Origin of the sequence: Novosphingobium sp. PhB55 (genome assembly GCF_004368805.1) — a bacterium.
GTDB lineage: Bacteria > Pseudomonadota > Alphaproteobacteria > Sphingomonadales > Sphingomonadaceae > Novosphingobium.
In genome coordinates this window covers 57,672-114,562 of sequence record NZ_SODQ01000009.1, presented here as the reverse complement: position 1 = coordinate 114,562, position 56,891 = coordinate 57,672, and the positions used below count along the sequence as shown (strand labels likewise).

At 62.4% G+C, this 56,891-nt stretch carries 54 protein-coding genes (2 of these 54 cut by a window edge); 28 read left to right on the top strand and 26 right to left on the bottom strand.

All coding sequences use genetic code 11. The annotated features are described in order from the left end of the window. The 3 genes from EDF57_RS21910 to EDF57_RS21900 all read left to right on the top strand — a co-directional run. A protein-coding gene (locus EDF57_RS21910) for a zinc-dependent alcohol dehydrogenase (protein WP_134095820.1) crosses the window boundary here: on the top strand, window positions 1-387 show its 3' portion. It extends 816 nt beyond the left edge of the window; the window shows 387 of its 1,203 coding nt (coding positions 817-1,203); its start codon lies beyond the left edge, outside the window; the stop codon is at window positions 385-387. A gap of 177 nt (window positions 388-564) precedes the next feature. Further along, window positions 565-1,161 carry a PRC-barrel domain containing protein gene (locus EDF57_RS21905; protein ID WP_243841222.1) on the top strand — a complete coding sequence of 199 codons (597 nt, stop codon included), beginning with the start codon at window positions 565-567 and terminating at the stop codon, window positions 1,159-1,161. Then, window positions 1,158-4,292 (top strand): DEAD/DEAH box helicase, encoded by a 3,135-nt coding sequence (locus EDF57_RS21900; protein ID WP_134095819.1) that lies wholly within the window; start codon window positions 1,158-1,160, stop codon window positions 4,290-4,292. The genes EDF57_RS21905 and EDF57_RS21900 overlap by 4 nt, the downstream gene beginning before the upstream one ends. 430 nt (window positions 4,293-4,722) lie before the next feature. On the opposite strand, the gene EDF57_RS21895 is transcribed toward EDF57_RS21900, so the two are convergent. Both EDF57_RS21895 and EDF57_RS21890 read right to left on the bottom strand, forming a co-directional pair. Beyond that, window positions 4,723-5,115, bottom strand: a complete 393-nt coding sequence (locus tag EDF57_RS21895; protein WP_134095818.1) for a GFA family protein — start codon at window positions 5,113-5,115, stop codon at window positions 4,723-4,725. 5 nt (window positions 5,116-5,120) lie between these two features. After that, window positions 5,121-5,348 (bottom strand): DUF3072 domain-containing protein, encoded by a 228-nt coding sequence (locus EDF57_RS21890; RefSeq protein ID WP_134095817.1) that lies wholly within the window; start codon window positions 5,346-5,348, stop codon window positions 5,121-5,123. A gap of 370 nt (window positions 5,349-5,718) precedes the next feature. On the opposite strand from EDF57_RS21890, the gene EDF57_RS21885 reads away from it, so the two are divergent. From EDF57_RS21885 to EDF57_RS26085, 4 genes are all read left to right on the top strand, one after another. Next, window positions 5,719-6,861, top strand: a complete 1,143-nt coding sequence (locus EDF57_RS21885) for a histidine kinase dimerization/phosphoacceptor domain -containing protein (protein WP_243841221.1) — start codon at window positions 5,719-5,721, stop codon at window positions 6,859-6,861. Between the two features lie 8 nt (window positions 6,862-6,869). After that, the gene (locus tag EDF57_RS21880) at window positions 6,870-7,304 is read left to right on the top strand and encodes a response regulator (RefSeq protein ID WP_243841220.1); all 435 of its coding nucleotides are present in this window, start codon (window positions 6,870-6,872) and stop codon (window positions 7,302-7,304) included. A 3-nt stretch (window positions 7,305-7,307) separates the two neighbouring features. Continuing rightward, window positions 7,308-7,469, top strand: a complete 162-nt coding sequence (locus tag EDF57_RS21875; protein WP_134095815.1) for a DUF2256 domain-containing protein — start codon at window positions 7,308-7,310, stop codon at window positions 7,467-7,469. 322 nt (window positions 7,470-7,791) lie between these two features. After that, window positions 7,792-7,929 (top strand): hypothetical protein, encoded by a 138-nt coding sequence (locus EDF57_RS26085; RefSeq protein WP_243841219.1) that lies wholly within the window; start codon window positions 7,792-7,794, stop codon window positions 7,927-7,929. A 272-nt stretch (window positions 7,930-8,201) separates the two neighbouring features. Here the strand turns inward: EDF57_RS26085 and EDF57_RS21865 are convergent, their stop codons facing one another. Together EDF57_RS21865 and EDF57_RS21860 are read right to left on the bottom strand one after the other, a co-directional pair. Next, window positions 8,202-8,468, bottom strand: a complete 267-nt coding sequence (locus EDF57_RS21865; RefSeq protein WP_134095814.1) for a GlsB/YeaQ/YmgE family stress response membrane protein — start codon at window positions 8,466-8,468, stop codon at window positions 8,202-8,204. Window positions 8,469-8,526: 58 nt separating this feature from the next. After that, on the bottom strand, window positions 8,527-8,733 hold the full coding sequence (locus EDF57_RS21860) for a hypothetical protein (protein WP_134095813.1): 207 nt from the start codon (window positions 8,731-8,733) through the stop codon (window positions 8,527-8,529). A gap of 200 nt (window positions 8,734-8,933) precedes the next feature. On the opposite strand from EDF57_RS21860, the gene EDF57_RS21855 reads away from it, so the two are divergent. The 3 genes from EDF57_RS21855 (at window position 8,934) to EDF57_RS21845 (ending at window position 10,789) form a co-directional block, all read left to right on the top strand. Next, complete coding sequence (locus EDF57_RS21855) at window positions 8,934-9,128, top strand: helix-hairpin-helix domain-containing protein (RefSeq protein WP_134095812.1); 195 nt, start codon at window positions 8,934-8,936, stop codon at window positions 9,126-9,128. 236 nt (window positions 9,129-9,364) lie between these two features. After that, window positions 9,365-9,562 carry a glycine zipper 2TM domain-containing protein gene (locus EDF57_RS21850; RefSeq protein WP_134095811.1) on the top strand — a complete coding sequence of 66 codons (198 nt, stop codon included), beginning with the start codon at window positions 9,365-9,367 and terminating at the stop codon, window positions 9,560-9,562. Window positions 9,563-9,739: 177 nt separating this feature from the next. Beyond that, on the top strand, window positions 9,740-10,789 hold the full coding sequence (locus tag EDF57_RS21845) for an AI-2E family transporter (protein ID WP_243841218.1): 1,050 nt from the start codon (window positions 9,740-9,742) through the stop codon (window positions 10,787-10,789). A 495-nt stretch (window positions 10,790-11,284) separates the two neighbouring features. Here EDF57_RS21845 and EDF57_RS21840 read toward each other — a convergent pair whose 3' ends face one another. From EDF57_RS21840 to EDF57_RS21810, 7 genes are all read right to left on the bottom strand, one after another. Then, window positions 11,285-12,115: a TauD/TfdA family dioxygenase gene (locus EDF57_RS21840; protein WP_134095810.1), complete on the bottom strand. Its 831-nt coding sequence runs from the start codon at window positions 12,113-12,115 to the stop codon at window positions 11,285-11,287. Between the two features lie 26 nt (window positions 12,116-12,141). After that, window positions 12,142-12,897 (bottom strand): glucose 1-dehydrogenase, encoded by a 756-nt coding sequence (locus tag EDF57_RS21835; protein WP_134095809.1) that lies wholly within the window; start codon window positions 12,895-12,897, stop codon window positions 12,142-12,144. Between the two features lie 19 nt (window positions 12,898-12,916). Further along, on the bottom strand, window positions 12,917-13,333 hold the full coding sequence (locus EDF57_RS21830; protein WP_134095808.1) for a nuclear transport factor 2 family protein: 417 nt from the start codon (window positions 13,331-13,333) through the stop codon (window positions 12,917-12,919). After that, window positions 13,330-13,914 (bottom strand): SRPBCC family protein, encoded by a 585-nt coding sequence (locus EDF57_RS21825; RefSeq protein ID WP_134095807.1) that lies wholly within the window; start codon window positions 13,912-13,914, stop codon window positions 13,330-13,332. The genes EDF57_RS21830 and EDF57_RS21825 overlap by 4 nt, the downstream gene beginning before the upstream one ends. Beyond that, window positions 13,911-15,605: an FAD-binding protein gene (locus EDF57_RS21820; RefSeq protein ID WP_134095806.1), complete on the bottom strand. Its 1,695-nt coding sequence runs from the start codon at window positions 15,603-15,605 to the stop codon at window positions 13,911-13,913. Before EDF57_RS21820 ends, EDF57_RS21825 begins: the two co-directional genes overlap by 4 nt. Before the next feature lie 75 nt (window positions 15,606-15,680). Further along, the gene (locus tag EDF57_RS21815; protein ID WP_243841217.1) at window positions 15,681-16,451 is read right to left on the bottom strand and encodes a TauD/TfdA family dioxygenase; all 771 of its coding nucleotides are present in this window, start codon (window positions 16,449-16,451) and stop codon (window positions 15,681-15,683) included. An 82-nt stretch (window positions 16,452-16,533) separates the two neighbouring features. Further along, window positions 16,534-17,184: a TetR/AcrR family transcriptional regulator gene (locus EDF57_RS21810; RefSeq protein ID WP_166675350.1), complete on the bottom strand. Its 651-nt coding sequence runs from the start codon at window positions 17,182-17,184 to the stop codon at window positions 16,534-16,536. 183 nt (window positions 17,185-17,367) lie between these two features. On the opposite strand from EDF57_RS21810, the gene EDF57_RS21805 reads away from it, so the two are divergent. Together EDF57_RS21805 and EDF57_RS21800 are read left to right on the top strand one after the other, a co-directional pair. After that, window positions 17,368-19,140, top strand: coding sequence for an NAD(P)/FAD-dependent oxidoreductase (locus EDF57_RS21805; RefSeq protein WP_243841216.1), 1,773 nt, complete (start codon window positions 17,368-17,370; stop codon window positions 19,138-19,140). A gap of 168 nt (window positions 19,141-19,308) precedes the next feature. Next, window positions 19,309-20,472, top strand: a complete 1,164-nt coding sequence (locus EDF57_RS21800) for a MaoC family dehydratase N-terminal domain-containing protein (RefSeq protein WP_134095803.1) — start codon at window positions 19,309-19,311, stop codon at window positions 20,470-20,472. 128 nt (window positions 20,473-20,600) lie between these two features. On the opposite strand, the gene EDF57_RS26080 is transcribed toward EDF57_RS21800, so the two are convergent. Then, window positions 20,601-21,332 carry an NmrA family NAD(P)-binding protein gene (locus tag EDF57_RS26080; protein ID WP_243841215.1) on the bottom strand — a complete coding sequence of 244 codons (732 nt, stop codon included), beginning with the start codon at window positions 21,330-21,332 and terminating at the stop codon, window positions 20,601-20,603. A 285-nt stretch (window positions 21,333-21,617) separates the two neighbouring features. Here EDF57_RS26080 and EDF57_RS21790 point away from each other — a divergent pair, with 285 nt between their 5' ends. After that, window positions 21,618-22,799 carry a trehalase family glycosidase gene (locus tag EDF57_RS21790; RefSeq protein WP_347876965.1) on the top strand — a complete coding sequence of 394 codons (1,182 nt, stop codon included), beginning with the start codon at window positions 21,618-21,620 and terminating at the stop codon, window positions 22,797-22,799. Window positions 22,800-22,975: 176 nt separating this feature from the next. Here EDF57_RS21790 and EDF57_RS21785 read toward each other — a convergent pair whose 3' ends face one another. Further along, on the bottom strand, window positions 22,976-25,300 hold the full coding sequence (locus EDF57_RS21785) for a TIM-barrel domain-containing protein (RefSeq protein ID WP_243841229.1): 2,325 nt from the start codon (window positions 25,298-25,300) through the stop codon (window positions 22,976-22,978). Window positions 25,301-25,754: 454 nt separating this feature from the next. Here EDF57_RS21785 and EDF57_RS21780 point away from each other — a divergent pair, with 454 nt between their 5' ends. Genes EDF57_RS21780 through EDF57_RS21755 form a run of 6 tightly spaced genes read left to right on the top strand, consistent with a single transcriptional unit; the run spans window position 25,755 to window position 30,259 of the window. Continuing rightward, the gene (locus EDF57_RS21780; protein WP_134095800.1) at window positions 25,755-26,750 is read left to right on the top strand and encodes an aldo/keto reductase; all 996 of its coding nucleotides are present in this window, start codon (window positions 25,755-25,757) and stop codon (window positions 26,748-26,750) included. 1 nt (window position 26,751) lies between these two features. Next, entirely contained in the window at window positions 26,752-27,519 is a 768-nt protein-coding gene (locus tag EDF57_RS21775; RefSeq protein ID WP_134095799.1) for a glucose 1-dehydrogenase, read from the top strand. Window positions 27,520-27,572: 53 nt separating this feature from the next. Continuing rightward, window positions 27,573-28,313: a carboxymuconolactone decarboxylase family protein gene (locus EDF57_RS21770; RefSeq protein ID WP_208324930.1), complete on the top strand. Its 741-nt coding sequence runs from the start codon at window positions 27,573-27,575 to the stop codon at window positions 28,311-28,313. After that, the gene (locus EDF57_RS21765; RefSeq protein ID WP_134095798.1) at window positions 28,310-28,795 is read left to right on the top strand and encodes a cupin domain-containing protein; all 486 of its coding nucleotides are present in this window, start codon (window positions 28,310-28,312) and stop codon (window positions 28,793-28,795) included. Before EDF57_RS21770 ends, EDF57_RS21765 begins: the two co-directional genes overlap by 4 nt. A 22-nt stretch (window positions 28,796-28,817) precedes the next feature. Continuing rightward, window positions 28,818-29,786, top strand: coding sequence for a LysR family transcriptional regulator (locus tag EDF57_RS21760; protein ID WP_243841214.1), 969 nt, complete (start codon window positions 28,818-28,820; stop codon window positions 29,784-29,786). 29 nt (window positions 29,787-29,815) lie between these two features. After that, window positions 29,816-30,259 carry an antibiotic biosynthesis monooxygenase family protein gene (locus EDF57_RS21755; RefSeq protein ID WP_243841213.1) on the top strand — a complete coding sequence of 148 codons (444 nt, stop codon included), beginning with the start codon at window positions 29,816-29,818 and terminating at the stop codon, window positions 30,257-30,259. Between the two features lie 10 nt (window positions 30,260-30,269). On the opposite strand, the gene EDF57_RS26075 is transcribed toward EDF57_RS21755, so the two are convergent. The 4 genes from EDF57_RS26075 to EDF57_RS21745 are packed head-to-tail and all read right to left on the bottom strand — an operon-like array spanning window position 30,270 to window position 32,434. Next, on the bottom strand, window positions 30,270-30,761 hold the full coding sequence (locus EDF57_RS26075; protein WP_243841212.1) for a sensor histidine kinase: 492 nt from the start codon (window positions 30,759-30,761) through the stop codon (window positions 30,270-30,272). Next, window positions 30,721-31,524, bottom strand: a complete 804-nt coding sequence (locus EDF57_RS26070; protein WP_243841211.1) for a HAMP domain-containing protein — start codon at window positions 31,522-31,524, stop codon at window positions 30,721-30,723. The genes EDF57_RS26075 and EDF57_RS26070 overlap by 41 nt, the downstream gene beginning before the upstream one ends. Before the next feature lie 51 nt (window positions 31,525-31,575). After that, a complete protein-coding gene (locus EDF57_RS26065) occupies window positions 31,576-31,725 on the bottom strand; it encodes a hypothetical protein (protein WP_243841210.1) in 150 nt (49 codons plus the stop codon). A gap of 28 nt (window positions 31,726-31,753) precedes the next feature. Beyond that, on the bottom strand, window positions 31,754-32,434 hold the full coding sequence (locus tag EDF57_RS21745; protein WP_134095797.1) for a response regulator transcription factor: 681 nt from the start codon (window positions 32,432-32,434) through the stop codon (window positions 31,754-31,756). Between the two features lie 190 nt (window positions 32,435-32,624). On the opposite strand from EDF57_RS21745, the gene EDF57_RS21740 reads away from it, so the two are divergent. Next, window positions 32,625-34,841: a TonB-dependent siderophore receptor gene (locus EDF57_RS21740; protein ID WP_134095796.1), complete on the top strand. Its 2,217-nt coding sequence runs from the start codon at window positions 32,625-32,627 to the stop codon at window positions 34,839-34,841. Window positions 34,842-35,262: 421 nt separating this feature from the next. On the opposite strand, the gene EDF57_RS21735 is transcribed toward EDF57_RS21740, so the two are convergent. From EDF57_RS21735 to EDF57_RS21710, 6 genes are all read right to left on the bottom strand, one after another. Then, a complete protein-coding gene (locus EDF57_RS21735; RefSeq protein ID WP_243841209.1) occupies window positions 35,263-35,535 on the bottom strand; it encodes an aldehyde dehydrogenase family protein in 273 nt (90 codons plus the stop codon). After that, complete coding sequence (locus tag EDF57_RS21730; RefSeq protein ID WP_243841208.1) at window positions 35,427-35,987, bottom strand: MerR family transcriptional regulator; 561 nt, start codon at window positions 35,985-35,987, stop codon at window positions 35,427-35,429. Before EDF57_RS21730 ends, EDF57_RS21735 begins: the two co-directional genes overlap by 109 nt. Continuing rightward, on the bottom strand, window positions 35,974-37,227 hold the full coding sequence (locus EDF57_RS21725; RefSeq protein WP_134095795.1) for a Bcr/CflA family efflux MFS transporter: 1,254 nt from the start codon (window positions 37,225-37,227) through the stop codon (window positions 35,974-35,976). The genes EDF57_RS21730 and EDF57_RS21725 overlap by 14 nt, the downstream gene beginning before the upstream one ends. Beyond that, window positions 37,227-38,273 (bottom strand): aromatic ring-hydroxylating dioxygenase subunit alpha, encoded by a 1,047-nt coding sequence (locus EDF57_RS21720; protein ID WP_132265454.1) that lies wholly within the window; start codon window positions 38,271-38,273, stop codon window positions 37,227-37,229. Before EDF57_RS21720 ends, EDF57_RS21725 begins: the two co-directional genes overlap by 1 nt. A gap of 140 nt (window positions 38,274-38,413) precedes the next feature. After that, complete coding sequence (locus tag EDF57_RS21715) at window positions 38,414-39,193, bottom strand: SDR family NAD(P)-dependent oxidoreductase (RefSeq protein WP_134095794.1); 780 nt, start codon at window positions 39,191-39,193, stop codon at window positions 38,414-38,416. A gap of 69 nt (window positions 39,194-39,262) precedes the next feature. Further along, window positions 39,263-41,542 (bottom strand): TonB-dependent receptor, encoded by a 2,280-nt coding sequence (locus EDF57_RS21710; protein WP_134095793.1) that lies wholly within the window; start codon window positions 41,540-41,542, stop codon window positions 39,263-39,265. A 249-nt stretch (window positions 41,543-41,791) separates the two neighbouring features. Here EDF57_RS21710 and EDF57_RS21705 point away from each other — a divergent pair, with 249 nt between their 5' ends. The 5 genes from EDF57_RS21705 to EDF57_RS21685 all read left to right on the top strand — a co-directional run bounded on the left by EDF57_RS21705 (window position 41,792) and on the right by EDF57_RS21685 (window position 48,790). Beyond that, a complete protein-coding gene (locus EDF57_RS21705) occupies window positions 41,792-43,105 on the top strand; it encodes a Rieske 2Fe-2S domain-containing protein (RefSeq protein WP_243841207.1) in 1,314 nt (437 codons plus the stop codon). A 149-nt stretch (window positions 43,106-43,254) separates the two neighbouring features. Next, entirely contained in the window at window positions 43,255-44,187 is a 933-nt protein-coding gene (locus tag EDF57_RS21700; protein ID WP_134095792.1) for a PDR/VanB family oxidoreductase, read from the top strand. A gap of 164 nt (window positions 44,188-44,351) precedes the next feature. Beyond that, window positions 44,352-45,653: an MFS transporter gene (locus EDF57_RS21695; protein WP_279587453.1), complete on the top strand. Its 1,302-nt coding sequence runs from the start codon at window positions 44,352-44,354 to the stop codon at window positions 45,651-45,653. Then, window positions 45,650-47,278, top strand: coding sequence for a GMC family oxidoreductase N-terminal domain-containing protein (locus EDF57_RS21690; RefSeq protein WP_134095791.1), 1,629 nt, complete (start codon window positions 45,650-45,652; stop codon window positions 47,276-47,278). Before EDF57_RS21695 ends, EDF57_RS21690 begins: the two co-directional genes overlap by 4 nt. Window positions 47,279-47,305: 27 nt before the next feature. Continuing rightward, window positions 47,306-48,790, top strand: coding sequence for an aldehyde dehydrogenase family protein (locus tag EDF57_RS21685; protein ID WP_134095790.1), 1,485 nt, complete (start codon window positions 47,306-47,308; stop codon window positions 48,788-48,790). Between the two features lie 6 nt (window positions 48,791-48,796). On the opposite strand, the gene EDF57_RS21680 is transcribed toward EDF57_RS21685, so the two are convergent. Continuing rightward, window positions 48,797-50,029 (bottom strand): LysR family transcriptional regulator, encoded by a 1,233-nt coding sequence (locus EDF57_RS21680; RefSeq protein WP_134095789.1) that lies wholly within the window; start codon window positions 50,027-50,029, stop codon window positions 48,797-48,799. Window positions 50,030-50,174: 145 nt separating this feature from the next. Between EDF57_RS21680 and EDF57_RS21675 the strand changes: the two genes are divergently transcribed. After that, window positions 50,175-51,314: an acyl-CoA dehydrogenase family protein gene (locus EDF57_RS21675; RefSeq protein WP_132265440.1), complete on the top strand. Its 1,140-nt coding sequence runs from the start codon at window positions 50,175-50,177 to the stop codon at window positions 51,312-51,314. Between the two features lie 42 nt (window positions 51,315-51,356). On the opposite strand, the gene EDF57_RS21670 is transcribed toward EDF57_RS21675, so the two are convergent. Continuing rightward, on the bottom strand, window positions 51,357-52,220 hold the full coding sequence (locus EDF57_RS21670) for a shikimate 5-dehydrogenase (protein WP_134095788.1): 864 nt from the start codon (window positions 52,218-52,220) through the stop codon (window positions 51,357-51,359). Between the two features lie 5 nt (window positions 52,221-52,225). Further along, entirely contained in the window at window positions 52,226-53,233 is a 1,008-nt protein-coding gene (locus EDF57_RS21665) for a LacI family DNA-binding transcriptional regulator (RefSeq protein WP_134095787.1), read from the bottom strand. 177 nt (window positions 53,234-53,410) lie between these two features. Between EDF57_RS21665 and ptsP the strand changes: the two genes are divergently transcribed. Further along, a complete protein-coding gene (gene ptsP / locus EDF57_RS21660; protein ID WP_134095786.1) occupies window positions 53,411-55,933 on the top strand; it encodes a phosphoenolpyruvate--protein phosphotransferase in 2,523 nt (840 codons plus the stop codon). Continuing rightward, window positions 55,933-56,891: the 5' portion of a 1-phosphofructokinase gene (pfkB, locus tag EDF57_RS21655; RefSeq protein ID WP_134095785.1), read on the top strand. Its footprint extends 22 nt past the window's final position; the window shows 959 of its 981 coding nt (coding positions 1-959); the start codon lies at window positions 55,933-55,935; the stop codon falls past the right edge of the window. The genes ptsP and pfkB overlap by 1 nt, the downstream gene beginning before the upstream one ends.

Below are 56,891 nucleotides of genomic sequence, written 5' to 3'. Positions count from 1 at the left end.
AACGTGATCGATCAGATCAAGGCCTCGACGTTCCTGGGCACTGACCGCATCCACTCGATAAGGCAGGCGATCGTTGCCTGCCGCAAGGGCGGGCGCGTTTCCATGCCTGCGGTATATGGCGGGATTGTCGACAAGTTCCCGCTTGGTGCGTTGATGGAAAAAGGGCTTACACTGAAGACTGGCCAGACGAGCGTGCAGCATTATTTGCCCGGCCTGCTCAATGCGATCGTCGAGCAAAAGATCGATACGACTTTCCTAATCTCGCATCGCATGGCGCTCGAGGACGCCCCTAAGGGTTACAAGATGTTCCATGACAATCAGAACGAGGTAACCAAAGTCGTCCTCAAGCCGGGTTTCGAACAGGGAAAATCGATCCCAGTCACATAGAATGCGAGATCGCAGCCCTTATGACTCTGGCGCAGCTTCGGGCTGAACACCGCACTGAAATGGCGCCGCCTGGAGCCGCGCCGAGCGAGTAGGCGCTGCAAGGATTAGGGGCTGGATGAGGCATTGGACGCGGCAGCACAGCATCATCGCACTCAGGAAATGGTACGGAGCCGCTACTTGGAAGACTTAGCCGCCTGGGTCGACCCGGCAGCCACAATGATTGCTGCCATGATGACGGCGGCGAACCTCGGCGCGCGTATCACCGGTTTGGGGTTTGTTGTCTTGACCGTAGGTTCGCTCGCCTGGTCTGCGGTGGGGCTGTCGACGAGCCAAGCGAACCTGATGGTCACGAATGGCTTTCTGACATTGGTCAACCTCGTGGGAATTTGGCGCTGGTTGAGTAGGCGACGCGCTTATGAAGACGGCGGAAAGTCCGCCACCAGTGCAGGCGAGCGCTCCGCCTATCCGGCCCTGCTTACCGCAAGCGGCATTGCGGAAATGCCGGTGGTGACAAGAGAAGGTGACCCCATCGGAAAGACCGTTCACGCGTTGCTGACCTGCAATGACGCGCGCGTGAGCTACGTTGTCATCGCATCCGATTTCTTGGGCGGTATTGGGGAAGAGCTTCGCACTGTCGGCAAGCGGGAGTTGGCTTTCACCTACGAAAAATTTCAGTTGCGGCAACCGCGAGCTGACTTCGAGCGATTGCCCCAGCTGCGAGACGAGGTCTGGCCATCCTCGACAAATGATCTCGAATTTAAGGACGATTTATGAACGGTGGTTACGGTATCGGAGAAACCGTCCTTTCTCTCGCCGAGCAGCTTCGCAGGGGCGACTTACTCTATCTTGCAGACGATGAACAGGAAGCCGAAGCGTTGGCTGACGCCCTGGCTGCACTCGCGCCTGAGAACCCTGTAATATTCCTGCCCTCAAGTGACACTCTGCCAGGAGACGCGGCGCCGGCATCTCCTGCCAATATCGGTCGGCGTATATCTGCCCTGCGGGAGCTTCGCCGCATCGGACCAGCTGGTTCGCGCCCAAATCTTGCAGCCATCTTGAGCGGAGAGGCCGCCGCACGGCTTTACGCACATCCTTCGGCTTTCGATACCGCCCCGCCCTGTCTGCGCCAAGGAGACCGGATCGATACCGAGAACTTCGCCGCCGAGATGGAAGCGATAGGTTACGTGGAAGACGATCGGGTCGACGAGCCGGGTGAAGTGGCCGTTCGAGGGGAGGTCATCGACATCTTTCCAGCAGATGCCGGTTTTCCTGCGCGCATAGAGGTCACAGGCGGCCGCATTGCCGGAATTCGGCATTACGATCCAGTGACGCAGCTGACCCAAGACCCCTGCGAAACGCTGGAGATAGGACGAGCATGCGAACCGGATGCGAAAAAGGAGGTAACGATACTGACCCATCTGTCACCTGGCCAGATCGCCTTTTCGCCAAATGCCGACAAACGCAGGCAGCGTTTCATCCGCCTCGCCGAAGAAACGGCTGGCAGCAGCAGTGCCAACATTGATGCAGCATCCGAGGAACTTTGGACCAACGAGCTCGAGAATTGGCAATCTGGCGGGCCAGTACCCACGGCAACGGCGCCTGTGCCGCGGTTTGCTCAGCAACGAGCCCCACTGGCCGCACTGAAGCGCTTCGCCTTGCCGCACCTGAACGAGGGCAAGGTGCTGCTATTGGTAGGCGGTGCGCGTGACGTTCGTTTCCTTCGCTCGAAGCTCGCCCGAACATTTGGTGCGGATATCCAGACAATCAACGCATTCGAGGCGTTGCAGGAACTTCAGCCAGGCGGCGTTGCCGCGCTCATTGCCCCGATCGACCGAGGAGCCATGTGCGGTAATGTGTTGATGGTGTCGGCCGCTGATCTGCTCGGCAGCCGCGCAATTATCGGCGATCACGAAAGCACCTTTGCGGCAGGGCCTTTGCTGCGCGGTGTGGATGTCAGGACGGGCGATCTCGTGGTTCACGAGGAACACGGCATTGCCCGTGTCATCGGGTTGGAGCAGGATCCGGGCACTGCAGGCTTGGAAGTCATCGCTCTCGAATATGGCGGCGGCGATCGGCGGCTTGTCCCTGTTCACGAAGCCGGGCGGCTCTGGCGCTACGGCGCCGATAGTGATGCCGTGAAGCTGGACAAACTCGACGGCACCAGCTGGGCCAAGCGCCGCGGCGCAATCGATGAAGCCGTTGCTGAAAGCGCTCGCGAGCTTCTCCGCCTCGCGCACCAGCGAGGCACGCTCAAGGCACCTGCCCTGGATCCCGGCAGCGCGGATTACGAACGTTTCGTCGCTGGTTTCCAATTTAACGAAACCCCCGATCAGACATTGGCCATTCAGGCAGTCCGGGACGATCTCGCCAGCGGCAGGCCAATGGACCGTCTGATCGTCGGCGATGTGGGCTACGGCAAAACCGAAGTCGCGCTGCGTGCTGCCGCCCTCGCGGCGCTCGCGGGGTTTCAGGTCATTCTCGCGGCCCCGACGACCGTGCTGGTTCGCCAGCACCTTGAGACGTTCGAGCAGCGGTTCAAGCCATCGGGTTTGAAAGTGGCCGGACTATCCCGGCTTTCAAGTGCGGCCGAGAAGAAGTCTGTGAAAGCCGGCCTTGCCGACGGTTCCATCCGCATCGTGATCGGCACCGCCGCAGTCATGGCCAAGGATGTTCGCTATGCGAAACTGGGGCTGGTCATTATCGACGAGGAGCAGCGTTTCGGAGCATCCGACAAGACGAAACTTCGTGGGCGGCCTGACATTCACCTCATGGCGATGAGCGCAACGCCGATCCCCAGGACGCTGCACCGCGCGATCATCGGACTTCAGCAAATCTCCGTGATTGCGACGCCCCCTGCCCGCCGGCAGCCGATCCGAACCAGTCTCGCCGGCCCTGACGATGCCATCATCCGGACGGCACTGCTACGCGAGCGCTCGCGCGGCGGGCAGAGCTTCATCGTCGTGCCTCGAATTGAGGATCTTGCGCCGCTCTGCGAACGGCTGGCCCGCATCGTGCCCGATCTGGCGCTGATCACGGCCCACGGGAAGATGCCGGCAGGGGAAATCGACGAAGCAATGGTGCGCTTCGGCAGCGGCTCAGGCGATGTCCTGCTTGCAACCAATATCATCGAGGCGGGTCTCGATGTGCCGCGGGCAAACACCATGGTCATATGGCGGGCAGATCGTTTCGGGCTTGCCCAACTTCATCAACTGCGCGGCCGGGTCGGTCGCGGCAATCGCCGGGGCCAGGTCTTCCTCATAACCGAGAGCGGCGAAATCGCGGACCGGACCATGAAGCGGCTGCGAACGCTTGCAACCTTTAACCAGCTGGGTTCCGGCTTCGAAATAAGCGCGGCCGACCTTGATCAGCGGGGGGCCGGGGATCCGCTCGCGGAGACGCAGGCAGGCCATATGAAGCTAATCGGCGTCGATCTCTACCAGCATTTGTTCGAAGCCGCGTTGAAGGAAGCCAGGAACGAGGATTCCGGTCTGTGGATGCCTGAGCTGAACCTGGGTGACGTCGGCGGCCTGCCTCCGGCCTGGATACCCGATGCAGAAGTTCGGCTCGCGCTCTATGTTCGCCTGGCGAGGCTCGTCGACGCAAATGAAGCCGACGCATTCGAGGCAGAGCTGTGCGACCGGTTTGGCACTCTGCCCGCCGCTGCCGGGCGCCTGATCGAAGCCAAAAAGATCGCTATCTTGGCACGAGAGGTGGGGATCGAGAGGATCGATGCAGGCCCGGCGGCAATCGCATTGACACCTCGAGATCGTAAGCGGCCCCGCCCGAAAACCAGCGAGCTCCTCGCCAAGGGTGACCGCTGGATATTGAAGGAGCGGTTTGAGGCGGGTGAGCGCTTATGGCAAGTTGCCGCACTCCTCGAAAGCCTCGCGCCGATGGCGGATTGACGAGATGCATAACAAATCGATCAGCGCCCTGCCCATTTCGGGCTTGCGGACGATTTGCAAATCGGTTCTCGCCAATCCAAAATTACACCGCTTCAATATCCGGCGGCCGGAAATATCAGCCGATGGATGAATTCCAAGACAAGTATTGACAGAGAGATAATGGAATAAAATCCGCCAATATTGACATCAATAATGAGAGATATATTACTTGTTACCTGCACTAATACGCCACATGCGAAGCGCAAGCCCCGGCAAGAACGCTCATTAACAGCACCGCGCGCGTCCAGGGTGTGGCACAATCAGACAGATGGCGCTAAGCCGAAAAATATTTCGGAAAATGACAGCGCCGGCAATCTTCAAGCATGGACGCTATCTGGCCCGGCCGTAGCCGCGAGTTTTCGCAGCTCGAGGCCGGTGGTTTGACCAGCACTCAGCTATCAAAGCGACCCTTGCTTTCCCGATCGTGCGGATAGCTGTGGGAAAGCGAAATAACAGATAGCCAAACTTCGCGCCGAACCGTCCAGTTTTCGTATGTCGGAGCGAACTGATCCGGTGCATCGAGTGCGCCAAGGTGCACCTCCACCTCGTCGCCGTAGCGCGCGAACACTGAAGATCCGCAACGAGGGCAGAAATGCCGGCCATTGTAGGCCTCGGTGACACCCTGAATTGTTACCGCGTTTTCTGGAAAAATGGCTGCAGCAAAGAACAGGGCACCATGGTGCTTGCGGCAATCGAGGCAGTGGCAGACGCCCACACGGTAGGGCTGCCCACTCGCCCTGAACCGAACGGACTCACAAAGGCATCCACCGCGGACCTCCTCCATCACCATCAATCCCTGCCGAGCTTCGCCTTCAGCGCATCGATGCGCTGAGAGGCTTCGGCCTTGCTCAGGCCGTCGGGCGGCAGATCCTCGTTCGCTTCCTCACACAGGGTCGTGAGATAGGAGGCCTGGGCACCGGTCATCAGGTCATCTCCCGAAACCCAGTCTTCTGGAGCCTTTTGGGTGTTCGAGCCTGGGTGGTCATCGAGCTTGGGATTATGCAGTTCCTCAGCCATGTGCTCGGTCCTTGTTCGTGGTTCGTTCTAAAACGGCCAGGTAGCGCGGTTAGTTCCCGGGCGGCCGTTCGAGCGCAGCACCGTTCTCGAAGGCAGCCTGGGCGCGGGGTGAAACTGGCCGGGTGGTAGCCGAGATCGGGATCTCGGCGCACGACATCGCCTCCCAGTGCATCTGGTTGGCCGACCGGATAGAGTGCGACGCTTCATCGCCTCTCCGCCACCCATAGCCAGCAGCATCAATGGCCGGGGGCGTCCGCGCCGGCAGCTCATCATCCCAAGATGTCTCAATGACCGGAGACCGCAAGGACCCGTACGTGCGACGAGAAGAGAGAGCGGACGGAACTATCCGTTGTCGATGCTGTTTTCCTGAATGCGCGATGCCTTCCGGTCCTCGCTGGAGGTTATCTTGAAGCAAAGCGACGACTGGCATCTCACCGACATTCTCGATTATGAGCATGGCCGTGGCGATCCTTTTGCCGCAGCGGTACGCGCAACGCGCATGCCGATGGTCATCACTGACCCGGCCCAGCACGACAACCCCATCGTATTTTGCAACGTGGCGTTTCAGGAACTGACCGGATACACCCGCGAGGAAATTCTCGGTCGCAACTGCCGTTTTCTGCAAGGCCCCGATACAGATACGGGCTCGATAGCGAAAGTTCGCGAGGCCATCGAGAATGGCCATGACATCGATGTAGATCTGCTCAATTACCGCAAAGATGGTTCGACCTTCTGGAATGCCCTCTACATGTCCCCGGTTCGGGACAAGGCAGGGACGATCCGGTTTTTCTTTGCCTCACAGATGGATGTCACTGATCGGGTTGATGCCCAGCGCCTTATCTCAGAGCAAAAAGATCTCGTCGAACGCGAGGTTGAACGGCGGACCGCCGATCTAAGGGGGGCATTGGAGGCCAAGACGATCCTGCTCCATGAGGTCGATCACCGCGTCAAAAACAACCTGACGATGATCGGATCATTGCTGCGCCTGCAGGTGCGCACGATTGAAGACCCCGAAGTGGCGGCCAAGCTGGATTCCATGTTGGAGCGGGTCGACGCCCTCGCCGTCGTTCACCGGCAGCTTTATCAGTCCGAGGATCTTGGGCGCTTCGATCTTGGTACTTTCGCTCATAACCTTGCAACTGACGTCGTAGGCGCCAGTGGCCGCAGCAATATTGCTCTTGATGTGAAGACACAGTCTCTGTTTGTCGATGCTGCGCATGCTTCCGCGCTCGGCCTGATCCTCAATGAAATATTGACCAATGCCATAAAGCACGCCTTTGCCGATGGCAGAGCTGGGCAGCTTAGTCTTCTGGTAAAGGACGAAGCGGGACGCGGCCTCATCAGGATCTGCGACGACGGGCCAGGCCTGCCATCGACGAAGCGGACCAAAAGCATCGGCACCGCCCTTATCACCCGGCTGGCCCGGCAAGCCCGCGCCGAGGCGAACTGGAGCGATAATGGTCCGGGCACCTGCGTAACCATCACATTTCCTCGCAGCGAGACGGCAGAATGAGTAGCGTAATGAATGTCCTGATCGTCGAAGACGAAATCCTGCTGGCAATGGATATCGAAGCTATTGTGGAGGATAACGGCCATCGGGTGCTGGCCGAAGTAGCCAGTCTCAAGGACGTGGAAGCTCTGCCAGACGATATCGATCCACAGCTTGCTCTGGTCGACATCCATCTGGCCAATGGCTCCAATGGCTTGGATGTCTGCCAAGTAATCCAAAGGCGCTGGCCCGAGGCGTTGATCGTCTTCGTCACGGCTAATGTGGCGAAAATCCCCGAGGATTTTCTGGGTGCACACGGCGTCATAGCCAAGCCCTTCTCCCATGCCGGGGTCGCCAACGCGATCCGCTATCTTGCAAATGGCGTATTCAATCCACCGCCGAGCGTACCGCGGCCAGCAAGCCTTGTTCCGTCTCCCCATTTGGAGCGCCGCTGGGCCCTGGCCTGAGCCGTGGTTCATAAGAAGCCTTTCCTTCCCACCAAGATCTGTGCCGCGTGCGCGCGGCCATTTTCATGGCGCAAGAAGTGGGAGCGAGATTGGGAGAATGTACGGTTCTGTTCGGAACGCTGTCGGCGGTCCGGAGCTGGAAGCGGCGCCGGCTCAAAGGAGTAGGCCAAAGAGGCGGGGCTTACCCGAAATCGAACGATTTGAAGCGCACGTCATTATCAGAGTTCTTGCCGTCGGCATGCGGCAGCCAGTAGTTGCTGTGTGTTTGGGGGCCCAATCTTTGTCGCCGCTATCGCCCGCTGGATGCTGAGCCGGAAAAGGGTGGAATGCAGTGTAGAAACTGACGAAATCCTCGGTCCAGCCTTTAAAGCTGTGATGTTTGCGACAGGCTTGAAGAGCCTGCCGATGATCTATTCCGAATTTATCAAATACGGCGCGGCACGCTTCCAGCCCGGCCCCCGTCAAATGCGATCAAGCGGGACCCGTAGTGATCGCCAAGCTCGCGGCGAAAATGGTCCAGCAGTGTCCAACAGGGTTCACCCATGGCGTTTCGGATGCGGCCGCGCTCGGCATCTTTGGCATCGATCAGACTAAGCGTAATGACCCGGCCGCCTCGGCCTTCTAGAGCTGCAGTTTGCCTGGTCGGCTAGGGCATCGTGAAGAAATTCAAAGGCTAGGCCCTGTGTGCCAGAGGTCTCCTGCGCCTTGGTTTCGAGCGGTAGACGAAGGCCGATAAGGGTGCGGATCAAGCGCCTCTCGGCTCCCTCGATCAAACGCAGCAAACCTCGGTGTATCCTGGATTTTTGCCAATATTGGGTTTTGCGAGATGAAATATATACGCAAAACGCCGCCCGCCCAAGGCCGGGCAGGCGGCGCTGAATCCAACGATAGTCTAGGTTACCGTGCGCGATTACGCTGGAAGAAGTTGACGATTGCGAGCAGGATCACGGCGCCAACAAATGCAATGATCAAGCCGGTCAGCGAAAACTGCTGCACGCTGCCACGAATACCGAACAACGGACCCGACAGGGCGTTACCAATCACTGAGCCAACGCAGCCGACGACGATATTGAGGAAGATGCCCATTGAAGCATCCCGCTTCATCACCATGCTCGCCAACCAGCCCGCGATGCCGCCAACAATAAGCGCGACGATCCAACCCATGTTCGTCTCCAATTAAATAGAATGTGCCTGGAAATTGCCGGACATGACCCGGCAGTGGTCAGCGGAGCTTGTCGGCGTCGCGCTTTTCTAGGTGCTTCTTGAACGCGTATCCGCCCACAGCTGCCGCCACCATGCCGACTGGCCCGAGGCGGCGCAGGACCGTGGCCGCGCCTACGCCCAGCAGGGCACCACTGGTGCCCCCAACGCCGCTCACATCGCGCGAAATGCGCTTGCCTGCGATAGCGCCGATAACTTTCCCGATCATACCGGTCTCCTTTGCTGGCAGAAGAAGCCGGAGGCAGCTCGATTGTTCCGATCGTTGCCGTCTAATCGGGAAAAAGGGATCGGTATCTTCGGGTTTGACCCCTTGACGAAAAGCACGAAAGAACTTCGTCAAGGGTTTTGAGTTTTCATCCGCGAGGGAAAATCCGGCTTTTGCCCATCATCTTCGAAAGGCGAAATACCATGACACAAGGCGTTGATATCAACACTGCAACAGCTGAACAGCTTGATGAAATCCCGCAGCTCAAGGGACATGGCTTCGAGATCGTTCGGTATCGCGGCGAACGTGGAAATTTCACTGAGCTTCGCCAACTGGAGGAAGTCCCGGGATTGGCCGGCCATACGCAAGGCTTGGAAGCGATACTGATATTCACATAGCATGATGATAGAAGGCAGCCCTTTTGGCCGGGCGGTCCACGTCCAGAGGTAGAGATGCCAAGGTCAATCATTGCAAAAGAGCCTGTCCGACAATCACCTCTGTTGCCGAGATGCCTTTGCAACAACGGCTCCTCTCTTTCTGCGCAATCGCGAGTGCACAATTTCAATGTGTTTCCAGCGGAACTTTAAGGCGGATCAGTCGCTGCACTCACCGACGCAACAGGAGCGAATTTTTCATGAATATCAAGATCGCAAGTGGCCTGGCTCTGGTGATGGCAGCAGGTGCTGCTCTGGGCGGTTGCTCTCATGGCGCCACGCGGGGCGGCCTCATCGGCGGCGCAGGCGGGGCCGTCGTGGGTAGCGCCACCGGGCTGGGAACCACCGAAGGCGCCGTGATTGGCGGTACCGCTGGCGCGGTGATCGGCGACAAGTAACTGCCACGGTCAAAGGTCAGGCGATTGGGTCGGGGTCCAGCAATGGATTTCGGCCCTTTGTTTTGGCAAAAGATTGTTGATCTAGACTGATCGTCTCTCCGTATACGGGCGGACGGCAATACGGTGGGCGATGTACCTGCAAAGGCAGCCCTCCTGTGCGAGATGAGGACGAACCAAATGGAACCTGCACAAGCGAGTGAAGATCCCAGATACTGGACGCTCAGCCGGATCGCCGTGGCAGCGGTCATGGTTATCGCGATTTTTGGTGTAGGACTGCTACTGGTTCGCCTCTCCAGCTTTCTTATGTTGGTTTTTGCCGCTGTGATCCTTGGCGTCGTTTTCGACGCCATTGCGCGCGCGATTTGCTCCTTCTTGCCAATAGGTCGAGCACTGTCGCTTGGGATCGCTGTAATTCTGCTACTTGGGGTTTTTACCAGCGCTCTGATCCTGTTCGGCGCCCAACTCACCAGCCAGTTCGACGCCATCAAGCAAAGTCTCCCGGACGGACTCGAACAGCTTCAGGCGTTTCTTAGCCGCATAGGCCTTGACCACGCCGCGAACGGCATCCTTGAACAGGGAAAGGGCAGCCTTTCAGCCGCGGCATCGAAGATCGGCACGTACATGATTGCCATCGGCAACGGTGTGACGAACTTTGTCCTGGTGTTCTTCGCGGCGATCTTCCTAGCTGCCGATCCCGCGGTCTACCGCCGCGGTTTTCTCCTTCTTATGCCCGATCGGGCGGCACAAGTTGCTGATGAAGGTCTGAAGGATGCCGGCCGCGGCCTTACTGGCTGGATGAAAGGCCAGGCTGTTTCTTCCGTTGTGGTAGCTATTTTGACCTCGGCAGGCCTGACACTGCTTGGCGTTCCTTCTGCCGGCGGTCTTGGCGTTATCGCAGGCTTGCTGGATGTGATCCCCATGATCGGACCCGTTATTTCAGGGGTTCCAGCGGTCTTGCTGGCGTTCACCCAGTCGCCAGCGACGGCACTCTGGACAGTTCTGCTGTTCGTTGTCATCCAGCAGCTTCAAGGCAATTTCCTGCAGCCGATGATCCAGAAGCAAGCAGTCGATGTGCCTCCTGCAGTTCTGCTATTCACGGTGGTTGCGGCAGGGACGCTGTTTGGCGCGCTGGGCGTTCTGCTGGCAGCGCCGCTGACCATCGCGGTTTTCGTGCTAGTGAAACGGATCTACGTGAAGACCCTGTTGGGTAAGGACGTGAAAATATGAGGGGTGCTCGTCGCCCCTTCCCCCGAAAACAAAGGATCAAACTTGACATACATCACGTTAATAGTTATTTATTAGTGGCATTATCATAATTTAAGATATATTCATAAGTAAAACGCAAAGATTTTGCCTATCTCTCGCGCGCAAGAACATTATTATTAGCAGCAATTTCCAGCAGGGCAGGTCTTCTTCGGCTAAAACGCATCAATGCCACGTATGCGCCTGAACGATAAAAAGGCCTCACGATCCGGCTGCTGGACCGTCGCAAACCCGACCCTTTCCCGACGCTGAAACGTCAATTTTCGAGCCCTAAGTGCGGACGGTCCGCAATTTCCGGCAGTTGCCGACCCATTGTTGCCGTTCAAGTGAAAAATCCCGATGCCCAGGTGCAGACGGTCCTGTTCCGGCAAGTTGCGACCAATTGTCGCCGTCCCGACGCGACCTCCTGAACGTCGGCTGCGATCAAAACCCGCCACTCCATCGGCTCCGAACACCAGATTAAGCGGGGGCTTCTATCCCGGCGATCGTCGTGCGGTTCATCAGACGGCCCGAGTTTTCGCTGTAAGGAATAACGCGGTGCAACGCGGAAGTGTTGTCCCAGACCACGCAGTCCCCGTCCTCCCACTCGTGACGGTAACTGAAAGCAGGCTGCACTGACCATTCCAGCAGGCGCGCAAGGATCGCGCGGCTCTCGGCCCGGCTCTTGCCGACGATCAGATCGGCGGTCGATCCGATGACGAGTGACTTGCTGCCATTGCTGTCCGTGCGAACTAGCGGATGCTCATGCTGCATCACCCTTCGCGCCGGATCGACTTCCTCGGGAGACATGATTTCGCGGAGTGAGGCGGTGACGCTATGCACAACCCGCATGGATTCGAACGATGTCTTCTCGTTATCGGGCAGAGCTTCGTAGGCCGCTTTCGTGCTGGCAAATTCAGTTTGGCCACCATCGGTGGCCAGGCGCCGCGCGCTCAGCAGTGTCGCTTTCGGGGGCGCCACATCGACTGTGAGTCCGTCCATATGCCAGAACCATGTTCCAAGAACGTATTCCTTTTCGATCGCCGCGCCCTCATTGAGCGTGACCTCATAGACCTCTTCAGAATCCTCGCGTCCCGCGACGCGACGGGAAATGTTGATCCGCTCTCCGAGCGCATCAGTCAGTGCAAGCTGTTCCTCATTGGAGAGACGCAGCTTTGGGAATACGAGCACCGTGTGTAAATCGAGTAGGCGAAGCAACTCGCGCGCCACCTCGGCATCCTTAATGTGCTGGCGTTCGATATAAACCTTGGCGCCAATATGTGGCTTAAGGAGGTCGTACTTCACGCTCATCTCACGGTCCCCACATTGTTTGTTGATTATGCGATTATGCGCCCGCCGTTTACACCGATGACTTGGCCGGTGACGAAAGCCGCGTCATCCGATGCGAGCCAACTCACGGCGCCTGCTATGTCCTCGGGCCTGCCCTCACGACACACCGGCCCCGCCATCGCGAGTTGTTCTCGGCTCATCGGCTGCTTGGAGCGCGCGAAGGAATCTTCCGACATGATCGTTCCTGTGATGAAACGCGGGGGAATTACGTTGACGGTGACCCCGGCAGGACCAAATTCAACGGCAAGGCTCCGCGTCAGCGCGATCATGCCGCCCTTTGACGAAGCGTAGGCGGCCATCCGTGGCGCTCCCGTCTGTGCGGCCGACGATGCGATGTTTATGATGCGTCCCCAATTCGCCTCGATCATACCCGGCAGGATCTCTTGGGTGACAATGAAGGTGCCAGTGAGATTGACCTTATGGATCATATCCCACTGCTCATCAGTCATCTCGAGGAATGGCCAGTAGCCGGTGATCGCAGCATTGTTCACCAGAATGTTGATCGCGCCGAATAGCGTAGTCAGCTTGCCAACTGCGGCTTGGACCTGGTCTCGATTAGAGATATCGCAACCTAGGGCGATCGCTTGGCCGCCGTCCTTTATGATGGATGCGACAGTTTCGGCGCACCGGTCGGCGTCCAAGTCTAGAACGCCGACAGCCGCGCCGTCTCGCGCCAATCTCTTCGCGCAGGCGGCACCTATGCCGGCGGCGGCTCCAGTGACAAGGGCAACCTTTTGGGTCATTGGCCCATCTCCCCTAAAATCAGCGCTGTGCCTCGACATCCGCGAGAAGCGGCAGAATGCGTTCGTCGGCGAGGAGCGTGCAGTAATACTCGTTCACGAGTTTGATCAGCCCATTCTCAAGGGTGAAGACCATGCAATATTGATTGCGGTAATCCGTATCGTTCGCGAGCATGGCGTTACCTTCGAATTCCACCACGACCCGTTCGCCCTCGGCGGTCACGGTCACGAAATGGGGCTGGAGCCCCGTTGGAATGGTTTCCTTGAAGGCCGCAGTCGTCGCGAGGATCAGTTCGCGTGGCCTCGGCCCAGAAAGTTTGCCAAATCCCTTGGCCACCGTCTGTGCTCCAGGCGCTAGACAAGTTTCAGCCGTCACAGCGTCGCCGTCGCTGAATGCCTTGATGAATTTGACGACCAGGTCCTTGTTCTGCTGGCTCATCTGCCTTCTCCCTTCAATTTTTGCCGCGCAACGCCCTCGCTCCGGAAGAGCCGGCGGAGCCAGCCCAGCGCGAGCGCGAGGAAACCCCTCTTCGGCGCGATGTCAGTTGCTGCGCCCGCCCTTGCAGCAGTGGGTCCCGGGCTTGCCTGCTCGATTTCCGCTTTGAACTGCTCCGCGAAGGCACGAGCGAATTTCGGGAGCAGCGGCTTGCCCATCGCTTCCCACATCGGGGCCATGGGGCCTTCGCCGATCACCTGTACGCCTAACGTGACTTCGGTCTGGTTTGGCGAAAGGGCTTTGGCCCGATAGACACCGCCGCCCCTTACGGGGTCGCCTTGCAGGGTATAGGCGAAGTCGACTTCGCTGGGACCGGACCAACGGTCCACGTGGACAAAGACTTTGACGGTACGCACAAGCGCGCCGACCCCCACTTTGAGGGTCCAATGCGAATCATCCTCATCGATGATCGCGCAGTCCTGCAGACCAGGCATGAGCTTCGCCCACCCGTTGATGTCCTTGGCGTATCCCCAGACATCTTCGATCGGAGCGCCGATGACTACGGACTGTTCGGTCTCGATCATGCCGATGCGCACAGTGCGATTTCGAGGAGATCGCTGGGCTGCCCAGCGGCATGTCGGCCGGACAGGTAGCCGTGAGTCATTCCGCGCGCATTCGACATGCCGCTTTGCATCACCGCCCCCGTGTCGAAGCGGACGACAGAACCGCCCGCAGCGTAGAGACCTTCAATCGGTTTGCTGTCCCAGCCAAGAACACGGCAATGCTGGTCTGCGACGAGGCCCGTGCCGCTGATCCCCCCGCCGCCGATCGGCTTGAGTTCTACAGCGTAGAAAGGCGCTTCCCGCAGGGCACCCAAGTTCGGGTTGGGCGCATGCTTGAGATCGCCGCACATGTTAGCGCCCCATGGGAACGTACCCCGGTTGAAGTCGGGATCCTGGCCGACTTCAGCGCCAGCGTTGAACCGCTCGATAGTGTCGGAAAGCGCCTGGGCATCGACTCCGATTTTTCCGGCAAGCTCGCTGATCGAATCCGCCTTGACGCTCAGGCCTTCGGGCAGGTCCTCGCCTGGCATGCTTGATCCGAATGGATACTTCGCTCGGGCTTGCCCATCGAGAATGATCCAGCACGGCAGATTGGGCGTCGTCTGGGTGGCCCCGTCTATGTGATCGGCTGCGAAATACACCGAGCGATAGAAGGCCTCGTTGCTGAACCGTTTGCCCGCCTTGTTCACAACGATTGTGTGGGGCAAGCCCATGAGCGGAATGGCTCCGCGCCACAACGGAGAACCATTGTCATGTTCTTCGCCCGGGATGTGGACGCCGAGCGCCGGTGGATCGGGAACCCGAGCGATCCGCCCGCCGACCGGACCAGCCAGGCGCATAGCCGCGCCATCAACTGTACCCATGACCATCGAGCCGGCATCGATCAGCAAGCTCAAATCCTTGTTGAGTTGCTTGTTGCGCTCGAAACCGCTGACTGCGATCACGACGCCGCGTTTCGCCCTTACGAAAACGTCCCGGCCGCCGCGCTTGGCACGAACCCCGACAACGCGCTCTCCATCATTGATCAGAGCTTCAGCGCTGATGCCGACCTGCAGGTCTACGCCTTTGTCGATCGCACCCTTGACGTAATAGGCTGCAAGGCCCGGTCCGATGCAGCGTTCATCCTTCTCCAGGCGTTCGGCGAGCAAACCGTAATCCCACCCCAGCATGTTGGCGAGGCCGCCACCGCCGAAGATGTCCTGGTGCGTAAAACCGGCCGGAATGTGCGGCGACAGGCGTGTCTTGTGCTGCCACTCTCCCAGCGTCTCGGCAGGGAAAGGCTCGACTTCCAGATAACGACCTTCCGAGGTCGCATCGTTGTTGTGCGGGAAGTAATAGTCGGCGAAATTTGCGATCGGCATCATCTTGAGACCGATCGTTTGTTCGAAGTACTTAAGCGCAACGGGCCCGTGAATCGCCTGATTGCGCATCAGCGCTTCCTCGCCGTACCCCATGGCAAGCGATTGGACGTACCGGAAACCGCTTTCCGCGCTGTCCTCGATCCCGGCTTCGGCCGCGAGGTGATTGCCCGGAATCCAGATCTCGCCCATCGAGTAGGCAGTGACGCCCCCCAGTTCGTCAGAGGCTTCCAGAACCAGCGCGCTCAATCCGTGATCGGCAGCCGTGATCGCCGCACACAGGCCGCCGCCACCCGATCCGATCGCCACCAGATCCGCCTCAAGATCCCAATGCGCGGGAACATTCGGTGTCATCTCCAAATCCTCTCTGAGATCAGTATCGACAGCGTCAGGCGAAGGCTTCTTCGCCAACCAGCGTTGTGCGATGCATCATCCGGCCGCTGTGATTGGGTAGGGCTCCGCGCGGTGCAAGACGCCCGTATTGTCCCAAATGACAAGATCGCCAATGGTCCAGTCGTGCCGATAGACAAAGCGCGCCTGCGTCGTCCACGCGAGCAGTTCTTCGAGCAGCGCGGCGCTTTCGTCCCGGTCCATGCCGACCACGTGCGAGGCGTGGCACCCGATCACAAGGGACTTGCGTCCCGATTTGTGCGTCCAGACCAGATTATGGATCTTGTCTGGCGCCATTCGCCAACGTGCTTCGTTTTCGGGGCTGGCCTCGACGCCGGCGCGGCGCATTGAAACGCCGATGCTATGGGCGACTTTCAGCCCTTCGATGCGTGCCTTCATCTCGTCAGGCAGGGCGTCGTAGGCAGCATGTGTGTTGGCGAATTCGGTTTGACCTCCAACTTGGGAGAGGACGCGACCGCTCAGCAAGGAAGCGAAAATCGGAACGTCATCATGGGTTCCGTCAAGATGCCAGAGCCACGAGCCTTTGAGGTATTCCGCGGCCGCATTTTCGTTCTTGTCCATGGTGATCTTCATGACGCCCCGCTCGCCCTCATCGCGAACCGTGCCCATGTGATTGGAAAGTGCCAACTGCTGGTCGTCTGTGAGCCCTATACCGCGCACCACTACGATACCGCGTTCGATCAGAACTTCGCGAAGTTTCGCCGCCCCCTGCGGACTGATTATCTCTTCGGCAGAAGAGCGAATTTCCGAGCCTATCGACGCCGTAAGGGGAATGACCTCAAAGTTCATGAACGACTCCGACGATGCAATGATACTGATATGGACTTTATTTGCAGTGCGTCGGCGTGGTGTCAAGGGCGGCGCTGTCTGGTTACCAATTGGACCGATCTGATAATAGAACGGCGACGGCGCGCTCGACCCAGGCTTCCCGTACGGCGGCGCTCACAGGCTGATCTGTAAGCAAGACGTTCACGTACCAGCCACGCAGCATAAAAATGAACGCTTCAGCCACGCCGACCGGGTCGCGAACTGAAACCTGGTCGCGTTCAGCGCATTGGATAATGAATTCGGATATTTGCCCGATGCCCTGTTGCGACCGCTCCGCAGCGGCCATCCCCAATTCGGGGAAGCGATGCGCCTCGCTGTAAATCAGCAGATTTACCTGCCTGAGCTCGCCTTCAAGGCTGACCTCTAACGTGCGGTTTGCGTAAGCTCGAAGGCCCATTCCCAGCTCCAGCCAGGTGCCGTCGACCTGAAGTGCTGTTGCGCCGGAGAGGCGGTCTACCTGACGCTTGATGATTGCCTCAAACAGAGCTTCTTTCGAGGCGAAGCGCGAATAGAGTGTGGTCTTGGATATCCCAAGCGCGCGAACGATTTGCGACATCGCCGTGCCGCCGTATCCCGTCTTGATAAATTCCTGAAGTGCTCCCTCAAGGAGCTTGGTATCGATGATTTCGATTTCGCCCTGCCGAGGTCGGCCGCGCGTCCGCTTGTTTACCATCATTTCGCTGGACGTACTCATGCCTGCCCTCTTCTTGAAGCCCGGAGTTGACATACACCATACCCTATGCCACCAAAAAAGACCATTGCCGTATCATAATGAGCGAACGAGCGTATGACGTGCAGGCCAACTCGAGTTCCATCTCGCGAAGAAATCAATATCGAAACTCTTCGTGAGCGATATGCACAGGAGCGCGTTCGCCGGTTGCGGCCGGAGGGCCAGAACCAGTACATCAAGGCAGAAGCAGATTTTGCCGCCGCCTACGAGGATGATCCTCATATGCCGGTGGAGGCGAGGGATCCGCTTTGCGAGGACCTCGATGTCGCTGTGCTAGGAGCGGGCTGGTCGGGGATCATGGCCGGTGTGCATCTTCGCAATGCCGGTATATCGAATTTTCGCCTGATCGAGCATGCGGGCGACGTCGGCGGAGTTTGGTACTGGAACCGCTACCCGGGAATTCAGTGCGACAACGATGCCTATTGCTACCTGCCGCTGCTCGAAGAAACGGGCTTTGTTCCCACCAAAAAGTTCTCTGACGGTTACGAGATCCAGGAACACTGCCAGCGGGTAGCCAGGAAATACGGGCTGTATGAGAACGCCTTGTTTCACACCTTGGTTCGCTCGCTGAAGTGGGATGCGTCGATTGATCGCTGGCGTATTGCGACCAATCGTGGCGACGACATCCGCGCTCGTTTCATTGTCATGTGCGGGGGACCGCTGAACAAGCCAAAGCTGCCAGGAATTCCGGGCATCCGAGGATTCAAAGGCAAGATTTTCCACACTGCGCGCTGGGATTACGAGTACACCGGCGGTGAATGGCGCAATCCTGTCCTGAGCAAGCTTGCAGACAAGCGCGTTGCGATTGTGGGCACGGGCGCGACCGCCATCCAGGCAATCCCCTATCTAGCTAAGTACGCGAAGCAGCTTTACGTAATCCAGCGTACGCCTTCGAGTGTCGATGAGCGGCCCAACCCACCGACGGATCCCGACTGGGTGAATTCGCTGCAACCGGGATGGCAGCACGAGCGACAACTCAACTTCCACGACGCGGCAGTAAACGGGCTGCAGCCCGGTCAGCCGGATCTGATTTGCGACATCTGGACCGAAATCAATCGCAATCTTGCGGCCGAGTTCGACGTCGCAGGTTGGCCCCAGTCCCCTGCCGAGTTCATGAAGAAGCGCGAGGCCATGGATTTCCGGGTCATGGAGCGAATGCGCCAGCGTGTTGCCGCCATCGTAGAAGATGAGGCGACCGCCGAAGTTCTCAAGCCGTACTTCTACTTCAACTGCAAGAGGCCGCTGTCCAGCAATCATTATTACGAGGCGTTCAATGAGCCGAACGTAAAGCTGATAGACGTGTCGAGTACGCGCGGCGTCGAGCGGATGACCGAGAAAGGGTTCATTCATGAGGGCCTGGAGTATGAAATTGACTGCCTCGTATCAGCGAGCGGTTTCGAGGTTACCTCGGACCTCGAGCGCCGCTGGGGCATCCAGGCGATCGAAGGGCGCCGTGCGCTTTCCTTGTATAAGTATTGGGAGAACGGCTTCCGCACGCTGCACGGGGTGATGGCGCACAATTTCCCCAACCAGTTCTTCACCGGCTACATCCAGGGCGGTTTCTTCGCCACCACCACGCATCAGTTCAGCCGTCAAGGGTATCACATCGCCTACATCATCAAGGCGGCGCTGGATCGTGGCCTGACGACCGTCGAACCTTCGCTCCACGCGCAGGACGAATGGGTGGAGCTGATCAGATCGACCGCGATCGACATCTCGCATCTCCAGCGCGAGTGCCCGCCGAGCTACTTCAACAACGACGGCGATACCTCCAAGAACCGTTGGTACCTGGGCGAATCTTATGGGCCGGGCTGGTCCGCGTTCGAACAGCTCGTCGGCGATTGGCGCGAAAGTGGCGACCTCGCTGGCCTTGAATTGGGAAGCGACGTGGCGGCTCACTCGGAAGACGAATCCGCCTGATAAGCGACGAAGAGACGGCCAACTTCCTCGATGAACCCGAGCTGCGCGGGCCACCCGCCCTCCGCGCTATGAACCGCCGAACAGGCAAGATGGCATTTCAACGGCGAAGATCGCTTCTTGATGCCTCGGCGCGCACCGAGCGACCAACAAATTCTTAGGGAAATACGGATGACTGAAACGCTCGATTGTTCTGATCTCGACCAGTACATGGGAATCCCCATCAAACCTACGAGCGTGCGCGATCCCATCCGGAACATCGATATTCGCCGGTGGGCCCAAGCGATGCACTATCCCAACCGGCTACACTACGATGACGAATTTGCTGCGGTCGGTCGGTACGGGCGGCTTGTCGCGCCGCAATCGTTCGCCATCGCAGCAGCGGACGGCCATGGCTGCGGCCCGGCTGCGATCGGCAAGATACCCAATTCTCACCTCATCTTTGGCGGAGACGAATGGTGGTTTACCGGCATCCCGATTTTCGACGGTGACCGCGTGATCCACGAAATGATTCCGTTCGATTATGCGGTCAAGCAGACCAAATTCGCCGGACCAACCTGCTTTCAGCGCGGCGACAACAACTACTACAATCAGAGCGGCCAGCTGATCGCACGTCAGCGCTCGACCAGCATCCGCTACCGCCGCGATCTCGCCGTGGAGATGAGCTCGCTCCAGGGCGAAGATGATCCCGTCTGTAGCGACGAAGGGCTTCGGGATATCGAGGGTCGCAAACTCGAATACATCGACATGCTTCACGCATTGGCGCACGGCAAGCGCTTCTGGGAGGATGTAGCCGTCGGCGATTCCTTGCCGGTTCGCGTTGTCGGCCCGCACAGCATCGCAAGCTTCACTACGGAGTGGCGCGCCTATCTTTTCACCACCTGGGGCAGCTATAACCGCGCCGGGCAGTTCGACCCAGCCGATCTAGGCTTCGTGGACGAAATGGCTGGTTATGAATGCGATCCGGTGATGGAGAAGATCAATCCGGAGCTCACCGACGGCGCCTATATCGGGCCGTCGCGTGGTCACCTGTTCCCGCGCTGGGCCAAGTTCATCGGCATGCCGCGTGCTTACGGCTACGGTGCTTCCATGGGGGCTTGGCTTCTCGACTACATGTCCGGTTGGGCCGGCGAATGGGGCGCCGTGGTGCATTCCAAATCGCAATACCGTGGCCCCGCATTCACCGGTGATGTAACCGTGATGACCGGCCGAGTGATTGAGAAGTCGGTTGATGAGGCCGGTAGCCATCTGGTGCACCTCGAATGTCTTATGGCTGATCAAAATGGTGCCACAATGGCAACGGCGAACGCAGAGGTTCAGTTGCCGACGAAATGAGCATGGCTGAGGCACGGATGGGGCCAACGCGAGGTTCGAATTTTCCTGGCGACCTTCGCGCCTTGCTGAAAATGGTCCGCCTGGAGCGGTTGAACTCGCGCGTCCCTCAAGGCCCGCGAACGGCCGATTTATCCGAATGCAGTCCTTCGTTGCGACCCCTGGGAGCGGCGGCAAAGTCCCAACTCAAGGCGTTGCGCGACCGGCGAAAGCGCCCCGTCTCGGACACTCAGCCGCCAATTTTCCGTTTCTAGCTGCTGCCCGTCCGCTTTCTTATCTTCGATGCTCAAGATTGGCCGTAGGCGACTGTCGGCTTTAGAGCCTGAAGGCGGGTATAGCGGACGCCTACACAGCTTATGTTTCCGAACTATCCCACCGATTTGGATACAGGACTCGAATTTTTCCATGAGGAAGGGTACGGTCCACACCAACCGCTTGAACGGACGGCCAAACGCCGCCGCCAGCTTGTCCGCGACTTCGCCGTATGTAACGGTCTTGCCAGCGAGGAAAACGATCTCGTTCCGGATCGTCGGCTCGAAAAACACGATCTCGGCTGTCAGAAAGCCGATGTCGTCGGGCGTCGTCAGCGTCACGGCGGTATCGAGGCTGCCGAGTGCATGAACCTCGCTGTTCTCTAGATCGACCACACCGAAGCTCGGCTCGAACAGGTAGCTCATGAACATGCCGGTAGAGATGACGACCCGCTCAGTCTTGTCCTGCGAACGCAGCAGCTCGCGTACGTCAAGCTGGGCATCGAAAATGTCCTGCGGCCCACCGCGGCCGATCGCCTCGAAATCGACGCCGAATTGCCACGGGAAATAGCGCGGAATGCCCGCTTGCAGCGCCACCTTGGCCAGCTTCATTGGGGTGGAATGGCGTCAAATAGGCTTATGTAACAAGTGCTATTATCGCATGTGCTGGGGTCACCCCACATCCTGTATCCTAAATCTCGATTTTGAACGAAATTGATGCAGCTTTATTGCACGGAAGCTCGATTTCCCTGATGACCATCCAGGTTAAAGCAGGACAATCTCGGCCTGGACCACTCGTAAACTTAGATCCATGTGACCCCTATGTGGCCCCTGATAAAATCGCCGAAATAAATCTTCTGCCAAAACCGGCTGGAATCGCATTGAAAATGCGAGTTTATCTATCAGTGCCACGCGCGAAACACTTCATCGAAAAAGTATTACTGGGACTCTTATTTTACCATGCTCGGCCTCGTTGCAGACAAACGTGACGATCTTGTCGAAAGCATGATCGACAACTTCACCAGTCTGATCGAACGCTTCGGCCATATTCCCAACGGAACGCGCACTTACTATCTGAGCCGTTCGCAGCCACCGTTCTTTGCGCTCATGCTCGACCTGTCGAAGCAAACTGACCCTGCGGTGCGCGCCCGCCGCCTTGCGGCACTGCGCAAGGAATACGCCTATTGGATGGCCGGCGAAGGTTGCGCGCAGAAATCCAAGAAACCCTGTGACCGCGTGATGCCGATGCCGGATGGCAGCCTGCTCAATCGCTACTGGGACGATCGCGACACGCCGCGCGACGAGTCCTTCGCCGAAGATCGCGCAACCGCGGCAAAAGCATCCGGCCGTCCACCCGAGCAGATGTACCGAAACCTGCGCGCCGGCGCGGAAAGCGGATGGGACTTCAGCTCACGCTGGCTTACCGATCCAAAGGATCTCTCCACGATCGAGACGACATCGATCGTGCCCATCGACCTCAATGCCTTGCTCTGGGCGATAGAGCGGCACATTGCCAAGCAATGTGCACAAGCGGGCGACAGGCCCTGCGCTAAAGAATTCGTCAAGCGGGCCGATCTACGCAAAGCCTCCGTCGATCGGTATCTGTGGCTGGGCAAGGAAGCCCGCTACTCCGATTGGGCCTGGTATGATCGCAAGGCAACGCCCGTCCTGTCGAGCGCAACTCTCTATCCTCTGTTCGTCGGCATGGCCTCCACCGGACAAGCCAGAGCGGTTGCGAATACGACCCGGGACAAGCTGATCGCGCCAGGCGGGCTGCGCACGACAAACCTCCGCACGGGCCAACAGTGGGACGCACCAAACGGCTGGGCTCCCCTTCAATGGGTCGCCATCGAGGGTCTGGAGCGGTACGGCCACAAAGACTTGGCGCAAGACATCGCGACCCGCTGGATCAAGACGGTCGAAGTCACCTACCAAGAAACCGGAAAAATGCTCGAAAAGTACGATGTCGAGGAGCGTCTGCCCGGCGGCGGCGGTGAGTATCCGCTCCAGGACGGCTTTGGCTGGACCAACGGCGTGGCAAGCGCAATCCTGGACCGTTACCCGATCAGCACAAACTGATCGGCATGGCGGGCGGGGATGTCTGCCAGACCCGGCCAACAGGCGCATCTGGTCCCGGACGGCCGAACGTGAGCGTGGCCGACACCGGGCAATCTTCCAGAAGGTTGCCCGGCCGCTATCCTTTGTCGAAAACGTCTCGCGCGCGTGAAAGTTGGCACAGGCGGAAACGGCGGCAGCTAAAGTTTCCGATCGAGTTCTACACGCAGCGACCTTCCGTGAAAGCGCACTTCCTGGCCTTCCGCCTCGCTCAACCCAGTGCCGGACTTCGGAGCTACGACCACAACTCTGAAGATGCGGCTCTGGGCCATCCCTGGGTATCGCCCTCGTCGCGGTCCGATGGTCAATGTGCCGGCCTTGTCGTCCAGGCTCAAATCGATCGTTGCCCGCTCGCCGCGCCGCCAGCCCTGACCATCTCCCGCATCATCGTACAGGGTGAACCGTCCGTCTGCCCCGCGATAGATGCGCAGTTCGACCGGGAGGTTCGGCGAAGCATCCGCATATTGGACCGGTGACCCCAAGGGCAGAATAGTCCCGGCAGCAACATGGACCGGCAGACGGTCGATCGGCGCCGCGACGGAAATCCGCTGGCCGCCCCGGATGCGCTCGCCCGTCCAGAAGTCATACCAGTCGGTGCCGCTCGGCAGGTAGACCTCGCGCGCCACCGCGGCTTTCTGCACCACGGGACTGATGAGGATGGACCGGCCAAACATATATTCGTCCGGCAGGTCGCGCGCGTCCATGTCATCCCGGAAACGCATCCCGACCGGATAAAGGAAGGAAGCGCCTCGGTCGGTGACCTGCCATGACTGTGCGTAGAGATAGGGCAGCAGTCGGTAACGCAAGGCGATTGCGGAAGGCAGGGGCGGGCGCGCTGCCTCCGGGAAGCTGTATACTTCCTTGCCGGCACCCGTGCCGTGGATGCGAAACATCGGATTGAACACCGCCGACTGAAGCCAACGCGTGAACAGTTCCTGGTAACCGATGTCCGCCGGGTTGCCGCCGAAGAAGCCACCGATGTCGACCGACCAATAAGGAATGCCGCTCATCGAGAAATTCACGCCGGCGGGGATCTGCTTTCGGAACACCGTCCAACTGCCTGCCACATCGCCCGACCAGGTGATCGCGGCATTGCGCTGCTGTCCGGCCCATGCCGAACGTGTGAGGATGATCGGCCTCTTCGCCGGATAGTCTGCGCGCATCCCGTCATGGACGGCAGCCGTGTGCATGAGCGGATAGGCATTGTAGACCTCGGCGCCGGGGCCGGCCGCCGTGGTGACATCCCGCATCTGCCCCCAGGCGCCGCCCAGTTCGGCCTCGCTTCCGTCCAGCCAGTAGCCATCGAAGCCGTTGACGCCCAACCGGGCGGCGATCTGCTTCCAGTAGAGGCTGCGTCCGTTCTTCGAGAAGGCGTCGTACCAGCGCCCCCGTCCGGCGGGATAGACGTTGTTGTAGGTCTCCGGATAGAGCGCGCCGGCCCTGTCAAGTTCTTTCGTGGTGTCGAGGTCGAGATCGAACCGGGGCCATACCGAGACGATGCTGTGCACATGCTGGTCGTGTAGCGAAGCCAGCATCTTCTTGGGATCAGGATAGCGGGCCGGGTCCATCAATTGGCTGCCCCACGCGCCAGGCTTCCAATATTGCCAGTCCTGAACCACGGCATCCAGCGGTATGCCGAGCCGCCGATACTCCGCCGCCACACCGAGCAATTCGGCCTGCGACTTGTAACGTTCCTTCGACTGCCAGAGCCCCCAGGTCCAGCGCGCCATGAGCGGAGCCTGCCCGGTCAGATCGCGATAGGCCCCGATGATATCGTCCACGTCAGGACCGGCGAAGAGGAAGTAATCGATCCCTTTCCCCGCTTGGGAGCGGAACACGATTTGCTCGCGGGCCTGCGGGACATCGACGTCGACATCGGTGACGGCCGGATTGTTCCAGAAGAGACCATAGCCGCGCGTCGATACCAGCACGGGAACGCCGACATCGGTATTGGCCTGCTGGAGCCGCGTGGTCGTGCCGATAAGGTCCAGAACCCCGGTCTGATGCTGGCCGAGACCGTAAATGCCTTGCGAGCCTTCCAGCCGGAAGCGCTGTTGCACGGCACCGTCGAGATCTGGCGTAGAGCCCATTTTCTGGGTCAGTGGATCACTCTCGGCGATGATCGGCGCGCCATCTTCGCCTAGCATCGCGACTGCGCCTGACTTCTTGTCGACGGCTATTTGCATCGCCGATGTCGTCAGCAGAAACCGGGAATCATTTTCCGACATGGACCAGCGGATCAACTTCGGAACACCTACGATCGCAAGTTCGCGCCCTGCTGACTTTGAAGCAGACGTACCGCTCGTGATGTGCACGGTTCGGTCGTTCCAGAAGGTAATGGTGAAAGAGGTTCCGCTACGCCGAAACGTAGCACCCGTCGCGGTTTTGCTCTCCACGGCAACTGATGAAGACAGGCTGGTAGAGGGTGGCTGCCAAGGCGCCTGAGCCTGAGCCGCGGCCGTCATAAAAATGGCGCATGTCGCTATACAACGCCCTAACGTCTTCATTCCTGCCCCTCTCCCAAGCTATACTGCAAGGATTATAATGGTGACACCGACGGTCAAGGCAATTTTGAATAAATGTAATTGCAGAGTCCGCACGGATACTGGAACGAAGATGGTTCATTCGCACTGGTCCATCGTCAGGTCCTCCTGCTGAATGATTGCCGGAAGCTCCGGGAGCGCTTGAACGGTCCGATCTACTTCAGGGATCAGGCGGTAGCGGCGGCTTGGCCTGTCAACTCCCTCCCATCCCGCGCTCCCGAGCGTAGTGCCACCGAATCCACAACGAGACATGAGATTATCTCAACGTTGCATGGCGGCGATCTCATGACACACAGCGGGTCCGATCGTGTTGTTATTACCGACAAGGAGGCACCGCTCCCGCCCGTCGCCTGACCCGTAAGCAGAGGAATTCAACATGCAACAGCGTGAACTGGGCGCTAACGGCCCAAACGTGTCCGCCATCGGTCTGGGCTGCATGGGCATGAGCTGGTCCTACGGCCCGCCCAAGGATCGACAGGAGATGATCGCCCTCATTCGCGAGGCGGTGGAACGGGGCGTGACCTTCTTCGACACTGCCGAAGTCTACGGGCCGCGCCTCAACGAGGAGTTGGTCGGTGAGGCCCTCGCACCCTTCAAGGGGCAGGTCTTCATCGCCACCAAATTCGGCTTCGAAGCAGCCTCCGGCGATACGGATCGCTGGAGCAAGCTCAACAGTCGGCCCGAGCACATCCGTAGAGTGGTGGAGGAATCGCTCGCCCGCCTGCGGGTCGAGGCGATCGACCTTTACTATCAGCATCGTGTCGATCCCGATGTGCCGATCGAGGATGTCGCGGGTGCGGTCAGGACGCTGATCGAGGAAGGCAAGGTCAAGCATTTCGGCCTGTCCGAAGCTGGCGTCGGCACGATACGCCGCGCGCATGCCGTGCAGCCGGTGGCCGCATTGCAAAGCGAATATTCGCTGTGGTGGCGCGAACCGGAGGATGAGGTCATTCCCGCGCTGCTGGAACTGGGCATCTCGCTCGTCCCGTTCAGCCCGCTGGGCAAGGGCTTCCTGACCGGCGCTCTGGGTGCCGATGCGGCCTTCGGAGGCGATGATTTCCGCAGCACGGTCCCGCGCTTCCAGGCGGAGAACATCAAGGCCAACCAGGCGCTGGTGGACATCATCCGCCGCTTCGCTGCCGATCGGGGCGTAACCCCCGCACAAGTGGCGCTGGCCTGGCTGCTGGCCAAGCATCCTTCGATCGTCCCCATTCCTGGCACCACGAAAGTGGACAGGCTCATCGAGAACATGGGCGCGGACACGCTCGCCCTCTCTACGGAAGACGTCGAGACATTGGAGGCTGCATCCAGTCAGGTCCGCATCGCCGGGGACCGTTACTCAGCCGCACAAGCTGCGATGGTGGGGCGCTGACATGGCCGTACATTACGACTTCTCCGGCCAGGTCGCCTTCGTCACCGGCGCGGGCAAGGGCATGGGCCTCGCCGCCGCGCAAGCCTTCGCCCGTGCGGGCGCCGCTGTCCTGCTGGCGGATATCGACGGCGATCTTGCCGAAACCGAGGCCGCCAAGCTCCGCGACGCGGGACATCGCGCCGTCGGCATCGCCTGCGACGTGGTCGACGAGGCGCAAGTATCCGACGCTGTCGACCGCGCGGTGGCGGAGTACGGCCGTCTCGACATGGCGTTCAACAACGCGGGCATCCAGGTGCCGCCCAGCGATGCTGCCGACGAGCCTGCGGAAAACTTCGATCGGGTGAATGCCGTCAACTTGCGCGGCGTCTGGGCCTCCATGAAACATGAGCTGCGCCACATGCGCGCGCAGGGCTGCGGCGCGATCGTCAATTGCTCCTCGCTCGGCGGACTGGTCGGCCTGCCCGGTCGGGCGGCCTATCATGCGTCGAAGCACGGCGTGATCGGTCTTACCAAGAGCGCAGCGATTGAATATGCGCCGCGCGGTATCCGGATCAACGCCGTGTGCCCCGGCACCATCGACACGCCGATGGTCGCCGAGATGCTCGACGGTCAATCGGACGCCATGACCGAAATCCTGAAGATGCAACCGATCGGCCGCCTTGGGCACGCCGACGAGGTCGCGCAGGCCGTGCTCTGGCTGTGCAGCCCCGGTTCCAGCTTCGTCCTCGGCGTCGCGCTGCCGGTCGACGGCGGCTTCGTCGCCCATTGATCGGCGCCGTTCCCATGCGCCTTCTCTTTACAGCCATGACAGGACTGATCCTCATGACCAGCACAGCACAGGCCCAGCAGCCCAATGTCGAAGGCCGCCGCCTTTCGCCCGAGCAAGTGCGCAAGGTGGCCCCGGCCCTCGAAAAATACACGCAGGACCGTCTCTACGGCGACGTCTGGAAACGCCTCGGCCTTGACCGGCGCGATCGCAGCCTCATCACCGTGGCCGCCCTGATTGCACGCGGGCAGGCGCCGGCGCTCACCTACTACGCCGATCAGGCGATCGAGAACGGCGTGAAGCAGCGCGAGATTTCCGAGACGATCACGCACCTCGCCTACTATTCGGGCTGGGGCAACGCGATGGCGGCGGTAGGCCCCGTTGGCGAAGTCTTTGCCCGGCGCGGCATCGGCGGCGATGAGCTTCCCGCCGAGACGCCGCCGCCGCTTCCTCTCGATGAGGCAGCGGAGGCCGTGCGCAAGCAGCGAGTTGGCGAACTCTATGACAGCGTCGCCCCCGGTCTGGTGGGCTACACCACCGACTATCTGTTTCGCGACCTCTGGCTCCGCCCGGACCTCGCCCCGCGCGACCGCAGCTTGGTGACGGTGGCCGCGCTGATCGCCGCGGGACAGACGGAGCAGGTCAGCTACCATCTCGGCCGCGCGATGGATGCGGGCCTCACCCAGGAACAAGCAGCCGAAGTGATCACCCACCTCGCCTTCTACACCGGCTGGCCCAATGCCATGTCCGCGCTGGCCGTCGCCAAAGACGTGTTCGCCCAGCGCGCCGCGAAATGAGCGGCGCCACGATCCGGCGTTCGGCGAATATATTGGCGGTGGTCGCCGTTTGCGCGGCGTCTCCGGTCGCGGCGCAGACGGCGGAGGCCGGGGTCAGCCGCGCAGAAGAACGCACTGCGACATCCGGACCGGCCTCGAACTTCACTGGCTCCGTCACGGTGCGTCCGGTATTTCCCGCATCGCCGCCCAGCGCAGTATACGCCGGCGAAGTCACCTTTCAGCCGGGCGCCCGATCGAACTGGCATCGCCACCCGATGGGCCAGCACCTCATCGTCACCGCCGGCCTGGGCTGGACCCAGATCGAAGGCGGGCCAGTTGTGGAGATGCGGCCCGGCGATGCCGTCTGGTGTCCGCCCGGTGTGAAGCACTGGCATGGCGCATCTCCCCAAGAGGGCGTCACGCATATCGCGATCCAGGAAACGGTGGGCGGCGCGAACGTCGAATGGCTCGAACCGGTGACGGCCGCCCAGTACCGGCGCTAGGTTCCCGATAGAACAAACCCGCTTGGGATCGCGCGAAAGCACTCCTATGAGCAGAACAGCCACAGGAGTATCTTATCCCGCGATGAGCTTCAGCCGATCAGACATAGCCAATCTCAGCTACTTCCTGGCCATCGCAAGGCACAGAAACTTCCGGCGCGCCGGTGTCGAACTCGGCGTAAGTGCCTCGGCGCTCAGCCACTCACTGCGCGGTCTTGAGGAACGTCTGGACGTGCGGTTGCTCAACCGGACAAATCGCAGCGTCACACTGACAGCTGCGGGCGAAGCACTGCTGGCCGAAATCGCCGATCCTTTCGAGCGCATCGATGCGGCCGTCGACACACTGAACCGGTTTCGCGGATCCCCGGCGGGCCGTATCCGGCTGAACGTGCCAGACCAGGCTGCGATCCACCTGCTCGCGCCAGTTATGCCGGCGTTCCTCGATCGCTATCCTGACGTCGAGATCGATCTCTGCGTCAACAACAGCATCGTCGACATCGTAAACCAGGGTTTCGATGCCGGCATCCGTTTCGGCGGAACCGTGCCTGCGGACATGATCGCCCAGCGACTGACGCGCGACTTGCGGTGGGTAGTGGCCGGGTCGCCTGCCTATCTGGAGCGCTTCGGCATTCCGCAGCACCCCGAGGACCTGCAGGACCACCGCTGCGTGCAGATCAAGCTAGGCGACGACCGAACTTACAGCTGGGAATTCGACCGGGGTGAGGAAACGCTCTCGATCTCAGTTCCCGGCCGCATATCGATGAATGACAGCGAGACGGCCGTGGCTCTCGCCCGGCATGGTGCAGCCTTGATTTACGCCACGGAAGAAAGCGTGGCGGCAGAGGTGGCGCGCGGGGAACTGCAGCTGGTCCTGACCGAATGGGCTTCGCTCGATGATGGGCTGCACATCTACTATCCCGGCCGAAGGCAGTTGCCCGTCCCGCTGCGGCTGCTGATCGACCTGATCCGCGAATTGAATCCGATCGGCGATTGAAACCGACGACTGCATGCTGGAAGGCAACCATGAAGCTCATTCTGACAACGCTCTGTGCCCTGTCCCTCGCTACCGGCATTGCCCCCGCGTCTGCCGGGGACCAAGGGAAGCCGGATCTTGGCACGGCCATGGTTCGCATGGCCGAACTCGACATAGATCCCGCACAGCTCGATGCCTATAAGGCGATCCTGGCGGAGGAGCAGGAAGCCTCGGTCCACCTGGAGCCGGGCGTCCTGATGCTCCATTCCTTCGCCATCGCCGAGACGCCGGCCAAGATCAGGCTGCTTGAAGTCTACGCCAGCAAAGCTGCCTACGAGAGCCACATTCGCTCACCGCAGTTCCTGAAATACAAGATTTCGACGGAAAAGATGGTGAGGTCACTGCGACTGGTCGACATCGACCCGATCCTTCTTTGCGCTAAATCCACCGGGACATCCGGCGGACAGGGCGTTTGCATCGGCCCGGTCAAGTAGCGCGCGCCGCCTACTCGAAGCCAGGGCTCCCTCGACGACGGGCGGAGGCCTTTGTCATCAGACCGGCGTTCTGATCCTTGAAAGAAGGAAGCAAGACTTCGATTGCAAGCCCCTCATTTCCGCAGGAATCGGGGGCAAGCGCGGAGGCCGTGCCGCCATGAGCGGCGGCAATGGCCTCGACTATGCTTAGACCCAGCCCGTACCCCGGTCCCGACCTGCCGGGTTCCAACCGAACCAACCGCTCGAAGATGCGTTGACGATCCTCCACGGCAACGCCCGGCCCATCGTCGCACACGCTCAACGCGATCTCCTCCGCCAGGTTGCGGACAAGGAGAGTCACGGTGGTACCGCGCGGCGTATGGACCAGCGCATTGTCGAGCAGGTTCGCGGCTATTCGCTGAAGCAGCGCCTGATCCCCCAGCACGAAGGCTTGTTCGGTTTCGATCAGGAGGCGATGCCCGCTATCCTCGAAAGCCGGGCGGTGGGCCTCGGCGATCTTCAACTGCCGCGCCAAGGTCAAGGCGAACGAAGCGTCGCTGGGCCCGTCTACCATCTATTTCCGCGATGGAGAGCAAGCCGGCGAAAAGGTCGGCCAGTCGGTTGCCGTCGTCTATCGCCGCCTCCAGCAGTTCCTGCTGCTCCACGTCCCTGGCCATGCCGGCCGACCGCTCCAGCTTGGTCTGCATGCGGCTGAGCGGTGTGCGCAAGTCGTGGGCCAGGCCGCTCGACAATTCGCGTAACCGCGTCACCAGCGCAACGATCCGGTCGAGCATGCCGTTGAGAACTGTCGCAAGCTCGTCGAACTCGTCCGAAGTTCCTTCCACCGGCATTCGGCGAGACATGTCACCGGCCATGATCGCCTCGGCCCCGCGTGCCATGGCGTCCAGGCGTCGGCGCACCGCGCGGCCGAACCCGAGAATGAGGGCAAGATTGACGAGGAACAGGATTCCGAAGGCGGCAAGGAACAGCCGCAGGAGGACCGCATCGATCTGGTCGACCGCCGTTCTATCTGCTGCAACGAGCAGATATCCCCCACCGCCGAGCCGGGAATTCAGGCCTTGGGCAATCGCATCTCGCCCGTCCGGATGTCTGAAATGGATGAATTCGCTCCATCCAGACGGCGGCATGTCCGCGTCTAGCCCTCCCGCCCGGCGCACGCCTTGGGCATCTGCGACGATATAGCCCATCGTCCGATCCAGAGCGATGTCGACCACCGCTAGGTGCCCGGTCGGCGCGGGCGGCGTATAGGCATCCTTGACACGCACCAGCTGCACCAACGCCTCGAACCCGTGCGTACGCTCGAATTGAAGGAGTGTTCAAGCATCGACGGCAATCCGTTCATCGATCTGACGCTCGACCTCCTCGTGAACGTACCAATAAGTCAGTCCCCCCAAGGCTGCGGTGATCAGGCACGATACCAGCGCCACGACCAGCGCGAGCGTCCGGACGGTTCGAGGATGCGGCACGCGTCGCGGCAACCTTCCGCCGGGCGGGTCAGTCGGCATCGTAGTTCAGAATATATCCCGATCCCCGGATGGTTCTTATCGCGTTGACGGAAAAGCCTTCGTTCAGCTTGGATCGCAAGCGGCTCATATGGGTTTCCACGATATTCGTCTGCGGGTCGAAGCCGAAGTCCCAGACCTTCTCCAACAGCAGCGTGCGGGTCACGATCCTGTCCGCATTGCGCATGAGATGTTCGAGAATGCTGAATTCGCGGGGCTGAAGTTCCACGGCCCTGCCCCCACGCTTTACCGTTCGGCGCAGCAGGCTCATCTCGATATCGCCGGCCGTCAGCACTTGCTGACTTGCCACCGGCGCAGCGCGCCGCGCCAAGGCATTGAGGCGCGCGGCCAGTTCGGAGAAGGCAAAGGGCTTGACGAGATAATCGTCGGCGCCTGCTTCCAGTGCTTCCACCCGGTCCTCGATACCCGAAAGCGCGGTGAGCATCAGCGCCGGAGTCTGGCAGCCATCCCGGCGCGCGCGTCGTAGCACGGAAAGGCCGTCCAGTCCTGAAACCATCCGGTCGAGGATGGCGACGTCGAAGGTCTCGTCAAGAATACGATACAAGGCGTCAAAGCCATCGCCGGTTACCGCCACATTGTGGCCCAGCTCGCGCAAACCGTGCTCAAGATAGGACGATAGCTCGGCGTCGTCCTCCAGAACGAGTAATTTCATGCCCCTTCCGTATCCTTGATTACAAAATGTGGCTCGAACATTGGGATGACCTTGGGGTCAGCACAATTATTGTCCATGTTCGCCGCCTCCTCTTGGGCTGGACCATGCCTGCCTGTATCGGCGCCGACAAGTGCGAATGGTTCTCATTATCTTTCGTGCTTTCAATCGTAGGTTCAGGGGAACATTCAAGATGTCAAAACCGCTTTCGATGCGGCACGCCAAGGCGCACGCTCTTACCGCCGGCGCTATCATGGCCGTAGTCAGCGCACAGGGTCATGCTCAGGATGCAGGCAATCTCGGCCGCATCACCGTGATCGGCACGGCCATCCATGACGATGAATCGCAGTCGTCCTATCGCACCGAGCGCAGCACCACGGCGACCAAAACCGATACGCCGCTGCTCGACGTACCGCAGTCGATCAACGTCGTCACGCTGAAGCAGATCCAGGACCAGGCCGCGAACAGCATCGGCGATGCCGTCCGCTACATCCCGGGCGTCTTCTCCGCCCAGGGCGAGGGCAACCGCGAGACGCTGGTCCTGCGCGGCAATGCCACCACGGGCGACTTCTTCGTCGACGGCATGCGCGACGATATCCAGACCTATCGCGACTTCTACAACATCGAACGCCTGGAGGTCTTCAAAGGCCCCAACGCCATGATCTTCGGCCGCGTCGGCGTGGGCGGGGCCGTGAACCGCGTGATCAAGGCAGCAAATGGACAACTGATCCGCGCCTTCCGACTTGAAGGCGGCAGCTTCGATCATGTCCGCGGTCAGTTCGACCTCGGCGCGCCGCTGGGCAGCCTGCTCTCCGCTCGGGTGACCGGCGTCTACCAGAACAGCGACAGCTACCGCGACGGCGTGACCAACCGGCGCTGGGGCTTCAACCCGACCGTGACCTTCACCCCCGGCCCGGAAACCACGGTCACCATGGGCTACGAACACTTCGAGGACGATCGCGTCGCCGATCGCGGGGTATCCAGCTATCAGGGCAAGCCGCTAAGCACGCCGCGCTCGCAATTCTTCGGCGATCCCGACCAGAGCCCCACCTGGACGAACACCGACGCCGCCTCACTCTATATCGAGCATAGCTTCAGCGACCGCATCTCGCTGCGGAACCGTACGCGCTATGCCGATTACGACAAATTCTACCAGAACGTGTTCCCCGGCGCCGTCAACACGGCGGCCATGACCAACCCGGCCGGCCTTCCCGCCGGAATCTATGCACCCGGCACGGTCGTCGCGATCCAAGGCTACAACAACCTGACCCACCGCGAAAACTTCATCAACCAGACCGACCTCAACCTCCAGTTCAACACTGGATCGATCGAGCATACCTTGCTGGTGGGCGGCGAATACGGTCACCAGAAGACCGACAACCTGCGCCAGGAAGGCTTCTTCCCCACCCCGACCAACGCGCTGGGCGTGCAGACGATCTACGCGACGGTGGCCAATCCCACGATTTCCCGGCCGGACATGCTGTGGCGCGCGGTCGCCAGCAGCGGTGCGAACAAGGGAACCACGGATCTCGTCGCCGGCTATGTCCAGGACCAGATCGCTCTTTCCAGTATGTTCGACGTGATCCTGGGCATTCGCTACGAACACTTCAAGACCGACGTCACCGACACGCGCACGGTTGGCTTTCCTGCCACCCAGCAACGGAATTTCTCCACCACGGACGACCTGTGGTCGCCCCGCGCAGGCCTGATCTTCAAGCCGGTCGAGAACGCGTCGATCTATGCCAGCTATTCGCGCACCTATCTCCCGCGCGGCGGCGATCAGCTGACCGGGCTGACCCTCAGTAACGAGAGCCTGGCCCCGGAAAAGTTCCAGAACTACGAACTGGGCGTGAAATGGGACGTGGTCCCCACATTCAACGTCACTGCTGCGGTGTTCCAACTCGATCGCGACAACGTGCTGGCACTCAGCGATCCCAACAACCCGTCATCCGCGACCGTGCCGATCGGCCGCCAGAGGACCAAGGGCGTTGAATTGAGCGCAACCGGCAACATAACCGACCAGCTCAGCATGGTGGGTGCCTATACCTATTCCGACGGCACTTTCCTCGACAACGTCTCGGGCACGGTCAAGGCGGGCAACATCCTGCCGAACATGCCCAAGCATGCCGCCTCGCTGTGGACACGCTTCGATCCCATCGAACAGATCGGCGCCGCCGTCGGCATTCTCTATCAGGGCAAACGCTATGCCTCGACCGACAATGCCGTGTCGATGCCAGGCTACACGCGGGTCGACGCCGCGCTGTACTATAATCTGAGCGAAAACGTCAGCGCTCAGCTCAATGTCGAGAATGTCTTCAACAAGCGCTACTTCGTCTTCGCGCATAGCAACACGAACATTACGCCCGGATCGCCCACAGCATTCAAGATAGGACTGAACGCTCGATATTAACGGCACTCGCCGGTTCCCTGGAATACTTCCGGGGAACCGGCTCTGCTCAACCGCACCCTTTCAATGCCGGCTCAACCCAAGAAAAGTAACGGGCAATCCGGCGGCGGTGCGTCACTGGCAACGCGCGAACGAAGCGGAAACCAACTCTCGGCAGACCAAACAGCATAGCATTGTGACGTTCGGCAGTTCGCCCCGGAGTTCGACCTGCACTCCTGTAGTTGGATTCGCCCAGCCAGGATGCATAATTGTACCTACCGACTGCTCAGCGCAGTCAATTCTAGGTCGGTCGCCGTCACCAGCGGGCAACCAGTTCGTCGCCTTTTACCAGTCGGGCAGCCCTACAAGAAAAAGCCATTACCAGATACTGCCGACCTTCTGACCATCAAGCTCTTCCGCAGCCGATCTCAGCATCCAACCATTTTTACAAAAGCACCGTCACGGTTTTCGTTTCAGTGTAATTGATCACGCCCTCCTCGCCGACTTCACGGCCCCATCCCGACTCCTTGACGCCGCCGAACGGTGCAGAAGGATCGTTCATGCCATGCGTGTTCACCCAGACCACGCCGGCCTGAAGACGCCGGGCCGTCAGATGCGCGCGCGAGATATCACGCGTCCAGATATTGGCGGCAAGGCCGTAGCGCGTGTCATTCGCTGCGCGCACCACCTCGTCGGCATCGTCGAACGGCGTCGCCACCAACACTGGCCCGAATATTTCCTCGCGCAAGATTGCGGCTTCGAGGCCGCTCGGTCCATCGGGTCACAGATCACCGCAAGGACGCCGATGGCCGCGAGGATGCGGGTATCCTCGGCGGCGGAAGGATAGGTTTCCAGCAGCGAGGCGACCGTGACCGGACCCTGGTCCTCGCCCGCGCGGTGCGCCACGAGTTGTTCCAGCTGGTCCAGCGCCGTCGTATCGACACGGGGCTGCTGGCCGCCGCCCTCCATCAGCGCCTTGATCTGCGACAGGCTGAGGCGACTTTCATGCTGGAGCTTGCGAACCGTGGCGATCGCCTGGACATGATCCTCGCGGTATATCGCGACCGTGCGCTTGGGCCGGTCCGGCTCCGGGATGACACCGCTGCGCAAATAGAGGCGGATCACCTCCCGATGCACGCCGGTGCGTTGTTCAAGCTCACGCATCTTCATGGGCACGTTTAGAGCATGGCACGGGAGCCTTCGCAATGCGGCGCGCCCGGCCTGCGAAAAGGCACAGCGCAGCGATCTCGCAGCCGATCAGGATCGCGATTGCCGTCATCGCACCGTCTCGCCCGAAGCTTGCCCCGGCCGCCGCCAGCGCGCCAACAGCCATCTGGATCGCTCCATAAAGCCCCGAAGCCGATCCGAAGGCGGCGGGATCGACGGACGTGGCCAGCGCCAGTGCCGCCGGTCCGGCAAGACCGACACCGCAGGTGAAGAGGAACATCAGCCCCGTCACGAGGACCGGACTGGCAAGGCCGGAAAGGAATGCCGCCAGCAGTCCGAAGGCCGCGCCCAGCGACAGCCGGCATCCCAGTGCCAGCATTCGGGGCGCCGACCAGCGCTGGCTCTGCCGCGAGGCGGTAAAGCTGCCGATCCAGGCCCCGGCCACCACCACGCCAAGGTGCATGCCGCTCGCATCGGGCGTCAGTCCGAAGCGCTGCTGGTAGATGAGCGGCGCAGCGCTGAGGAAGGCATACCAGCCGGTAGTGACGCAGCCGCCACCGATCGCGTAGGCCGCGAAATGACCCGAGGTGACCAGCCGCGCATAGTTTCCCAGCACGCCCCGTGTCGTTGCCGAACGCGGCGTACCGGTCTCCGGCAGGAGCGAGACGATCGCAGCAGTGTTGAGCGCGCCCGACAGTCCCAGCAGGATCAGGATGGATTGCCAGCCCGCGTGAGTGACCAGAAACCCACCGATCACCGGGCCCAGCCCCGGCCCCACCAGAATCATCAGGTTGAGCTTGGCGAGGCTGCCGGTCGAGCCTTCCTGCGTGCTTACGTCGCGCACGATGGTCCTGGCGATCACCATTCCCGCGCTGCCGCCCAGCGCCTGCGCGAACCGGCACACGTTGAAGACGCTCGCCGAAAACGCCGTTGCCGCGATGAGGCTTGCCAATGTGAAGACGGCGCTGCCGGCAATCAGGACATGCCGCCGGCCGAAGCGGTCGGACAGCGGGCCATGCACGAGCTGCCCGAAGGCGAGACCCCAGATGTAGAGGCTGATACCGAGTTGCAGTTCGGCATTGCGAGCACCGAAGGCCTGCGCGGCGACTACCAGCGCGGGGGCGAAAATATGGATGCCGAGCGTTCCGCTCAGTGTCATCGATCCGAGCAGCCAGACCGGCACCCTTGCGCGGGTGCCGGTCTTTGCTTCGCCCACATTGGTCTCACCCAGACCGGCAGGCATTACTCGGCGGCGACGAGTTCGCCCTGCTCCGCCTCGAACAGATTGCTCAGGACGCGGCGGGCCTGGTTGACCGCACCATCGCTGGCGATACCCACGAAGCCGCGATGCGGTGCATCATCGATACGTAGTTGCTGCGCCTGCAGCGTTTCCTCATCCTCGGTGATGGTGTCGAAGAACTGGTCGAACAGCACCTCGGGCACGCCGCTTTCCTTCGAGGCGGTGGTGCAGATGGTCCAGAGGTAGTGGCTGGTCCGGTCGGTCTCAGGCGTGATGAAATGGTTGTTGGCAAGCATGAAGCCGTTATCGCGCTTGCCTTCATAGGCTCCGGTCCCGACATCGCAGCCGCCCGCATTGACGCGGCAGGTCATGCCCACGCGCGGTTCGAAGCGCACTTCCTGCCAGCGGTCGACCCGGCCCTTGAAGCCGCCCGCATCGATGTAGGAGCGCGGCGGGACGGAGTTGGGCATCTTGCGCAGGAGCGTCACCTTGTTGCCGTCGAACTCCACCTTGGTGTCGGCGCCGTAGTGCTGTTCCGGATTGCCGCCGATGGTACGCGCATGGATGTAGGGGACGTGCGTCAGGTCCATGATGTTGTCGATGATGAGCTGCCAGTCGGCCTTCACATGGAAGTTGTAGGGGCGCCAGGTCCAGGCCGGATCGTTGTGCTCGGGACTGTCGATCACGGTGGAGGGATCGGCCAGCGCCTCGTCGCCCATCCAGATCCAGATCAGGTGGTCCTTTTCCAGCACCGGATAGTGGCGGACATTGGCCGAGGGCGGAATGCGGGTCTGGTTGGGGATGCGCGTGCAGGCACCCAGGCGGTTGAATTCGACGCCGTGGTAGCAGCAGCGGATGACATCGCCTTCGACATGGCCCGCGCTCAGCGGCATGGCGCGGTGACTGCACCGGTCCTCCAGCGCGGCGATCTGGCCGTCCGAGGTGCGGAAGAGCACGACCGGTTCATTCAGAAACCGCCGCGCCAGGGTCTTGCCGGGCTCGATCTCGGCAGCAAAGGCGGCGACGTACCAGGTGTTGCGAATGAACATGAGACTCTCCTTGTCCGGATCGGTCTTGCCGCCGTCCGGATTGCTTTACGGATAGAAGCTATCCCGGCGGAAATCCCGCCTCCAATCGCAATTGAATAAAGCCATTGGAAAAGCGGGACGAGCGCCGGCATGCCATGCGCTTACCGGAGGTAGAGGCCGCCGTTCATGTCGAGCGTGGCCCCCACGAAGAACCCGCCACGATCCGAGGCGACCAGTGCGACGGCAGCGGCGATCTCGCCCACTTCCATGAAGCGGCCGACCGGCACTTCCGCCTCCACGCGCGCGATCTGTTCTTCCGAAAGCCGGCCCTTGGCGGTGTCGATCGGGCCGGGCGCGATGGCGTTCACGGTCACGCCGGTTCCCGCCAGGTAACGCGCGAAGTACTTCGAGAGCATGATAGCGCCTGCCTTCGAGGCCGCATAATGCGGCGAGGCGACGGTGCCGCCGTTCTGGCCCGCCAGCGAAGTGACGTTGACGATGCGGCCATAACCGTTCGCCTTCATGTGCTCGGAAAAGATCTGGCAGCTGAGGAACACGCTGCGCATGTTGATGGCGACGATCTCGTCGAATTCCTCCGGGCTGATATCCTGCGTCGGCGTGCGGCGCGCGAGACCGGCGTTGTTGACGACGATATCGACCCGCGCCCACGCGTCCGCGATCCGGTCGCGCGCGGCGAGGAAATCGTCCTTGCTGCGAACGTCGAGGACGAAAGCCATGGCCGTCTCGCCCGAAGGATCGAGCGAGCGCGCCACCGCTTCGGCAGCGTCCAGATCGAGATCGCTTACGGCCACCCTGCCCCCGCCCGCATGGATCTCGCGCGCAACGGCCTCGCCCACCCCGCGCCCCCCGCCGGTGACGAGCGCGGTGCGCCCCGAAAAGGAGAAGCTGCCATTGGAAGGAAGCTGGGTCGGCACGGTCATCACGATTTCCTTGATACCTGAATTTCATTGAAAAAGGCGGGGAACGGCGCACCGCTCCCCGCAAGGCCGTCAGCGCCGAATGCTGAGAGTGATGCCGTAAGTGCGCGGCGTGTTGGTGAAGATCTTCCAGTAGGTCGTGCCGTTGCCCGGCACCGCGAGGAAGGCGGTGATGTCGTCGGCATTGACGATCTGGTAGTTGTTGGTGAGGTTCTTGCCCCAGATGCCCAGGGTCAGGCGCCCATCGGAAGACTCGTAGTTCAGGCGCGCGTTGAGCGTGCGGCCGCGGGTATCGTCGTAGAGGTTCTGGTACAGACGCAGCGTGTTCGCATCGTCGGTCGAGATGCGCGCGGAATAGTTGAAGTCCACCTGCGGTGTCAGGCTGGCGCCATTGCCGAGAAGTGCCTGATAGCTCGCACCGATGGTGAAGGCGTCACGCGGCGCGAACTTCGCGGGATTGCCGGAGTAGTCGAGGCCGACCAGCGGGTCTTCCAGCGAAGTATATTTGCCGATGAGGTGGGTATAGTTCCCCGTCAGGCGCAGTCCGTCCATCGGCCGCAGCACGGATTCGATTTCCCAGCCCTTCATCTTGAGTGTGCCGTTGTAGGTATGGGCGATGCCGCCTGCGCCGGAGAAGTTCTGGAGGTCCTTGGTCTTCTGGTGGAACAGGGCGACGTTGAAGTCCAGCATGTCGCCAAACAGGCGGGTCTTGGCGCCGACTTCGTAGTTTTCGGCATGTTCGGGTGCGAGCGGGATGGTGGGATCGCGATAGGCGTTGTCCACGAAGCCGCCCGATTTGAAGCCCTTGGCGTAAGTCGCGTAGAGATTGACCTTGTCGAAAGGCTCGTACTTGACCGTGAAGCGCGGGGTGAAGGCGTTCCACGTCTTCCCGCCCGAGGCGATCACTTCGCCCGGGAAACCGAAGCCCGGGATGGCGCCCGCATCGGTGGTCGAGAAGGCATGGTAGTCGATCTTCTTGCGGTCTGAAGTGTAGCGCCCACCCGCCACGACCGAGATCTGGTCGGTGACCTTCAGCGTCGCCTCCCCGAACACCGCCAGGCTGCGCACGTCGCCGTCCTGTACGCGGGTGATGTTGGTCACACCGGGATTGCGGCGGATGCTGGCAGGCACCGCCGAGCCGGGCAGCGGGCTGTAATTGAAGATATTCTCGGTCGAGACGTCAGCCGAGAGATAATAGGCCCCCACCACGTAGGACAACACGCCCGGCGCCGAAGCGAAGCGCACTTCCTGCGTGAAGCTGCGGTTGCGCACCACCTGGCGGCGGTCGAAAACGGGCACTTCGGTGCCGACCGGCACGTCGTCGTTGGTCGCCCGGCTGTCGTTCATGCGGTAGCCCGTGATCGAAGTCAGCGTGCCGCCCAGCAGGTCGAGGTCGCCGCGCAGATAGCCGCCGCGCAGGCGCTGGCGATAGGGCGAGGCCGCATAGTCGTTGTTCACCCACTCGTCATTGGTGAAGTCACCGAAGGTCGCCGGCACGACCTGGTTGCCGCCGATCCCCAGGCCGATGGCGCCGCCATTGCCCTTGGTGTAGCTGTAATCGCCCGAAAGCACGACTTTCAGCGTGTCGGTGGGCTGGAACAGCAGCTTGCCGCGCATGGCATAGCCGTCCGTCTTTCCGTAGCTGCCCGACTGGTTGGGCGTATCGATCTGGCCGTCCGAAGTCTCGGTGCTGAACGAGAAGCGCGCGGCAATCTTGTCCTCTACGAGCGTGGTGTTCACCATGCCTTCGCTGCGGAAGTAGCCGGCGTTGCCGCCGGTGCCCTGGAGGAAGTAGTCGTCCTTGAATTCCGGGTTCTTGCTGATGACGGCGATGGCACCGCCCACCACGTTGCGGCCGAACAGAGTGCCCTGCGGCCCGCGCAGCACTTCGACACGCTCGATATCGTAGAAGTTGGCGTTCAGGTCGTTGTTGAACACATAGTAGATGTCATCCATGAAATAGGCGACCGGGGTGTCCAGCGTCGCCGTGCGGAACGTGGAGACGTTGCCGCGAATCGCCACGATCGAAAGCGACTTGTCCGAGGTGTTGATCGTGATGCCCGGCATCTGCTGCGTGAGAGCGGTGGGGCTGAACACCTGATCGGTGCGGAGCTGCTCGCCGCCGAACGCAGCAATGGAGAAGGGAACCTCGCGCACGGTGGAGGCGCGGCGCTGGGCGGTGACAATGATATCCTGCGAATCGACGCTGGGGCGCTGAGCGGCACCGGCATTGTCGGCCAAGGGTTCGGCCGGCGCGGCGCCCGCGGGGGCCTCCGACTGCGCGAAAGCCGGTGCAATCGTTATAGTAGACAGGGCGCAAACGGCCGCGGAAGTCATATACTTGAATGTCATGGATGGCATCTCCCCAAGGGCTTTATCGCGGCTTCCCTGCCGCCTTGAGACGCTGAGAAGCGGCAAACGCCAAGCCTTGCAATAGTTTCATCCCGGTTTTCGAATGGTAAGACCATATTCCGATTGGGGTTGGCGGAAATCTGCGGCTAGCTCGAATGGGCAAACGAGAACCGCCGCCTCCCCACCTGAAGGACAAGCTTCAGGAGGACGGTCGAGGCGATCGAAGACGACCAAGGAAGAGCCTGAACCATGCAGCCACAAGACAGCACCGACCTCACCCGCGTTGGCCCCGGAACCGTCATGGGTTCCTTCATGCGGCAGTATTGGATGCCTGCCTGCCTCTCCTCCGAGGTGAAGGCCGACGGCGATCCGGTGCGCCTGATGATCCTGTGCGAAAAGCTGATCGCCTTCCGCGACAGCTCCGGCCGGGTGGGCATCATGGACCACCGCTGCCCGCACCGCTGCGCCTCGCTGTTCGTCGGCCGCAACGAGCAGAACGGCATCCGCTGCGTCTATCACGGCTGGAAGTTCGACGTGGACGGCAAGTGCGTGGACATGCCCTCGGTGCCCGCCCGCATGGACTTCAAGGAAAAAGTCCACGCCAAGGCCTACAAGACGCATGAGGCGAACGGCCTGATCTGGGTCTACATGGGCGAGAACCAGGCGAGCCCGCCGCCGCTTCCCGAGATCGAGGCGACCATGCACGCCGATGCCGAGATCTGGTGCCTCCAGCGCGACTGCAACTGGCTCCAGGCGCTGGAAGGCGACATCGACACCAGCCACGTCGGCTTCCTCCACGTCGGCTCGATCGAAGCCGAGGATCTCGACGAAGATCACCCGATGCGCCCGACCGTGCTCAACCGCGCACCCGAATACGAAGTGCTCCAGTCGGACTGGGGCGTGATGTACGGTGGTTACCGCCCTAACGACGACGGGCAGATGTCATGGCGCGTGGCGCACTACATGTTCCCGTTCTGGACGCAGACCCCCAACAACCGCTTCGCCACCCGCGCCATCGCCCGCGCCTGGGTGCCGATGGACGACGAGCATTCGATGCTCTTCGACATCACTTGCGGCGTCGATGCCGGCAACCCGGCCTATACGTCCACGCTCAAGGACGGCACGCCGTTGTTCGGCCCGCTGGAATATGCGCCCCAGACCACCGACTGGTTCGGCCGCTGGCGCTCGCCCGACAGCGAGGCCAACGACTGGGCTATCGACCGCGAATCCCAGCGCAACGGCACCCAGTTCACCGGCATCGCCAACATCACGATGCAGGATCAGGCCGTGACTGAAAGCATGGGCCCGATCACCGACCACAGCTTCGAGAACCTGGCCCCGACCGACCAGATGATCGCCCGCGTCCGCCGCCGCGCCCTGATCGCCGCGCGCGCCTTCGCCAACAAGGGCGTGGTGCCGCCGGGGGTCGAGGACCCGTCGATCTTCTACCGCGCCCGCGCCGGATCGTTCCTGCACGATCCGCAGGACAGCCTGCAGAACGCGTATGAGTCCGCGCTTGCAAGGGCCGTCCGCTGGCCCGAAACCGTTGAAGCGGCAGAGTAAGGGAAACCGGCGGGAAGGTGCGATCCATGCACCGTCCCGCCCGATAAAAAAGGACAGAGGGTGACGAGACGCATGAGGGTCGCCATCGGGCGCCGATCCATCGCGCACCGGGGCGACCACCGGACGCATCGTGCCTCAAGGAGAGTGTGATGCAGGCATTCATTCGGACCATTCGCTGGGAAGCGGAAGGCATCAATTCCTACGTGCTCGAACCTGTCGGCGGCGGCCTGCTGCCCGCCTTCGAACCGGGCGCGCATATCGACGTCCAGCTCAAGCCCGGCCTTGCCCGCAGCTATTCGCTGGTCAACGATCCCGCCATTCGCGGCCATTACGAAATCGCCGTCCACCACGCGATCGACAGTCGCGGCGGCTCGAAGCACATCCACCAGGAATGGCGGGTGGGCGAGCGCGTGGAGATTTCCGAGCCCAAGAACAACTTCCCGATGGTGGAGGATGCGGCCCATACCGTGCTGGTCGCCGGCGGTATCGGCATCACCCCGATGCTGCCCATGATTGCCCGCCTCGAAAAGCTGGGCCAATCCTGGGAACTGCACTATGTCGCCGCCACGCCCGAGCGCGCCGCCTACGTCGACCGGATCGAGGACCATGACCACGTCAACGTCGTCTATGACGGACTGCCCGGCGCGCAGCGGCTCGACCTTGCCGCGATCTGTGCCGCTGCCCCCGCCGATGCGCATCTCTACTGCTGCGGCCCGAACGGCATGCTCGACGCATTTGTCGCGACCAATGCCGCGCGGCCCAAGGGCCATGCCCATATCGAATACTTCTCGGCCGAGACCGAACTGGCGACCGAGGGCGGCTATACCCTCGAACTCGCCCGCAGCGGCAAGACGCTGACGGTCAGCGAGGGCGAGACGATGCTGGACGCCCTGCTCGGCGCCGGGGTCGATGTCGGCTTCGCCTGCTCCGAGGGCGTCTGCGGTACTTGCGAGGTCAAGGTTCTGGGCGGCATTCCCGACCACCGCGACCACTTTCTGAGCGAAGACGAAAAGGCGGCCAATCGCTCCATCATGGTCTGCTGTTCGGGCGCGAAGACAGCCAGCCTCGTACTCGACATCTGACATGCTCGACATCTGACATGCTCGACATCTGATAGATCGGCCACCAACAGCGGGATTGGCCATCCCGGCGATAACAAAAAGGGGCAGAGACCCCATGAAGAGGAGAAGCTGTGGCGATCATCGCGACAGACCGGGACGCGAAGGGCTTGCTGGACGACGCACCGATGTCGTCCTTCCAAGTATGGACGGTTCTGATGATAGCGGCGACCGTCGTCCTCGACGGTCTCGACAACCAGATGCTGGGCCTCGCCGCGCCGTCGCTGCTGAAAGAGTGGGCGATCGGGCGCGAGGCGCTCGGCGGCGTCTTTGCGCTGGGCTTCGTGGGCATGGCGATAGGAACGCTGGCAGCGGGCTATATCGGCGACCGTTTCGGACGGCGCGGCGCACTGCTGGCTGGGGTTGCCCTGTTCGGGGTAGCGACACTGCTGACCGGCGCGAGCACCAGCCTCTGGCACATTGCCGCGCTCAAGACCCTGGCTGGGGTCGGCCTCGGCGGCGTGCCTGGAACGGCCAGCGCCATGATCGCGGAATTCACGCCGACCCGCTGGCGCAGCGTGGCGGTGACGTTCGGGGTCGTCTGCGTCTCGATCGGCGGCATCCTCGGCGGGATCGCGGCAGCGGCGGTGCTGCCGGTACTCGGCTGGCGCTGGCTGTTCTATCTGGCAGGCGCCGCGACCATCGCCTTCACCGTGCTGCTCCACTTCATACTGCCGGAATCCCCGCGCTTCCTCGAAAGCCGTCCCGAGCGCCGCGCGCAGTACGAACGGCTGATGCGCCGGATCGGCCATGCACCGCTGCGCAGCGGTTCCGGCACTGCGGAAGCGGGCGAAGCCGCGGGGTTCGGCGCGCTTCTGCAAGGAAAGCTGCTGCGGGACAGCCTTGCGCTTTCGCTGGCGATGTTCTCCGGCATGTTCATGATCTACCTCATGTTCAACTGGTCGCCGACGCTGCTGTTCTCCTCCGGCTTCAGCCTCGCCTCGGCGAGCCTCGGGCTTACCAGCTTCAACATCGGCGGCACGCTGGGCGCCATCGGCGCTTCGCTGTCGATCATGCGCTTCGGCTCGCGCCCGACGCTCATCCTGATGGCGCTGGTCGGCGCTGCGGCATGCCTGTTCCTCGCCTTCCTGAAGACGGGCGGGGGCAGCAACGAGATGGCCGTGCTGGCAGGCCTGGGCGCGCTGGGCCTCTTCGCCAGCGCCGCCCAGTCGGCGATGTTCGCCGTGGGCGCCCATGCGTTCCCGACAGCGGTGCGCGCACGCGGTCTGGGCCTGATGGGCGCCGCCGGACGCGCCGGGGCCATCGTCTCCTCGGTGGCGGGCGCAGGCCTTATCGGCGGCGGCAACTTCCCGTTCTTCGGGGTCCTGGCCGCGCTCATGCTCGTCAATGCCCTGGGTTTCATCGCCGTGCGCGGGCATGTACCGCCGCTCGGCCGCTCCTCATTCGCTCGCAAGGAAATGACCGCGTGAACGACAGCTTCGACTATATCGTGATCGGCTCCGGTTCGGCGGGCAGCCTGATGGCCAACCGCCTCTCCGCCGATCCCGCCAACCGCGTTGCGCTGATCGAAGCGGGACCGTCCGACCGGAAGTGGCCGGTAAATCTCAAGACCGTCATGCCGGTGGGCAACATCTTCCTGCTCCCGAGCGACCAGACCAACTGGAAGCAGGCGCTGAAAGGCAACGCCGCGGTCGGCAACCGCACGATCAACTTCCCGCGCGGCAAGCTGCTGGGCGGATGCAGCGCCATCAACGGCGGCGTCTACATTCGCGGCCAAAAGGAGGACTACGAGGCCTGGGAAGCCGCCGGCAACGCAGGCTGGTCCTACGATGACGTGCTGCCCGCATTCAAGGCGGTCGAAAACTATGCCGGGCCGGACAAGCCGTGGCACGGCAAGGGCGGCGAACTCGACGTGCAGAAGCCTCGCTCCTTCAACCCGGTGACCGGCGCCATTCTCGATGCCGCCGAGCAGGCCGGGCATCACCGCAACGACGACTTCGCCGGAGAGCGCAAGGACGGGTTCGGCCGCTACGATCTCAACCAGCGCAAGGGCACCCGCCTGTCGAGCGCCCGCGCGTTCCTGCATCCTGTGCTGAAGCGCCCGAACCTGACCGTGCTCGACGAGACTCTGGTGCGCCGGATCGTCTTCGATCGTGGCCGCGCGATCGGGATCGAGATCGAAAGGCAAGGCGCACGCAGCATCGTGGGAGCCCGGCGTGAAATCGTGCTTTGCGCGGGCGCGACCAATTCCCCGCAATTGCTGATGCTTTCCGGCATCGGCCCGGCAGACCATCTTCGCGAAGTGGGCATCGAGACGCTCCACGACCTTCCGGGCGTCGGTGCGAATCTCCAGGACCACCCCACCGTCCATGTCGCGATGGAAAACCCGAGCGGGGAATCCTACGCCGTCTCAGCCAAGTCGCTGCCGCGCATTCTCGCCAGCCCGCTGCAATACCTTGTGAACCGCACCGGCATGCTCGCCTCGAACGTCGCGGAATGCGGGGGCTTCCTCTGCACCGACGGCAGCGGACGGCCGGATATCCAGATCACCTTCCTCGTCGGCCTGAAGCTCGACGCGCGCGCCATTCCGCGCCGTCACGGCTACATGGGGCTGGTCCAGTTGCTGCGCCCGCGCAGCGCGGGATCGGTGCGCCTTGCCAGCAACCGGCCCGAGGACAAGCCGGTGATCGATCCCAACTTCTTCGCCGATCCCTACGACATGAAGACGCTGATCGCCGGCTTCCGCGAAGCGCGGCGCATCTTTGCCCAACCCGCACTCGCGCCCCTCACCGGCGCGGAGATAGAGCCCGGCGCGCAGCACCAGAGCGACGCCGAGATCGATGCCGCGCTCCGCAGGATCGTCAACACCGCCTACCATCCCACCGGCACCTGCAAGATGGGACCGGATTCCGATCCGATGGCCGTAGTCGACGGCCGCCTGCGGGTGCGCGGCGTCTCGGGCCTGCGTGTGGTCGATGCCTCGGTCATGCCCGAGATCATCAGCGGCAACACCAGCGCCCCCACCATGATGATCGCCGAACGCGCCGCGCGCTTCATTCTCGAAGACGCCGCCCGCTCCAACATCGCCGCCTGACCGGCGCTCCATTCCAAGGAAACCGACATGGAACTGACCTCTATCGCCCGCCCTGCCCTGCTCGAAACGATGGAGCAGGACATGCTGATCGGCGGCCGCCGCGTGGCCGCCGCCTCCGGCAAGCGGTTCGAGACCCGCAACCCGGCGACCGGCGAACTGCTCGCGATGGTCGCGCAGGGCGATGCCGAGGATGTCGACCGCGCGGTCAAAGCCGCGCGCGCGGCGCTGGAGGGGCCATGGCGCCGCATGAAGCCTGCCGAACGCCAGCGGATCATGCTGCGCCTCGCCGACCTCGTCGAGGCGCATTACGACGAACTGGCGATGCTCGACACGCTGGACCTCGGCGCGCCGCTGTCCCGCACCGTGCTCGGCAAGACGCGCGCCGCCGCGCTGCTGCGCTACTATGCCGGGCAGGCGACGCTGATCGCAGGCGATACGCTGAACAATTCCGCGCCCGGCGACGTGCTGTCCCACACCCTGAAGGAGCCGGTTGGCGTTGTCGCCGCGATCAATCCGTGGAACGGTCCGGTCGGCATGGCCGTGTGGAAGACCGGCCCGGTGCTGGCGAGCGGCTGCACCTTGGTGATGAAGCCCGCCGAGCAGACCCCGCTTTCGGCGCTGCGCTTTGCCGAACTCTGCCTGGAAGCGGGCGTACCGGAAGGCGTCATCAATGTCGTCACCGGCCTCGGGGATACAGGCGCGGCGCTCTCGGCCCATCCCGGCGTCGACAAGATCGCCTTCACCGGATCGACCGGCGTGGGCGAGAAGATCATCAAGGCCGCCGCGCCGACCATGAAGCGCGTGACGGTCGAACTGGGCGGCAAGTCGCCCAACATCGTCTTCGCCGATGCCGATCTCGACAAGGCGGTACCGGCCGCCGCCATGGCCGTCTTTGCAAATTCCGGCCAGATCTGCAGCGCCGGCACGCGCCTTTTCGTCCAGTCCTCGATCCGCGAGGAATTCATGGAGCGCCTTGCCGCCTTCACCCGCACGATCCGGGTCGGCGATCCCCTGGATCCCCAGACGCAGATCGGCCCGGTCGTCTCGGCCCCGCAGATGGACAAGATCCTGGGCTATATCGAAGGCGCCCGCGGCGAAGGCGCGCAAGCCTTGGTGGGCGGCTCTCGTCTTGCAGGGCCCGGCTACGACGATGGCTTCTTCGTCGCACCGACGATCTTCACCGATGTGCAGGACGGCATGACCATCGCGCAGGAGGAGATCTTCGGCCCGGTACTCTCGGCTTTCTCCTTCGACACCGCCGAGGAAGTTCTGGAACGCGCCAATGCCACGCCGTTCGGCCTTGGCAGCGGGGTGTGGACCCGCGATCTTTCGACGGCCCACCGCATGGCGCGGGGCATCCGCGCCGGTTCGGTCTGGGTGAACTGCTACCAGATGCTCGATCCCGGCGTCCCCTTCGGCGGCTTCGGGGTCAGCGGTTTCGGCCGCGAGTCCGGCCCGCATCACATCGAGGAATATCTCGAAACCAAGGCGGTCTGGATCAACCTCGACTGATTTCGGTCAAACCCAGCCCGACGCGCGCAAGTCGGGCTGGGTGAAGTCCGAACGGATCTGCCCCGCGCTTTCCTTCAGCAGGTCGAGGAAACGCCGCTGGATCGCGGTGGGCCGCCAGCTCCGCCGCGTGGTGATGCCGACGACGCGGCGACTGTGTTCGAGCGGCGCGCCGATCTGGGTGAGAAGCCCGCTGCGTATCTGCAACGCAACCTGGTCGGGCGAGAGCAGCGTCAGGAAATCGCCGTCAGTCAGCAGGCGGCCGATGATCATCACCGACCCGCATTCGATGGGAGTGGGCGGCAGAGCGCGGCCTTCGAACAGCTCCTGCCACTGCTCGCGCAAGGGCGAGTTGGCCGGCGCGACGATCCAGGGAAATGCCGAAAGCTGCTCCATCGTCGGCCGCTCCACCCCCGCGAGCGGATGCTGGCTTCCGGCCGCGATCACGAGACGGTCCTCCACCAGCGGCATCTGGTAAAGGTCAGCGATCTCGTAAGGCCGCAGCGCGCCAACCACCATGTCGATCACGCCGTCGCGCAGCGGCTCCACCAATTCTCGCCAACTGCCTTCCAGCACCTTGAATGCGGCACGCGGTTCTTCTCGCGCAAGCCCCGCCATGGCGGCAGGCGCAAGATAGGGTCGCGCCAGAGGCAGCGCGCCGAACGCGATCAACTCGCTCCCGCTGCGGCTGTCGAGGCCCAGATCGGCAATGGCGGCAGCGATCTCGGCACTGGCGAGGCGCGCCCCGCGCGCCAGTTTCTTGCCCGCAGGATTGAGCCAGACCACCCGGCCCCGCCGTTCGAGCAGCTTGCCGCCGATCATGTGTTCCAGATCGCCGACCGCGCGGTGCACGGCCGTCTGCGACAGACCGGTGGACTGGGCGGCGGCGGAGAAACTTCCCGCCTCGGCCAGCGCCATGAAAGCGCGAAGCTGCGTCATCGTCATCAGCCGTTCGGGATGGGCGAAGACCGCCGAAAGCCCCTTCGCCGCCGTGGAGAGATGTTCGAGCGCCAGGGTCGCGCGCTCGATGACGATCTCCCCCATCGGGGTCATCACCATCCCGCCCGAACGCCGTTCGAACAGCGTGTAACCGAACTGCTGCTCCAGCTTGGCAAGGCCCTGCGTCAGCGCCGGTTGCGAAAGGCTGACCACATCGGCCGCGGCCGTGATGCTGCCATGCTCGCGGATCGCGAGAAGCGCGCGCAAATGCCGCAGGTTCAGGTCGAACGGATCGGTCGTCATGGACTCCAATGCTCTACGCCATGGGGACTTGCCCACCAAGCCCGTAAAAAATCGCGTGGACGGCCTATATATTGAATGGTACGACCATTAGGTCAATGACTCGTGACGGGCGATGGCCCGTCCAGGCGAAAAGGAGAGGCTTTCCGTGGATTTCGAACTTCCCGAAGACGTCCGGAATATCTGTGACGTCACCCGCGATATCGTCCGCGACCTGCTGCCGCTGGAACAGCAGTTCGTGGAGACCGGCGAAGTTCCGCCGATCGTGCGCCAGACGTTGGTGGAGAACGGCTACTTCGGCATGGCCCTGCCGGAAGAATACGGCGGCCTCGGCCTCGGCGCGCTGGCGCAGGCGGCGGTGCAGATCGAACTGGCCCACCTGCCGCCCCAGTTCTGGACCGAGCTGCGTCCGCTGATGGGCCCAGGCGCCAAGAACATCATCTACCACGCCAGCCAGGCGCAGCGCGAACAGCTCCTGCCCGGCATGGCCAGCGGCGAAATCGGCATCGCCTTCGCGCTGACCGAACCCAATTCCGGTTCCGATCCCGGTTCCATGCGCACGACCGCCGTTCGCAATGCCGACGGCTGGGTCATCAACGGCAGCAAGACCTTCATTTCCAACGGGAAGAAGGCCAAGTACGTGATCGTCTATGCCTATACCGACAAGTCGGCCGGCACGCGCGGCGGTATCTCCGCCTTCCTCATGCCGGCGGACACCCCCGGTTTCTCGGTGACCGGCACCATCGAGCTGATGGGCACGGCCACGCCGGGCGTGTTCGAACTGAGCTTCGACAATTGCCAGGTCTCCGCCGACGCCCTGCTCGGCGAAGAGGGACAGGGTTTCCGCTACGCGCTGGAAGGGCTTAACGAGGGCCGCATGAACGTCGGCGCGACGGCGGTGGGCATGGGCGAATTCGCGCTCCAGCTTGCCATCGAGGAATCCAAGCAGCGCCCCGCTTTCGGCGGCGTGATCTCGGACTTCCAGGCGATCCGCCACTACATCGCCACCATGGCGACCGACATGCGCGCGGCGCGGCTGATCCTGCTCGACGCTGCCTGGCGCTATGACCAGGGCGACAAGCGCCGCGAACTTGCCTCGATGGCGAAGCTCTTCGCGACGGAGGCGGGCAGCCGCACGGTCGATACGGCCGTCCAGATCTTCGGCGGCACCGGCTACTGCCGCGGCTTCGCGGTGGAGCGCCTCTATCGCGACATCCGCATCACCCGGATCTACGAGGGCTCCTCGGAAATCCAGCGCAACACGATCGCGAAGGAACTGCTTCGCTGACGATCGGGATGGAACTTCGGCACCGGTGACCCGGTCGCCGCATCAAACGGCGTCGCGCAGCCGCGCGGCGACGTTTGAGCCGTGAGCGAAAGTGGCTGCTTCGATCACCGCTTCGGCGTCCGGACGGATGCCGGTGTAGAGCACGAATTGCTCGACGGCCTGAAGCACGATCACTTCGGCCCCCGAGATAACGATTTTCCCTGCCGTGAGCGCCGCCTTGATAAACGGTGTTTCCGCCGGCTGCGCCACGACATCGAAGGCCACCTCGCAAGCCGCGATCTGCCCGGCGGTGAAGGCCAGTTCGCTTTCCTGAGCGCCTTCCATGCCGAGCGGGGTGACGTTGACCAACATCGCCGCGCCCTGTTCAGGCAGTTCGGGAAGCCAGCCAAACCCGTATTGCCGGGCGAGCGCCTGTCCTGCCTCGGCATTGCGCGCGACGATCGTGCCGTCCCGGAAGCCAAGATCGCGCAGCGCCGCGGCCACTGCCTTCGCCATGCCGCCGCTGCCGCGCAGCAGGAACGGCGTCGCCGGATCGATGCCGCGCCGGGACACGAGGTCGCGCACGGCGGTATAGTCGGTGTTGTAGCCGGTCAGCACCCCGCCGTCGTTGACGATGGTGTTCACGCTGTCGATGGCGCGAGCGGAATCCTCAAGGCCGTCAAGCAAGGGAATGACAGCTTCCTTGAACGGCATCGAGATCGCGCAGCCGCGAATGCCCAGAGCCCGGATACCGCCGATCGCGGTGGGAAGGTCGGTCGTGGTGAAAGACTTGTAGATATAGTCCAGCCCCAGCAGCCCGTAGAGCGTATTGTGCAGGCGCGAGCCGGCGTTGCCGGGGCGACCGGACAGCGACATGCACAGCTGCGTGTCGCGGCCGATCGATTGTTTTTCGCGGAAGGCAGTCATTGGGATCAGGCTCCGATGGTCTGGTCGGCGCAAGCGCGAGGGCCGCTCGATCCGCGCGTGATCAGGCGTCCGGCCAGCACGACCCTGCGTGCCGGGGCGTCGGGATGTTCCAGCCGGTCGAGCAGCATCGTCATCGCCGTGCGGCCGATTTCCTCGACCGGCTGCTCGATGACGCTGAGGCCGCCGCCGACGAACTCCATCCAGTCGTTGTTGTCGAAACCGGCAAGGGCAATGTCACCCGGAACGTCGAGTTGCAGGCCGCGCAAGGCACGCAGCACGCTGAGCAGCATGACGCCGTTGCTGGCAACGAGTGCGTCGGGGCGGATGGGACCCGCAAGCAGCTCCTTCACGGCGCGCTCCGCGGCACCGGCGTCGTGCGGCATCTCGAGAGTGGAGGCGTCCATCCCGAGTGCGCGCGCCGCCTGTTCGAAACCGGCACGCCGCTCGGATCCGGTGCTGCTGGCGCCGAACAGCCCGGCGACCCGGCGATGGCCCTGCGCGTGGAGGTGCGCGACAAGTTCGGCGGCCATGCTGCCATTGTCGAGCAGGACGCTGTCGAGCCCGGCGCTGGGCAGGTTGCGGTCGATCAGGACGACCGGATAGCCGGGCTCCAGCCGCTCGCCTTTTTCGATCCACTGGCGGCACGGGGCGAATATCACGCCGGTGACGCGTTCTTCATGCATGAGTTCGAGGTAGGCGGCTTCCCTGGCCGGGTCCTCGTCCGTGTTGCACAGGATCACGCGCATGCCGCGGGCCGTGGCAAGGCCTTCCACCGCGCGGGAAACGGCCGTGAAGAACGGATTGCGGATATCGGCCACGATCAGGCCGATCGTGTTCGTATGCTGCGAGCGCAGGCGCCGTGCGGCAAGGTTGGGCCGGTATCCGGTGGATTTGACCGCCGCCAGCACCCGTTCGTGCATGGCGGGATCGACGCTGCGGCCCGACAGCACCCGCGAGACGGTTGCGGGCGAGACTTCGGCAACCCTGGCCACGTCCTTGATTCCGATAGTCATCAGCGCATCGCCATTTGAGAAATCGTTCTCACATTTCAGGGCGTCTCGCCCTCTCCGGTGACGGACTATGCATCACTCGATCCAAGTCTCGCAAGCCTTCTCTTGACAAACGACCTGAGAAAACGTTTTCTATAGGAGGTACAGACCCGTCGTCAAAACGGTCAGGAGAGGCCTGAAATGCTCGCAAATGCGCCCGCCTCGAGGATCGAGGATCTCGTTCGAATCGATGCCAGCGCGGCCGACAAGGTCGATGCGATTCGCCAGGTCGGCCAGCTTCTGGTCGCTGCCGGCTGCGTCGCTCCGGGATACGAGGACAGCATGGTCCGCCGGGAGGGCCTGGCGAACACGTTCCTGGGCGCCGGTGTTGCGATCCCGCACGGCCTCGGCGAGGACAAGGGCCTCGTGCGCAAGGACGGCGTGGCGATCCTCCAGCTGCGCGACGCGGTGGAATGGAACCCCGGCCAGCGCGCCCATCTGGTGGTCGGCATCGCCGCCAATTCGGACAGCCACATTGCCATCCTGCGCCGGCTGACCCGCCTCATTCAGGACGAGCCGCGCCTTGCCGCGCTTGTCACCACTGACGATCCGGCTGCGTTTTCCCGCGCTCTCTGGGAAGACGGCGAGGCTGCCGCCTCCACCGAGCCGGTCGCCGACTATGCCGAAACCACCGAATGGACGGTCGATTACCCAACCGGCCTCCATGCCCGCCCCGCCTCGGCCTGGGTCGAAGCGGCGCGTGCCTCTGGCGTGCGCTTGCGCGTACGCCACGGCGGGGAGAGCGCCGATCCTCGCAGCCTCGTTTCCCTCCTCCAAATGGGGCTGCGTGCTGGTGATCGGGTGACTCTCTCCGCCGAAGGGGCAGGCGCGCGTGCGGCGCTGGACAGTTTCGCCGCAGCCGTCCGCCGCCTGACCGCGCGCGAGAAGGAAGACGCCGCGCGCGCCGCGGAAAAGGCCGCCGCGCCGATCCGGGGCTGGAAGCCGGAAGGCGAAGCCCAGATGATCGCGGGCGTGGCCGCCAGTCCGGGCCTCGCCATCGGCAGGGTCCATGTCCTCGCCGCGCAGGCGCTGGAGGTGCCCGACCGGCCGACCGACCTTGCCGGTGGTGGCACCCTGCTCAACGATGCGCTCACCCGTACCCGCGCGCAAATGAAGGTGCTGATCGACGATACCACCCGCCGGCTGGGCGCGGGGGATGCGGCAATCTTCAAGGCGCAAGCCGAACTGCTCGACGATACCGACCTCATCACGCTCACCTGCCAGCTGATGGTCGAGGGGCACGGCGTGGCATGGGCCTGGCACCAGGCGGTCGACCGTATCGCCGGGCAACTTTCCGCGCTGGGCAATCCGGTACTGGCCGCCCGCGCCGCCGACCTCCACGACATCGGCCGCCGCGTCTTGGCCGAGATCGACCCGGCGCTGGCGGCCGGATCGCTGACCGATCTGCCCGAGGAGCCCTGCGTCCTGGTCGCGGCGGACCTTTCACCTTCCGACACGGCCACGCTCGATACCGCGCGCGTGGCCGGGATCGCGACCGCGCTGGGCGGTCCGACGTCGCATAGCGCCATCCTGGCCCGCACGCTGGGCCTGCCTTCCGTGGTCGCCGGCGGCGCGGATCTGCTGAGCCTCGCCGCTGGAGCGACGGCCATCGTCGATGGCGACAGCGGCCGTGTCTGGCTCAACCCGTCCGCGGCCGACCTGGCCTCCGCGCGCGACTGGATCGCGGCGCTGGCCGAAAAGCGCGCCGCCGAAGAGGCGGAACGCAGCCAGCCCGCCCAAACGCGCGACGGTCACCGAGTGGAAATCGCCGCCAACGTCAACCGTCCCGATCAGGTCGCTTACGCGCTCTCGCAGGGCGGCGAAGGCGTGGGCCTGATGCGCACCGAGTTCCTGTTCCTCGAACGCAGGGACAGCCCGGGCGAGGAAGAGCAGGCCGCCATCTACCGCGCCATGGCCGAGGCACTGGATAATCGTCCGCTGATCGTGCGCGCACTCGATATCGGCGGGGACAAGCAAGTGCCGCATCTGGACCTGCCGCTTGAGGAAAACCCGTTCCTCGGCGTGCGCGGCGCGCGGCTGCTGCTGCGCCGCCCCGACTTGCTCGAACCGCAGCTTCGCGCGCTCTACCGCGCCGCGAAGGCAGGCGCGGATCTTTCCATCATGTTCCCGATGATAACCTCGGTCCACGAACTGATCGCCTTGCGCGCACGGTGCGAGGACATCCGGCTGGAACTCGATGCACCGACGGTTCCCGTCGGCATCATGATCGAGGTGCCCGCCGCCGCGATCCAGGCTCGCTCCTTGGCCGCCCATGCCGACTTCTTCTCGATCGGCACGAACGATCTCACGCAGTATGTCCTCGCCATCGACAGGCAGAACCCTGAACTGGCGGGCGATGCGGAGAGCCTGCACCCGGCCGTTCTGCGCATGATAGCGGCAACCGTGGAAGGCGCGCAGGCGCACGGTCGCTGGGTCGGTGTTTGCGGCGGCATTGCCGGCGATCCGTTCGGCGCGGCTCTGCTTGTGGGCCTGGGCGTCAGCGAATTGTCGATGACCCCGCGGGACATTCCAGGGGTGAAAGCCCGTATTCGCGGCGCGAGCTTCGATGGCCTGCGCGCGCTGGCCGCCAAGGCGCTCGACATGGAAAGCGCCGCCGAGATCCGCGCTCTGGACGGGTGCGATTTCAGCGGAAGGGAAGACTGATGCGCACATTCACGGTCACCTTCAACCCGGCCATCGACCAGACCGTCACGCTTGATCGCCTGGTCCCGGGCGACGTTCACCGCGCGCGCTCTGTGCGCCAGAACGCGGGCGGCAAAGGCGTGAACGTCGCCAGTTGCCTGGCCGACTGGGGCATGCCGGTCGCCGCCTTTGGCTTGCTGGGCCGCGACAACGCCGCTCCGTTCGACGCGCTGTTCGCGGCCAAGCCGATCGAGGACCGCTTCACCCGCATCGCCGGGGCCACCCGGGTCAACCTCAAGCTGGTCGACGTCGCGGGCACCACCGACATCAATCTCGACGGGATCGCGGTGGACGCGGGTCAGGCCGAGATGGCCGTGGCAAACCTCTGCCAGGCCGTGCGCGAAGGCGATCTGGTCGTTCTGGCCGGGAGCCTGCCACCGGGATGCGCGCCCGACACTTACGCCGCGGCGATCGCCCGCCTGCGCGTCGCCGGATGCCGCGTCGTGCTGGACACCAGCGGCCTGCCGCTCAAGTGCGCGCTCGCAGCCGACGTGCTTCCCGATGTCGTCAAGCCCAACCGTGAAGAACTGGCGCAACTCCTGGACCGTCCCCTGCCCGATCTGGCTACGCTTGCCGAAGCCGCCGCCGAGTTGCACGCGCGCGGGGTCTCGCTGGTCGCCGTCTCGATGGGAGAGGATGGCGCGCTGTTCCTGTCCGAAACGGGCGCGGTAACCGCCCGCCTCGCCGTCGGGCAGATCGCCAGCACCGTCGGCGCCGGAGACGCCATGGTTGCCGGCATCGTCGCCGCCCTGGGCGAGAACGCCGACCTCGAACGCACCGCCCGCCTCGCCACCGCTTTCGCGGTCGCCAAGCTGGGCATGGCGGGGCCGAACCTTCCGGACCTGCCGACAGTCCACGCGCTGGCCGAAGATGTCAGCATTACGCCCGTGATCTCGCGAAGCGGGGCGATAGAAAACAA

Coding starts and splice junctions, on each gene's coding strand:
- EDF57_RS21900 (WP_134095819.1), top strand. CDS start 1,158: ATGAACGGTGGTTACGGTATCGGAGAAACCGTCCTTTCTCTCGCCGAG.
- EDF57_RS21895 (WP_134095818.1), bottom strand. CDS start 5,115: ATGGAGGAGGTCCGCGGTGGATGCCTTTGTGAGTCCGTTCGGTTCAGG.
- EDF57_RS21890 (WP_134095817.1), bottom strand. CDS start 5,348: ATGGCTGAGGAACTGCATAATCCCAAGCTCGATGACCACCCAGGCTCG.
- EDF57_RS21885 (WP_243841221.1), top strand. CDS start 5,719: ATGCGCGATGCCTTCCGGTCCTCGCTGGAGGTTATCTTGAAGCAAAGC.
- EDF57_RS21880 (WP_243841220.1), top strand. CDS start 6,870: ATGAATGTCCTGATCGTCGAAGACGAAATCCTGCTGGCAATGGATATC.
- EDF57_RS21865 (WP_134095814.1), bottom strand. CDS start 8,468: ATGGGTTGGATCGTCGCGCTTATTGTTGGCGGCATCGCGGGCTGGTTG.
- EDF57_RS21860 (WP_134095813.1), bottom strand. CDS start 8,733: ATGATCGGGAAAGTTATCGGCGCTATCGCAGGCAAGCGCATTTCGCGC.
- EDF57_RS21855 (WP_134095812.1), top strand. CDS start 8,934: ATGACACAAGGCGTTGATATCAACACTGCAACAGCTGAACAGCTTGAT.
- EDF57_RS21850 (WP_134095811.1), top strand. CDS start 9,365: ATGAATATCAAGATCGCAAGTGGCCTGGCTCTGGTGATGGCAGCAGGT.
- EDF57_RS21845 (WP_243841218.1), top strand. CDS start 9,740: ATGGAACCTGCACAAGCGAGTGAAGATCCCAGATACTGGACGCTCAGC.
- EDF57_RS21840 (WP_134095810.1), bottom strand. CDS start 12,115: ATGAGCGTGAAGTACGACCTCCTTAAGCCACATATTGGCGCCAAGGTT.
- EDF57_RS21835 (WP_134095809.1), bottom strand. CDS start 12,897: ATGACCCAAAAGGTTGCCCTTGTCACTGGAGCCGCCGCCGGCATAGGT.
- EDF57_RS21830 (WP_134095808.1), bottom strand. CDS start 13,333: ATGAGCCAGCAGAACAAGGACCTGGTCGTCAAATTCATCAAGGCATTC.
- EDF57_RS21825 (WP_134095807.1), bottom strand. CDS start 13,914: ATGATCGAGACCGAACAGTCCGTAGTCATCGGCGCTCCGATCGAAGAT.
- EDF57_RS21820 (WP_134095806.1), bottom strand. CDS start 15,605: ATGACACCGAATGTTCCCGCGCATTGGGATCTTGAGGCGGATCTGGTG.
- EDF57_RS21815 (WP_243841217.1), bottom strand. CDS start 16,451: ATGAACTTTGAGGTCATTCCCCTTACGGCGTCGATAGGCTCGGAAATT.
- EDF57_RS21810 (WP_166675350.1), bottom strand. CDS start 17,184: ATGAGTACGTCCAGCGAAATGATGGTAAACAAGCGGACGCGCGGCCGA.
- EDF57_RS21800 (WP_134095803.1), top strand. CDS start 19,309: ATGACTGAAACGCTCGATTGTTCTGATCTCGACCAGTACATGGGAATC.
- EDF57_RS26080 (WP_243841215.1), bottom strand. CDS start 21,332: ATGAAGCTGGCCAAGGTGGCGCTGCAAGCGGGCATTCCGCGCTATTTC.
- EDF57_RS21785 (WP_243841229.1), bottom strand. CDS start 25,300: ATGACGGCCGCGGCTCAGGCTCAGGCGCCTTGGCAGCCACCCTCTACC.
- EDF57_RS21780 (WP_134095800.1), top strand. CDS start 25,755: ATGCAACAGCGTGAACTGGGCGCTAACGGCCCAAACGTGTCCGCCATC.
- EDF57_RS21775 (WP_134095799.1), top strand. CDS start 26,752: ATGGCCGTACATTACGACTTCTCCGGCCAGGTCGCCTTCGTCACCGGC.
- EDF57_RS21770 (WP_208324930.1), top strand. CDS start 27,573: ATGACCAGCACAGCACAGGCCCAGCAGCCCAATGTCGAAGGCCGCCGC.
- EDF57_RS21765 (WP_134095798.1), top strand. CDS start 28,310: ATGAGCGGCGCCACGATCCGGCGTTCGGCGAATATATTGGCGGTGGTC.
- EDF57_RS21755 (WP_243841213.1), top strand. CDS start 29,816: ATGAAGCTCATTCTGACAACGCTCTGTGCCCTGTCCCTCGCTACCGGC.
- EDF57_RS21745 (WP_134095797.1), bottom strand. CDS start 32,434: ATGAAATTACTCGTTCTGGAGGACGACGCCGAGCTATCGTCCTATCTT.
- EDF57_RS21740 (WP_134095796.1), top strand. CDS start 32,625: ATGTCAAAACCGCTTTCGATGCGGCACGCCAAGGCGCACGCTCTTACC.
- EDF57_RS21730 (WP_243841208.1), bottom strand. CDS start 35,987: ATGAAGATGCGTGAGCTTGAACAACGCACCGGCGTGCATCGGGAGGTG.
- EDF57_RS21725 (WP_134095795.1), bottom strand. CDS start 37,227: ATGCCTGCCGGTCTGGGTGAGACCAATGTGGGCGAAGCAAAGACCGGC.
- EDF57_RS21720 (WP_132265454.1), bottom strand. CDS start 38,273: ATGTTCATTCGCAACACCTGGTACGTCGCCGCCTTTGCTGCCGAGATC.
- EDF57_RS21715 (WP_134095794.1), bottom strand. CDS start 39,193: ATGACCGTGCCGACCCAGCTTCCTTCCAATGGCAGCTTCTCCTTTTCG.
- EDF57_RS21710 (WP_134095793.1), bottom strand. CDS start 41,542: ATGACATTCAAGTATATGACTTCCGCGGCCGTTTGCGCCCTGTCTACT.
- EDF57_RS21705 (WP_243841207.1), top strand. CDS start 41,792: ATGCAGCCACAAGACAGCACCGACCTCACCCGCGTTGGCCCCGGAACC.
- EDF57_RS21700 (WP_134095792.1), top strand. CDS start 43,255: ATGCAGGCATTCATTCGGACCATTCGCTGGGAAGCGGAAGGCATCAAT.
- EDF57_RS21695 (WP_279587453.1), top strand. CDS start 44,352: ATGTCGTCCTTCCAAGTATGGACGGTTCTGATGATAGCGGCGACCGTC.
- EDF57_RS21685 (WP_134095790.1), top strand. CDS start 47,306: ATGGAACTGACCTCTATCGCCCGCCCTGCCCTGCTCGAAACGATGGAG.
- EDF57_RS21680 (WP_134095789.1), bottom strand. CDS start 50,029: ATGACGACCGATCCGTTCGACCTGAACCTGCGGCATTTGCGCGCGCTT.
- EDF57_RS21670 (WP_134095788.1), bottom strand. CDS start 52,220: ATGACTGCCTTCCGCGAAAAACAATCGATCGGCCGCGACACGCAGCTG.
- EDF57_RS21665 (WP_134095787.1), bottom strand. CDS start 53,233: ATGACTATCGGAATCAAGGACGTGGCCAGGGTTGCCGAAGTCTCGCCC.
- ptsP (WP_134095786.1), top strand. CDS start 53,411: ATGCTCGCAAATGCGCCCGCCTCGAGGATCGAGGATCTCGTTCGAATC.